Consider the following 57,671-nt stretch of genomic DNA (forward strand, 5'->3'; position numbering starts at 1 on the left):
GGATGAACCGTACCGTTTGTTTTTTGAACTCTTCGTTATACCGTTGTCTTTGATCGCCCATGTGGACACACCTCCGTTGGTCTCATTATCTCCAGTCCGTTAACTGGTGTCCACTTTTTATTCTAGCTGCACAAGGTCCATTAGCATTACCAAGCCAAGCCCATGAAAAAGGGGCTGTCCAGAAGTCATTGAAAACAGACTGCTGGGCGCCCTTTTTCTGTTGAGAAGGCTTTTATAGGTAATCTGACAGCAGCACCTTAGCGATATCCGGATAACCAGCTACTTGATGATGCGGCTGATGATCCGATTCCGGCTGCACGCTGCGGTGGTTGAACCACAGCACCTTCCAGCCCGCATCGAGCGCGCCGACAACGTCGTTGCGCCAGGAGTCGCCGATATAGCAGCAATGCTCAGGAGCCAGGCCGAGCTGATCGGTCACGTGCCGGAAGAGGCGTACGTCCGGTTTAGTGAACCCAACGGCTCCCGAGACATAAATCAGTTCCTCCGGGATTAGCCTTGTCAGGTTCAAGGCTTTGACCTTGTTCATTTGATGATCGGGCGGACCGTTCGTTATTACGCCGACCACGAAATTTCTGGCCTTCAGCTCGAGGATCAGCTCTTCCACCCCGTCGAATAGCCTGATTGCATATTGCAGGCTGAGGTACTCGTCCTGAACAGCCTGTGCTTGCTCCGGTGTAAGCGAAAGGCCGAATTCAGCCAAGGAGAGCCGGAAGCGCTGCCGCCGCATTTGGTGCAGCTCCTCGCCATGTGTTGGCGTTCCTCCAAGCTCTGCAGACAGAGCGTCGCTGAAGTAGCGCATCCGGTGGTAGGCCTGGTCGTACGGAAAATCCTCCGGCGTCGACAGGATGTTAGTCAGCGCAGCGCGAAAAGGAATGAGATGATCGTACAACGTGTCGTCGAGATCGAAAAATACGGCCCGCTGCCGCGAAATAGATATCATGAGTGCAGTTCTCTCCCTTGTAGTTGATCATTCGTATTAGTTACTATTATACCGCCTACCGGAAGAGAACTGGGATTAAAATCTTCTGCTGGCTCCGCCGCCGCCGGAGGAGCCGCCGCCGCCGCCGCGGAATCCCCCGCCGCCGCCGCCGCGAAACCCTCCGCCTCGGCCAAGGATCGACAGAAGGAGCATGGTGAATGTTCCGCGGAAGAACACGATGTCGATGATGATGAACGCCACGATGATAATGACCCATAACGGGGACAGGCCTCCGCCCTCTGCTGAAGCGGCTGAGTCCGGCAGGGCTACTTCCTGGGGGCTTAGTTCCTGGTCTGCGCCGTATTCCTTGGCGACCTCGTTATACAGGACTTTGTATGTTTCGACGATGCCTTGTCCGGGCTGCTGATTTTCGATATACGGAATAGTGACCTGGTCGAGAATCCGCCCGGTCTTGCCATCGGGCAGCGCGCCCTCCAGGCCATAGCCGACCTCGATGCGGACCTGCCGGTTGCCAGGCTGGTTATCACCTAAGGAGACGAGCAGCAGGACGCCGTTATTCAGCTTAGCATCGCCGAGCTGATAAGTTCGCAGCGCCTGGAGCGAATACTCCTCGATGGACTCATCGCCCAAGGAAGGCACGGTCAGTACGGCGATTTGCGCCTTTGTGCGGTCTTCGAGCGTCCTGCCGAGCGAGAGGAGATATCGAGTCTGCTCGGGCGTTAGAAGCTGCTCGAAATCCTGCACATAAATATCCCCTTGAGGTTTCGGAATCTTAGGAACAGCCGAGACGCTAGGGGAGGAGGCCGCAAATATGAATATAGTCAGGATGAGAAGCGGGAGCAAGCCGCGGATGATTCGTTGCCGGCAGGCCGATGGGCTCATGCCCATTCTCCTTCTGGCTGCAGCCTGAGATGCTGAGAGCCGGTTCCCGGCAGCGCAGGAATCTGCGAAGTATCACCTGTCCCGAAGTCAACCTCCGGATTCGTTCTGGATTCCGGTGTTGTCTCGAAGTACCGCTTCTCATCGAATCCCATCATCCGCGCGATAACAACCCCGGGAAAACGCCGGATCAGTTTGTTATAGTCCGCAACCGCATTGTTGTAATCGGCACGGGCGACAGCGATCCGATTCTCCGTACCGGCCAGTTCGTCCATCAGTTGGGTGAATTGGGCATCGGCCTTCAGCGTTGGATAGTTCTCAACGATAACCAGCAGCCGGCTGAGCGCGCCCTGAAGCTGTTGATCGGCTGCGGCCAGCTCGTCAGGTGTGCGTGCTCCGCCCAGCGCGGCCCTCGCATCGGTAACCTCTTTAATAACTTCCTTCTCATGCTGGGCATAACCTTTGACGGTATTGACCAGATTCGGAATAAGATCATATCTCCGCTGCAATTGCACATCGATTTTGCTCCATTGCTGGTTGACCGTTTCTTCAGAGGTCATAAACTTATTGTAATTTCCCGCGAACAAGGCTATGCCGATAATGACAACCGCCGCAATGATAATGATGGGGATCAGACAGCCTTTTCCCTTTAGATTCATTGGCTATATTCCTCCTGTTCATGTCGCTATTACTTATCTTTATACCCTTTGCTTTATTTCTAAAAACTAAACAAGGTTTTACAAATTCGCTTTAGACAACATCGTGGTTCGGATTCAAAGCTGGATTTGGCGCGCCAATTACTATCGATAACCATGGCGGTTTACATGAAATGGGAGGAATATGGACGATGCGAGAGCATTCGGGACGATGTTTACGAGCGCCAGGTGCCGGGTTTATGAGCGTTGGCGACATACCCTCTCACCTAGGAGGATACGGACTCTCCGCGGTTTCACTTCGGGCCTTTACATTCTATAATTAGAGATGTTTGGCAAATAATATCGAGGAGTTGACTTGAACTTGGCTTATGATGAAGTGTTGGAGCGCCGTAATGAGCTGTTGAAGAGACAGGTAGGTGAGATGCTCGTCAAGGAGAACCAATATGGATTGAAAGATCAAGAGAGTCATTTCCTCCGGCGGATGATTAAAGAGCTGCATCAGACGGAATTCGAGCTAAGCGGCAAATCATTGTAATCATTGAATTGGATACGATCATGGGAAGTTATGACGACGGTAGAGGATATGCACCTGGTGCATATCCTCTATTGTTTTGAGTAGGATCATTGAAAGGATGCTTGCATACGGAGGATGGAGGGGAGGCGCATGATCCGTTTCTTGGAAGCCGCCCGTGGACAGACACTAGGCGTAACCTGTACCCGTCGTATATGATTTTTTGCCTTTCAGAAGCCACCTAATGGTAAATTAAAACTAAATGTATTTTATACAGCTACTTAAGCTGTTTTATAAAAAAACCACGTGCTAAGTGCAAAACATGCAGTTAGTTTGCCACAATGGAGCTCATTTGCCGAAATAGCTTAAATCTAAATGTAGGTTTTGCAGCTAGTTCCCTCTAACAGGGTCAAAACCGATGAACTAACTGTATGAAATACAACTAGTAACCCACAACCCGTAACCCACAACCCGTAACCCACAACCCACAACCCACAACCCACAACCCACAACCCGTAACCTTACCTGATCCTGACCATCTGATCCTGACCATCTAGTCATAAATCCGTAGTTTATTTTATAGGAGAGAAACATTCCAGTTCAATGAAGGCACCGTAAGGTAAATACAGCAATCTAGCTGAAAATGTCCAAACTGACCCTTAAGCTGTATTTTTACGGTATGGCTCAGCGAGCAAAGTTATCAGTAGGATGAGTATTGCGCTTTACGATGACGGTGGATGCGCGCTGCTCCCTGAGCGCACGAAGCGGACCCGGTCCGATTGCGTGGCTCCTGCAGTGCCGGTAATGCTACCTTCTGGATAGCTTAAGCACCATTTGATTCAGCACTTCGGACAACACGAGTCCGATGGCGATGGAGCCCGAAATCAGAAATGCCTTGGCGGCAAGCTGGACGGCCAGGTTATATTCGCTCACGACAAACTGCCGCATGGCGTCGTAGGCCAACCCCCCGGGAACAAGCGGTATGATTCCCGAGACACTGAAGAGGATGACCGGTTTCTTGTGCAGCCTGGCTAGCGTTTGGCTAATGCCCCCGACAATGAAGGTCGCTACGACAGTGGCGAAAACGGCATCAAGACGCGGGGATAGGAGGACATAGGCGATCCAGCCCATCATTCCGGCAAGCCCGCATTGCAGAAGCATCCTTTTCGGGGCATTAAACAGAATGCCAAAGGCAGCGGAGGCGATGAAGCTCGTAATGAGGTGGAGACTGAGCGATATCCATTGCGGCGATATCATCATATGATCAAACCTTCTTTCCGGTTAGAAAAATGTGACGACTACGGCAATTCCTACGCCGATGGCAAAGGCGGTCAGGAAAGCTTCGGCCCCCCTGGACAGGCCAGAGACCAAATGACCGGCCATCAAATCACGGACGGCGTTGGTGATCAGCAGCCCGGGTACGAGCGGCATGACGGAGCCAATCACAATTTTGTCCAACACTTGCCCAAATCCAAGCTTAACGAACAAAACGGCTAATAGCCCGATTACAAAAGACGCGGAGAATTCCGCAAAAAATTTCACCTTGACCAGTCGCTGCAGCGCAAGAAACATGGCGAAGCCGGCCCCGCCGCATAGGACGCCGGGCAGGATGTCGGCCATGCTTCCCTGGAACATATATGTAAAACAGCCGCTGGCGGCGGCTGCTGTGACGATCTGCAGCCAGATGGGGTACTGGTTTCCGCTTCGTTCAATATCCGTCAGGCGGGCACGGGCATCGGCTGGCGTCATGTCTTTGCTTGCCAGCTTGCGCGATACGTCGTTGACCGCAGCGATTTTCGCTAAATCGGTCGTCCGTTCCACGATGCGAATCAGCTTAGCTGGCAGCGAGCTGCCTGGCTGAAACATGATTACCGTGGGGGTAACATAGCTGTGGGAGCCTCCCAGGCTCATTGCCTCAGCCATACGGGTCATCGTATCCTCGACTCTGTACGTCTCCGCTCCGCTTTGCAGCATCATTTTGCCGGCCAGAAGACAAAGCTCTACAGGGTCGATATGGCCTTGTCCGGCGGCGCCTCCAACCATATAGCCAGGTGTCTCTAAAGACTCCATCCCGAAAGAGCTCTCCGCTCCGCCAGCCGCTCTATGATTTTCACGTCCATCCGCGTTATCCATGTGTATTCACCCCTGGTTCATACTGCATCCATTATATCATGATTGCCTTGAGCGGGAGGTGATTCGTCTTACTGCGGCATTGCAGCAGCCTTCCCTCGCTATTACGGCCGAATCGTCACTCTCGTTCCTACAGGCACAAGCTTCGACAGGGCTAGCACGTCCTGATTATACATGCGTATGCAGCCATGGGAAACTTCGTGGCCAATCGAAGAAGGATTGTTAGTCCCATGAATGCCATAGTGGGGTTTGGACAATCCCATCCAGAACGCGCCGAATGGCCCGCCAGGATTAGCCTGTTTATTAATGATGACGAAATCCCCGGTCGGCGTCTGGGTCAGCATTTTGCCGATTCCTACAGGAAAGGATCTCACGACGGTGTCCCCGTCAAGCAAATGCAGCTGCCGTTCCGATAAATCTACGATAATCCGGTAATCGGGCATATTACAACATACCTCCTGCTTCGGTATATGAAAGGATTCGATTTAACTCAGGATATGTATATTCCGGCCCAGGGCCAAATGTCCGACGACCTGATCATATTCTACCCTACAGCTTATAATTATCCCCTTACGAACTGAAAACGCTGACACTACAATGGGATTATACAAACAAGGGAGGTCATGGAATGAAGAGAATTTTTAAATTTGCAGCATTAGTATCCATTCTAGCGATGGTACTGGCAGGCTGCGGAGCAAATAACGCCGCCAATAACGGGCAGGCTGCCCCGGAGAAAGTGAAGCTGACCATCTGGCATAACTGGACGGGACAGGATGCGAAAGCGGTCACGATGAGACAACTGCTTGATGATTTCAGAGCAGCTCATCCTGAAATTGAGCTGGAGGACGAAGGGCTCCCGACAGACGGCTTGAAGACGCGGCTCAGAACAGTAGCGGCCGCGAATGAAATGCCTGACCTGTTCGTCATGTGGCCGGATGCGATGACGAAGGAATTTGTGAAGGGCGATCTGCTGCAGCCGATCAACGAATTCATCGACAGCAAACCGGAGTGGAAGGATAATTTCATTCCAAACGCGCTTGATGGCTTTACGGTAGACGGCGGTATTTATGCTGTACCGATGAACCTGGCGCCAACTTCTTTCATTTACTACAACCAAGCTATTTTTGACGAGCATGGCGTGAAGGTTCCGACGACGTGGGCTGAACTGGAAACGGCGATCCAGCAATTCAACGAGAAAGGTGTCATCCCGATTGCGCTGGGCAACAAAGCGAACTGGGTAGCTCAGTCGACTATCTTCAGTGCAATTGCTGACCGTGTTACTGGGACAGAATGGTTCCTCAAGGCCGTTGAACAAGACGGCGCCAAGTTTACTGATCCTGAATTTATCGAAGCTCTGAAAGTACTGCAGAATCTCGGCAACATCGGTGCATTCCAGGAAGGGTTTAACAGCATTGACGAGACACAAATGATGCAGCTGTATTCTCAAGGCAAATCGGCGATGTTCATTAACGGCGGCTGGGCGCTGGGTAACCTCGTCAACAATACGCCGAAGGAAGTGCTTGATCATACGCATATCACGATCCTGCCAGCGATCGAAGGCGGCAAAGGCGAGCCCAATTCGACATCAGGCGTCGTAGGCACAGGCCTTGGCGTCAGCAAGAAATTGACCGGTGCAAAGAAAGACGCTGCAATGGAGCTGTTCTACGCTTTGGGCGGCCCAGAGGGACAAAAAGCCACGCTGGACAGCAGCACGCTGGTCAGCTACAACATCGAGCTGGATACGAGCAAAGCTCATCCGCTGTTCGTAGAACTGCATGAACTGATGAAGAGCGTGAAGATCCATCCGGTTTACGACTCCAAGCTGAGCTCCGCTGCGGTTGAAGTGATCAACAATGGACTGCAGGAGCTGCTGATGGGCGGCAATCCTGAGGATATCGCGAAGAAAATTCAAGATGCCCAAGCAGGCGCACTCGGCAAATAAGCGAATAGACGATGTATCGGCCCTCCTATCCAAGGAGGGCTCATATTTACCCTTAAGGAAGTGATACTCGCAATGAATATAAGAAGTCACCGGAATTTTATCGTTCTTGCGCTTCTGCCCGCATTACTGATCTATGCCCTATTTGTGTTCGTGCCTGTGATCTGGTCGGCGTACTACGGATTTTTCAACTGGTCGGGGATCGGAGAGGCGAAATTCATCGGGGTTAAGAACTATATCGAAATTTTGCAAGACCCCGTCTTCTGGCGGTCGCTCAAAAACAATTTTATTTTCGTGCTCGCGGCTGTATTCGGTCAGGTGCCGATCGCTCTCGTGCTTGCGGTTCTGCTGCATAAGAGCAATATGATTCAGCGCTTTTTACGCTCCGCTATTTTCCTGCCAATGGTGTTATCCACCGTTGTTATCGGGATGATCTGGCAGTACATCTACCACCCGCAAATTGGCATTCTTAATTTTTTGCTGGAATCGTTAGGGCTGGAGAGCTGGAAACTGCAGTGGCTGTCGGACAATAAAATCGCGATTTATTCGCTGCTTCCGCCGTTGATTTGGAGCTTCGTGGGGCTGTATCTTATCATCTTCATTTCCGCGCTGCAAAATATTCCGGGGGAAGTGCATGATGCTGCCAAGATTGACGGAGCTTCTGGTCTCAGAAAACTCGTCAGTATTTCCATTCCCATGATTTGGGGAACGATTCAGGTGGCGATTATTCTGTGCATCTCCGGCAGCTTGAAGTCATTCGACCTCGTATATATCATGACCAAAGGCGGTCCAGCCCACGCGACAGAGCTGCTGGCTACCTACATGTACAACTCTACCTTTACCTCCTATCGTTACGGATTCGGGAGTGCCATATCGACGACAATCGTCGTGATCAGTCTGCTGCTTATCGGCACGAGCCAGTGGCTGACCAGCAGAAGAGGCAAAAAATAAGGAGGGGGAGAGAAAATGAGCAGTACCATGCTTAGTATAAGAAAAATAAGATCGTCAATTTTTTGGGCAATTTTGATTGGTTATGGTATCGTTACGATATATCCTTTCTTTTGGCTGATTATTAGCGCATTCAAGACGAATGAAGACTTTTACAGCCGCCCGTTCGGCCTGCCGATGAATTGGCAGTGGGAGAATTTCACCCGGGCCTGGGAGAGCGCCAAACTAGGAACGGCATTCATGAACTCTTTAATCGTATCGCTGGGTTCGCTGGCCGTTACATTGTTCATTGCAGCGCTGGCCTCCTTCGTATTGGCCCGGTTCCAATTTCGCATGAAAGGCATGATCATGGCCTTCTTTGTGGTCGGGATGCTGATTCCGATTCATAGCACGCTGGTTCCGCTATTTATTCTAATGAAGCAAATCAAATTGCTGAATACGTATTGGGCGCTGATTTTGCCATACACGGCATTTGCGCTGCCGACGGCGATCTTTGTGCTGTCCGCTTACTTGATGTCGATACCGAAAGATATTGAGGAGGCTTCTTTCATAGACGGGACCGGGGTATGGGGGCTGTTCCTCAAAGTTATTCTGCCGATGTCTTTGCCGGCTCTGTCTACGGTTACCATATTGAGCTTCCTGCATTCATGGAATGATTTCTCTTTTGCTCTCGTGTTCATTAGCAAGACGAGTCTGAAAACTCTCCCGCTAGGCATCGCGAATTTTGCCGACGGCTACCAGACCGACTACGGGCTGACGCTGGCGGGAATGACTATATCGGTAATTCCAACGGTAATTATGTATTTGATTTTCCAGGAGCAAGTAATGAAAGGTATGACGGCGGGAGCTGTCAAAGGATAGATTGGAAGAAAATTTTAGGATGAACTGACTGACAACATGGGACGGTGGATGGGAATGTCTTTACGGCGAAAACTTTCAATGATGATGTTGGTTTCCATCCTGATCCCTTTGCTGTTTTTAGGTTCTTTTGCGTTTATTACCTCATCCCGTGTTACGGAGGAGAAGACGAAGCTGTCAGGCATCGAAACCTTAAGGCAGATGGACGGGAATCTCAGATTCATTATTCAGGACGTAGAGAATATATCGCTATTCCTGATCAGCCAAGGCGATGTGCAGCAATACTTGAGCTCGGCAAGCGAAGATGAGAAGGTGAGGTCGCGCATCGTGGGGATGATGATGAACCTGGCCAGCTCCAAAAAATATATCACCGATATTTCGATTGTATCGCGGAAATTTCCAACCGCGATGTCGACGGCGACGTTATATGATTCCAGCCTGCCGCAGCAGGTCGATATTCGGAAGGTAACGGATAAGATGTGGACGGGCGTGTACCAAGTCAAAGACTATTCGGGCCTCAAAAATGTCATCACGTTTATCCGTCCGCTGCGCAGCACCCATCACTATGGCGATCTCGGCTGGCTGGCGATCAGCATCGACGAGAAGGCGATATCCCAATATTGGTCGCAGCCCAAGCTGGGCGAAGGACGGGGGCAGGTCGCGCTCGTCAATGAAGAGGGGCTTATTTTGTCGGCGACCGAGAAGGATTGGCTGGCAAAGCCGCTTGAGGAGCTGTATCCTGGCTTGACTCGCGAATTCAGCGCGAACCTGTACGGGAGTATGACGTATGGCGAAGGGGCAAACAAGCAGACGATGCTGCATTTTCGCGAGCCAAGCGTCGGCTGGATGCTGATCGGTATGATTCCGTATGACCAGTACAGCGCGCAGAACCGCTACATCTTGCAGCTGACAATTGCGGCTGTAGCACTTGCGGCCATGATCAGCGTCGGGCTAATCCTGTTTGTCGCGCAGCGCGTGACGAACCCGCTGCGGCTATTGACCCGTTTGCTGGCCAAGATCGATCCGGATGCCCCGCTTCCGCTGTTTCCGACGAATTCGAGCGACGAAATTGGCAAGCTCGGGGAGAGCTATAACATGCTAGGCAGGCATATCGAGAAGCTGAAGGCCGAGCTGATCCGCAACGAGGCAAGGAAGAAGGAGGCGGATATCCTGGCGCTGCAGGCCCAGATTAATCCCCATTTCCTCTACAATACCTTATCCTCGGTACACTGGATTGCACTCATGGCCGATGAGAAACGCATTGCGGATATGGTGGAGGCGCTGAGCGACTTTTTACGGATCAGCCTTAACCAAGGCAAAGAATTTTATCCCGTGCGGCAGGAAATTGCTCATATTCAGAACTACGCCCAGGTACAGGCGATCCGATTCCCTGACAAGTTCAATATCGATTTCATCATCGATGAAAATTTACAGGATAAATATATGCTTAAACTGCTGCTGCAGCCTCTGGTGGAGAACGCATTGATACATGGCATCCAGAAAAAAGAGGGGGGCGGCACGATCACCGTTTATCTGGAGCAAAAGGGCGGAATGATGTGCTTCCTGGTATTGGATGACGGCATCGGCATGACCGAAGAGCGACTTGCCGCCGTAAGGGCCAATCTGCTGCCGAATGCGAATCGAGAGCAGAAGGAGCTGCATGGTTCTACGTCTGTAAGCTACGGACTTCGCAACGTGAATGAACGGCTGATTCTGCATTACGGTCTGGATGCGGGGATTGAGATCGAGAGCAGGCTGCATGCCGGAACGAGGGTATCCTTTTCTATTCCGATTCTGGAGGAACGCGATGAGAATCATGATAGTTGATGATGAAGTGATCATAAGAACCGGGCTTGCCAAGGTAATAAGATGGCAGGAGATCGGCATTGATTTGCTGCCGCCGGCGGCATCGGCGGAAGAGGCGCTAGAGCGCATACCGCAGGAACGGCCGCATATTCTGCTTACCGATATCCGCATGTCAGGCATGAGCGGCCTCGAACTTGCGGAGGAGGCGAGAAGAATCAACCCGGATATCGAAGTGATCATCCTGTCCGGGCATGACGATTTTGCTTATACCCAGCAGGCGATTCGTCAGGATGTTTGCGACTATTTATTAAAGACGAGCAGACCCGAGGAAATCATTAAGACGGTGCTGAAGGCGAAACGGCGTGTACAGGAGCGCTGGGCAGCGGAAAGCCAAAATTATCATTACAAAAAGGAAGAGGTCAGCCGATCCTTCGGGATGTGGGTCGTTGACGGGGATACGCAGGAAAGCAGAGGCATGCAACCAGTCCCGCTATTCTTGCCGGCTTCGATAGATGAACAGCAGATCGGCGGCTGGAAGAAGCAGGTGCTGATCATTGCCGCCGACGGCTGGAACGATTCGCGTTCGGAGAGCCTGCTGCTGTTCGCTGTGGAGAATATGCTATGCGATCTGCTGACTTGTACGACGATAGTCCAGAAGAAAAGAATCGTGGCCGCCATTTACCTCAATCCGCGCCATAAAGACGAGGAGGCTCAATATCGTCAGGTCATTCGCCATATTGAATCGATGATGAAGTGTACGCTTTTCGTGGCTGCCGGCGAGCAGGTATTCGAGCTGGAGAAGCTGCATGAGTCCTATTTGACTGCCGACGAGGCTTTCGGCTATCAAATGATTATCGATAGCAAGATGTGCAGCTACGAGGAGATCAAGCGGCGCAAGGGCGGCAAAACCGTGTGCACATACGAGGAAGAAATCGAGCTGTCGGCGATACTGCTTGAAGGCGATCCCGTAGCCTTGAAAAGCTGGGTGCGGCGATTCATCAAGGAGCAGCGCCAGGATCCGCAGGCTACATTGGAATCGCTGTCTGCATGCCTGCATTCGGTAGCGATCGCTGCGCATCGCTGGCTTGAGCGGGTGCTTACGGCTATCGGCAGGGAGAAGCTGCTGGACGGGACCCCTGCACCATTCCAATGGAGACGCGACGATGTCATGATTCCTCAGGATGCGCTGTTCCAGCATTTGTATACGATTATGAAAATCTATCATACTCAGCATGCAGAAGGGCAGACGGCTCATGTTCATAAGGCGATGGCTTTTATCGAGGAGCAGCTTGAGCATGATGTCAGCCTGCAGCAGGTGGCAAAGCATGTCCATCTGCACCCGAATCATTTGAGCGAGGTGTTTAAAAAATCAACGGGGATGACCTTCGGCGATTTCGTCATCCGCAAGAAAATGAGCCGGGCGATGGAAATTTTAGCTGTATCCCCGGCCAAGGTAAGCGAAGTTGCCTCTCAGGTCGGGTATGAGGACGTGAAGTATTTCAGTAAAATTTTCAAAAAATATACGGGGAAAACCCCAAGCGAATTCCGCGATGAACCAACGCTGGAATTGAAGCCGCAGTGAAGAACAGGACATGAGCGATATTTTGCCGGAAGGGGAGAGGGAGTATGGAGCTTACAGGATTATGGAAACTTCAGCATTATGAGGTCGGCCAAGTGAAACCAATGGAGATCGCTGCGCCGGGCTTGGATGATCGTTTCTGGATCACGGCAAAGGTACCGGGCGACGTTCATTCGGCGTTAATCGAACGGAACATCATTGATCATCCGTATTTTGGGCATAACGATGCCAAGAGCCGCTGGATCGAGCAGAAGGAATGGTGGTATCGTACTCATTTTGATTATACCTGGCCGGAAGGAGAGGACGATCATCAGCTGGAGCTGACGTTTGAAGGATTGGACACATTCGCGACGATTTATGTCAATGGGCATGAAATCGGGACGACCCGCAATATGCTCATGGCGCACACGTTTGATGTCACTCGCATCGTAAGGCGCGGCTGGAACTGTATTGCGGTGAAGTTCGATCCGCTCTATATGCACCATAAGGACAAGGAGCAGTTCCAGTGGTCGTCCTATACAAAGGAGCGTCCGTGGATTCGCAAAGCAGCGATGAATTACGGCTGGGACTGGGGGCCGCGTATGGTTACAGTCGGTATCTGGGGCAAGGTGACGATCGGGCGGAGAGTTCGCGCCAAAATTGACAGCGTATATGCGAGAACGACTGCGGCTGCTCAGGATAAGGCGACTGTACGGGTTGAAGTTGACGTGAAGGCGTACCGTAAAAAGCAGCTGTCCTACGACCGCGAACGGGAAGAGCTGCTAAATGGCAGCATGCCCCGGACCGAATGCGAAGTGCGGTTGCTTAGCAAGGATGGCAGGGCTGTCGTCAGTTCGCGTTTTCCCGTGGAAGGCAAGAGTGCTTCGATAGATTTATTGGTGCCTCAGCCTTGTTACTGGTGGACGCATGATTTGGGCGAGCCATATTTATATGAGCTGGAAGTGCGGTTATTTGCAGATAGCGTGCAGGTGGATATGTACCGGCAGCCGTTTGGGATCCGCACGATTGAGCTGGAATTGCACAATGAGGCTGGGGAGCCGTCCTTCGCTTTCCGGCTGAATGGCGTAAAGCTGTTCGCCAAGGGAGCCAACTGGATTCCGGTCGATCATTTTATCGGATCGGCTCCTGATCTGAGGTACCGTCATTTAATCGAGCTGGCCGTGGAGTGCAATATGAATATGCTTCGCGTATGGGCGGGCGGCATCTATGAGAAGGACGTATTCTATGACGAATGCGACCGGCTCGGTGTGCTGGTGTGGCAGGATTTTGCATTTGCAAATGCGCTGTTCCCGGATTTTAACCGGGATTTCATGGACAATGTCCGGGCGGAAGTTGTCTATAATGTGAAGCGCCTGCGCAATCGGACCTCACTCGCGTTATGGTGCGGCAATAATGAAATCGACTGGCTGTACGACATGAAGTCGTCGGGCGGAGACATTACTTGCCCGTTCTATGGAGAGAGCATCTACCACGAGCTGATTCCCGAAGTGCTGGAGGAGCTCGATCATAACCGGGCGTACTGGCCGTCTTCTCCGTTTGGCGGCAATGATGCCAATGATCCGGATATCGGGGACCGTCATAATTGGCAGGTCTGGCACGGCTCTGTATACCCTCGCAAATTCGGGGAAGCGCCGCTGTTGGATTACAGCGTAGAAGGCGTCACGTTTAAAAATTACAAGAAGGATTTCACTTTGTTCAGCAGCGAGTTCGGCATGCACGCTTCCGCCAACCGGTACACGCTGGAGAAAAATATCCCGGAAGGCGAGTTCTACTGGGGCAGCGTGGAAATGGCCTATCGAAACAAAGATACGAACCATCAGAAGGGCATTCTGTTGATGGAGGGATATACCGGCGTTCCGCAGACGATCGAGGAGTACATGAAGTTCTCGATGCTGACGCAAGCCGAGGGATTGAAATATGGCATCGAGCATTACCGCCGCAACAAGCACCGCACGAGCGGTTCCTTGGTCTGGCAGCTCAATGACAGCTGGCCGGGTACAAGCTGGTCTGTCATCGACTACGAGCTGCTGCCGAAGGCATCATATTACTATATGAAGAAATTTTATCACCCGCTGCTGCTGTCGATCGATCATGATCCCGGGCAGCCGCTCCATGTGTGGGCGGTCAATGATACGCTGCAGGCTTATGAGGGCAAGGTCATGCTGAAGGTGTTTGATTTTGCGGGGACAGAGGTGTATGCCCGCGAGTTCGCTGTTTCGATTCCGGCCAACGCGGCTGTTCAGCTCGGCAGCTTGAAGGAGAGCGAGGTGCTCGGCGGCAAGGGAGCGCAGGAGGTTGTAGTGCAGCTGTCCTCCGAGGGTTTTGGAGCTCCAAGCAACCTATATTACCTGCGCGATCAGAAGGATTTGGACATGCCGGCCGCAGCGCTGGAGGTTCAGGTTGACGAGCAGGAGCAGACGGCAAGCATCACAGCGCACAATCATTTGGCAAGGATGGTCCTTATCGACGTGCCGCAAGGGCATTTGTCGTTTAGCGACAATTTCTTCGATCTGCTGCCGGGTGAGACGAGGACGGTTCACATTCGGCATCTTGACGGTGACAGGGTAAGCTTGGACAAGCTGCAGGTTAGCGCGCTGAATGTTTGAGCAGCAAGGCTGAACGGGCAGCATGCCGATAATTTGACATAGTTGGGGCCGGTATATGCCTCAAATGAAGAGACCGGGAGTCGATCCTGGTCTCTTTTTATTTAGGATTGGACAGCCGACCTATAAACGGACAGAGATTCCGCTAAGGTTTGTCGAATTATAGCGATTATTAGCGAAAATTAATCTTTTATTTCTAAATTATATGGTATGCTTACATCAATCAAGGGTAGGGTATTGCATTGCTCGGGGCGTCAATTCTGTCAATCCAGCGAGGGATGTTCGATGTTTGAGAGTTTGTTCAACAATTTTACGACTCTAACAACCTTTTTATTTTTCGGAAATATGATTCGAACCAAATATTTACTGAACAGCAGTCTGGAGGAAAGAAGCAAACGCATAGTGCTGGGAGTTGCTTTAGGTTTGTTTGGCGTAGTGCTCATGTATTTTACCTTTCCGATTACGGATAATGTGTTCGCTGACTTCCGCCAGCTTCCGATACTGATTTCGGTTTATCTGGGCGGTATGACCTCGGGAGGGATTGCGACGCTGATCATTTCGGTTTATCGGATGTTTTTGCTCCATGGAGTCGATCATGTATCGATTTTCGGGGGTGGGTTAAATGCGATTGTTACGCTGCTCTTCGCGCTCCTGCTGCTGCGCATCCCTAGACTCTCATTTAGCAGATGGCTCACCGCGCTTGCTCTATGTATCATTGCTTCTGACCTCGTTTATTATTGTACGCTGGAAGGAAGTGACCGCAGGGAAGCGATAGTCATGTTCAGCATCGTATTTGTCTTTGGCGGGCTTTTCACTTTTTTCATGCTGCGATATATGAAGCAATCAGGAGACTCCCTTCGTACCATGCGCGAGGCGGCTTACCGGGATTTTCTCACGGGATTGTATAATGCCCGAGCCTTTGAAATATTGCTGCAGCAAAAAATAGAATCCTTCAGCCGGTATAGCATTCCCTTTACCCTGCTTTTGGTAGATATCGATCATTTCAAACAGGTGAATGATACATACGGGCATGCAGCTGGCGATGCGGTATTGTCCCAGTTTGCCGATCTGCTGCGTGATACGTTTCGTCCCGACGATAAGATCGCCCGCAAAGGCGGGGAGGAGTTCGTCGTTCTCGTCGATCACTGTAACAGGGACGAGATCGCAAAGATTGCCGAGCGTTTGCGAAGCAACGTGGAGGAACAGCCGTTTTTGCTGCCGCAAGGATTAATTATTCATTTGACGATTTCCGCAGGCAGCGCGACATATCCTGACATCGGGGAGGAGCAGCTGCTGGATATGGCGGATCAAGCATTATATAAAGCAAAGGAATCGGGAAGAAACCAGGTCTGGCGTGCGGAACGCTAGGCCTTTTTTTGTCGAATACAAAGCTGCTGGGCACTATTAGGCACAACTAAGAATAGCAAATGTATGATTTATCCGTTTCGTTGGAACAATAACCCGGACTGAGAGGAATGCGTAAAAAGATCTGCAAAGCGAAAGGATATTATTCGATATGCCAACGAAACGAACCGAGCAAAGCATGGAAGCATGGTTAGCCGAGCAGTTGACCGGTCTGATGGATTTCGAGGAGAGATCCCTGGGCAATTCCGGCGACATCAAAATGATCTATTTGAGAAGCCTGACCGATTCAGATACGGTTAAACGCTTCATTGTCGTGCCCAGCTATGAGATGGACATTCAGGAATATGAGAAATACATCTTTTCCTTTCCAGGATGCGAAAAAGCCAAGGATAAGCAGCAGGTTATGGAGTTTGTTATGAAAGGCTATATTTTCATTCGGATCAAGGACAGCAGTTATTTGTTTGACGCGATGAAAATAGAGTTTAGCGGTATTTCCTCCAGCATAACGGAGGCCATCGTCCAAGGACCGAATGATGCCCTGACCGAGAATATTGAAATCAACGTCAATTTGATTCGCCGCCGCTACCAGTCCAAAGAATTGAGGATCGAGCCGCTAACGATCGGCGATGTGTCCCAAACCACGGTTGTCGTAATGTATGACGATTCCCGGGTGGATAGGGATGTACTGCAAGAGATGAGGAAGCGGCTCTCTGAAGTATCGGTTGATATTTTGCAATCGGCCGGCGAACTTGAGAAGTATATCAGCGAGCGGAAGTATCGCATTTTTCCGACAACGATCGTAACGGAAAGGCCCGACCGCGTCGTATTCAATTTATCGGCAGGCAAGGTTGCCGTACTTATGAACACGGTAGGCTATGCAATAATAGCACCAGCCATGTTCAATGACTTCTTCACGGCAATGGATGACAAAATCCAGCTCCCGTTAGTCGGCTGGTTTATGAAGCTGATCCGTTACATCGGCCTTTTTATCACGGTGACGCTCCCAGCCTTCTATGTTGCTTTTACATCCTATAATCCGGAAATATTAAAAATTCAAATCACGCTTCTGATCGCGGGCAGCCGAGCTGCCGTACCTTATCCGTCTTTCGTCGAGGTTGTATTGATGCTGCTCATGATGGAGTTTCTCATAGAGGCGAGCTTGAGGCTTCCAAAGGCGATCGGGCCGACGGCGACGACGGTAGGAGGTCTCATTTTGGGGCAAGCGGCAACGCAGGCCGGTTTGGTCAGTAATATCATGATCATTATCGTATCGGCAGTCGCCATCTCCAATTTTGTCATCCCCTTGAATATGATGGCTTTTACTGTGCGTGTACTTAAATATTACCTCATTTTCTTTGCGGCAACGTTCGGGCTAATCGGCATCGTGGTGAGTACGGTGGGAATTGTGATGTATTTGTCGGGGATGCGCAGCTTCGGAAAGCCTTACATGGAAATATTTTCAACAAAACGCCAATCCAGCTAAGGGAGACAAGCAGAATGATTAAAGAAAGGTATTTCTATTATTTATATTTGATCAACGCGTTAATTAATATCATAAATTTCGTGCCTCGCGTCTTGATCGACAACCGGTTTGAGGGAGCGCTGCTGTCCATCTTGATTTCGGTTCTGCTTGGGTCGACGCTTTTGATTACCTTTACTAAAATCATCAGCCATTTTCCTGGGGAGGGATTACCAGAAATTGTGGATTCCACCCTCCCCCGGTTTATAGGCATCCCTTTACTTTGCATTTTTGCATCCCTTTGGTATGGATCCGGGGCTATCACTCTAGTGTCTTTTGTTGATATTACACTCCGCTTCATAAGTCCTGACGTCTCTCCTTTCTTTGCTCTCATCGCTTTTTTATTGCTGGTTACGATTAGCAGCCGCCTAAAAACAGAATCTATTCTGTATGCGCTCGAGACGACCCTGATTATTAACTGTCCACTGGCTGTTTATATGCTGCTTAAGGCGCTAATTAATCCTCATTTCAGCTGGGATGCGGTCATGCAGGTCATCACTCATCTATGGACTATGCCGAAGTACAACTCTATTGCGGGGGCTTCTTTTATTTTTACCGGGTATGTGAACCTAGCCATTTTCAATCGCTCCTTTAAAAGCTTGAAGCCTAGGCATTTGTGGATGATTCCGGTATCCGGACTGATGATCCTGCTAGTTACGCTGCTTGTTCCCATTGGTTATCACGGGACGATCGGCGTAGAGGATCAGGTATATACCTGGTTTTCGACGGCGGATGCCATTCGCAGCGAGTTTTTTATCGTGGAGCGTGTGCTGTTTATATTCTATTTCACTTATTTAGCTTTGTCGCTAGTTAGCGCCGTCATTCATTGGCATATTGCTTTAGAAATATTTAAAACATTTTTTATGAAGAAGAAGACGAAGGGATTAAAGGCAGCTTCGAATAAGGACTGGTGGATTCTTGGTGTGATGACGGCAGTAACGGTCTGGATGGGATTCTATTTAGATCAGGTGAAATTAACGATGCTCGGACAGTGGTTTCTGAATGTTCGCCTGTCCGGAGAGTTTCTGCTGATAGCTACGATCATTGCCGCATACCGGAGGAGGAAGAAGAGGGCATGAGAAAATGGCAGTATCCGAAGCTTGTATTCCTGTTATGCCTGATATCCCTGCTGGCAGGGTGCCAATTCAAGGATGTGGACCGGCGCGCGTTCGTATTGGGCTTCGGCATTGATTCCGTTCAAACAGAGGAAGAGGGCGGAGAAAAAAAGGAAGGAGAAGGCAAGGGCAATGGTAAGCATTCGATCGAGGTTTCGCTCAAACTGGCTATTCCCGAAGGAGATCCGACAAAACGCAACCAGGAAGCCATTGTCATTTCCCAGATTTCAAGCAGTATACCAGAGGCGGTTCGCCTGCTGAAATCCAAGGTGGATAAAGAGCTGGATTTCAGTCATTGCAAGACGCTATTATTTGGAGAGGGTTATGCCCGGGACAATATATCAGAAATGATCGATTGGATGGTCAGACGCAGGGATATTCAACTAATCGCTTATAACGGGGTGGCCAGACCTACGGCCAAGGAAGTGCTCGGTGTTCGTCCAAAAAGCGAGCGGGTTCCCGCATACTACCTCATTTTAAGCTTGGGGAAGGAAGGAACTGAATCGCCTTTCATCGTCAGCACGTTCTCCTATAATTTGCGGCGTCATATGACGGAGCAAGGCCTGGATCCTGTCCTGCCACTCGTGGAGAAAGAAGGGGAGGATACCCTTCTGATCAATAAAGCGGTACTGCTGGACAATCAGAGAATACGCGCTGAATTAACGCCCGACGAGGCAAGACTGTTTAACTTGCTAACCCAGCGAGGACTGCGGACCAGCTTCAATGTAGAAATGGATGGGAATATATATAGCTACAATATGGAAACTAACCATTCCAAGTTCAAATTGACTAAATTGAATAATGGTAAAATGGTTGTGCAGTATTCCGTTGGAGGCAGGGCGTCGTTGGAGGATAACACAGGCGGAATCGAGATGACAGGGCCAATTCTTAGAGCCGTTTCCAAGGCGGCCAGCAAGCAGTGGGAAAAGGATGTAAAGCAGCTCCTTGTCAAAATCCATGGAACCGGTCTTGATCCGTTCGGATGGGGGTTAAGATACAGCGCCATGAATTGGAACAACGCTACGGAGCTTGAAGAGTGGAAAAGGATCTATCCGAATTTGGAATTCAGCGTCAAGGCAGATGTGCAGGTTAGATATTCGGGTATGATCCGCTAGCTGGAGGAATTTGCGAAATTTATATCGCCAATAAAGAACCTCTCTCCCCGAATTTGCGGGGAGAGAGGTTCCTTTGTGAAGGTATTACAACGGTTCGGACCTGTCACTTCATCGTAACCGGCATGGCTCACTCATCCCCGTCATCCCCGTCATAGCCGTTCAGCACATCAATGCCGGGTACCGCGTTCGGGTCAGGGGCGGCAGGATCTACGGGGCTGTTCGCGGCAATTTCATCGGCATCGGGCACATCGGGAAAATCGCTGCTATGCCGCACATCGTTCGCCTGCTTACTGGAATGGGGTTCATCCTCGCTAAGCGCTTGGGTGATGCGTGTATCATGCGGGAGCAAATCGTCGCCGGGAATGTCGTTTTCCGGCCGATACTCTCTCAATACCTGGTATCTCTTGTACTCGTGATCAGCGGCCTCAGTCTTCGGATTATCGCCGTGTTCTAAATGTTCTAAATGTTCTGGCAAGGGGAATCTCCTCCTCATTATGATGTGCAGGCTTGAAGCTAATGCTTAATTGGAGTTTACCCCGAATAGCCACATTCAAACGGAAGAAATAACAAAAAACCGGGACGCCTTCTGGCGTTCCGGCAAATGCGCAAAGATCTCCAATGAATTAGAACATTGGAAATACGTATTTTACGAGGAAGTACAGAAAGCCGAAGAACAGCACGATATAAGCGGCATATTTTATAAACGTCGAAGCAACCATGCTTGGCTCGGATTTCTGCTGAATGTCTCGTCTTTCTACGTCTACGTTACTCACTTCATTGCGTTCGCGAGGCTCATACATGAACTTTACCTCCTTATCCTCTCTAATTGGGGATGCGTTTTGCTGCTTGTGTAATTTTTAAACGTCGGCCAGGAGGTTGAAACAAATGCAATTGTCACATTTATAGTTGACTTGTTGCCGCTGGGACGACTACAATTTGCTTGACACGTATGAGACCATGCTCGGATGAATGTACCAGGAGATGAGTAAACGCTTTGACTACGATCTATGATATTGCCAAGTTAACCGGGTTCTCGCCGACCACGGTGTCCAAGGTGTTCAACGGCTATTCCGACGTTAGCGAGAAGACCCGCCGTAAGATTCTCGAGGCCGCGCAGCAGCTGGATTATGTTCCGAACGCCCATGCCCGGTCGCTAACGACCAAGCGTTCCTGGACGATCGGCGTGCTGTTCAATGAATCGTCAGGGGCCGGAATTTTGCATCCTTATTTCGGCGGCGTCATTGAAGGCTTCAAGAAGGTGGCTACCTCGAAAGGCTACGATCTGATGTTTATCACAAAGGATATCGGGGGCAAGCCCAGCGGGTATCTGGAGCATTGTAAAATACGCGGCGTCGACGGCATCGTCGTGATTCTGCCGGACTATGATGACCCTTATTTTCACGAACTGGTGGAGGCGGATATTCCCTGCGTCCTGCTGGATTCCGATTCGGAGCATGCCAGCACGATCTATTCCGACAATACGATGGGCAGCGAAATGGCCGTTGATTATTTATATTCGCTTGGACACCGCTCCATCGCCCATATTGGGGGCGGGCATTCCTTTGCCGGCGAGAAGCGGACTCAGGGTTTCATCGAAGCGATGCAGCGGCGGGGCTTGTCGCCTAAGCCGGAGTTCATCGTGCAGGGCAGCTATGACTTTACCGTCGAAAGCGGACGGAAGGCGATGAAGCAGCTGCTCCACCTGCAGGACCGCCCTACGGCAGTGTTCGCGGCCGGGGATAATCTGGCTGTCGGCGCGATGATTGCGATGCGGGAGCAGGGGGTATCCGTTCCAGAAGACATCTCCGTCATCGGCTTTGACGATATTGAAATGGCGAAATATTTGACGCCCTCCCTGACGACGATCCGCCAGAATACATATGGGCTTGGCAGCAGGGCCGCAAACATGTTAATCTATTCGATAGAAGGCCATAAAGAATTACAGCGAGATATGCTTCCGGTCGAGCTGGTTATTCGCGATTCATGCCGCCCTTTGTAGTTATCCTGCTTCATGGGCCGGCTTGTTTTTTTAAAATAAATCGAAACCGGTTTCGGCCCTTTATCAGATGGGAAATATCTTGTAAACCGATGGATTGAAAACTAAAAGATAAATGGAGGTAACAGCATGTCTAACTATTCATTTGATCAGAACGCTTTCGTCATCAAGCAGTTTGATAAAGCCAAGCCTTTTTCAAGCTTTCTCCCTGGCTTAGCAGGCCTGAAGGGGATTCCGATGTGGACGTTCTACGTCAATCGCGGCCAGGCGGTATGCAGCTTCGGCATTCGCGACAAGAAGAGCCCAATCATGGAGTTCTCTCCGGCGAGTATCACGTACCAATCGGTAACATCCAAAGGCTTCAGAACCTTTATCAAGCGGGAAGGCGCTAAGGGAATCTATGAACCGTTTCAAAGCGCGGCCCCAGATGCCGCAGCCGAGCGGAAAATGGTGATTCTGCCGAATGAGATCGGGATTGAGGAAGTAAACAAGGAGCAGGGAACCGGAATCAAGGTGACATATTTCCAAATGCCAAACGACGACTATGCCGCCCTGGTGCGGAAAGTGGAGATCACTAATATTTCCGGGGAGCCCATGAAGCTTGAGGTGCTGGACGGTCTGCCGGAAATTCTGCCATACGGTGTAGACAACGCCGGATACAAGGAGGTCGGCAACCTGCTGCGGAGCTGGATGGAAGTATATAATCTGGACAATAACATTCCTTATTACCGCGTACGTTCAAGTACAAGCGACAGTGCGGAGGTCAGCGAGGTGCAGAGCGGCCATTTCTACCTTTCGTTCGGCCAGGACGGCAAGATCGTCAAGCCGATTGTCGACTTCCAGATCATTTTTGGCGACAATACGTCATTGGCGTACCCGGACCGTTTTGCCGAGCGTTCCCTCGCTGAGCTGACGGCGGAGCAGGAGTACTGCACGAACAAGGTGCCTTGCGGTTTTACGGGATTATCCGTGCAATTGGCAGCTGGCGAGACAACTACGCTGTATACGTTAATCGGACATATTGAGAGCATGGAGCGTTTGAACGAAAAAGCGCCATCCATTGCTAGTCCTGCTTATATTGCCGTGAAGCAGGCGGAAGCAGGTCAATTGACGGAGGAGCTGACCGATGATATCGCAACTCGGACGTCATCGCCGCTCTTTGATGCATACTGCCGCCAGAGCTACATGGATAACTTCCTGCGCGGCGGCTATCCATTCCTGTTTGAGAACGGCCGGGAAGGGTTCGTCATTCACTTGTATTCCCGTAAGCACGGGGATTTGGAGCGCGATTACAATTTCTTCTCGATCGCCCCGGAGTATTATTCTCAAGGAAACGGGAACTTCCGCGACGCCAACCAGAACCGCAGGAACGACATTTACTTCAATCCGCGGGTAGGCACGTTTAATATTGTGACGTTCTTCAGCTTAATTCAGGCGGACGGCTATAACCCGCTGGGCGTAGAGGGCACGAGCTTCACGGTGCCGGAGCAGCGGGCGGCCGGCCTGCGGGAATGGGTGGAGACTTCGGTATCGAACCCGCAGATCGCCGAGAAATTGCAGGCCCTTTGCCTGGGCAAATTTACGCCAGGTAAAGTGATCTCCCTGCTGGCTGACAAGAGCGCAGGCCTGCGGCGTAACGAGGAAGAAATTTTGACGGGTATTCTATCTCTGGCGGAGCAGAATATCGAAGCCGCTTTCGGAGAAGGGTACTGGTCGGATCACTGGACATACAATCTGGATCTCATCGACGGGTACCTGGATATTTTCCCGGATCGTAAAGAAAAGCTGCTGTTCGGGGAAGAGGTGTACACGTTTTTCGACAGCCCCGCACGGGTGCTCCCGCGAAGCGAGAAATACGTCATCAACGGAACGAAGGTGCGCCAATACGGAGCGCTGGAACATGATGAGGAGAAAATGCAGAGGTTCGGCCTGTCCCTTAATGATACGAACTGGCTGAAAACGAAGCATGGAGAAGGCGAGATATTCCGCACGAATCTGTTCGTCAAGCTGATCTCATTGTCGCTGAACAAATTTGCGACGCTTGACCCTTATGGCATGGGCGTGGAAATGGAAGGCGACAAACCGGGCTGGAACGATGCGATGAACGGACTGCCAGGATTATTCGGCTCCGGTATGAGCGAGACGTTCGAACTGAAGCGGATCGTGAAGCTGGTCATCGAGGCAAGCGAGCTGTATGGCGATCGGCAGGTCGGCCTTCCAGAAGAGATGCATGAGCTGCTTGATCGAGTAAGCCGGTTAATGGAGCGTCAATTCGCCGGGGAGCTTGAACAGTTCGATTACTGGGACCAAGTGGCTGCCGCTCGCGAGCAATACCGTGACGACATTCGCTTCGGAATCAGCGGCGAGCTGAAGCAGATTTCACTTGCCGAGCTAGGATCCATTTACAAACAAATGCTGAAGAAAATCGATCAAGGCATCGAGCGAGCCATTGAATTGGGGCATGGCCTGACGCCGACATATTTCGTCTTCGAAGCGGTGGAATACGAGCCGGTTTTGGATGCTCAGGGCAAACCTGTCATTAGCGGCTATGGTCTGCCGAAGGTCGTTGTGAAGAAATTCGAAGCGAAGCCTTTGCCGCACTTCCTTGAAGGGCCGGCCCGTTGGCTGAAGACGATCGACGACAAGGCGCAAGCCGAGAAGGCGTATGAGCTGATCCGGCAGAGCGACCTGTTCGATAAAGAGATCCAGATGTACAAAACCTCGGTGAGCCTGGATGGCGAATCCCAGGAGATCGGCCGGATTCGGGCCTTTACGCCAGGCTGGCTGGAGCGGGAGTCGGTGTTCCTCCACATGAGCTATAAATATTTGCTGGCGCTGCTGAAGAGCGGGCTGTACGAGCAGTTTTTTGCGGAAATGAAGACGTCCTTGATTCCGTTCCTGGATCCTGCGGTATACGGCCGCAGTACACTGGAGAACTCGTCGTTTATCGCTACAAGCGTCAACCCTGATCCTCATGTGCACGGCCGTGGTTTTGTAGCCCGTCTGAGCGGATCAACCGCGGAGTTTATTAGCATGTGGATCAAAATGATGATGGGAAGTACAGTGTTCAGCGTTAACGATGGCCAGCTGCAGCTTGCCTTTGAGCCTGTTTTGCCGGGATGGCTGTTCGACGAGCAAGGGAAAGTCGCATTTAAATTCCTTGGCAGCACTCAGGTGACCTACCATAACCCGCTTCAGGCGGATACGTTCGGCGCAGATAAAGCGATGGTAGAGCGAATTCAACTGATGAAGAAGGATGGCTCTACAGCCGAGATTATCGGTAGTGTCATTGGCGGTGAACTGGCGCATGAAGTCCGGAATGGCCAAGTGGCAGCAATCGATATTTATTTAAAATAAATTTTCAGCTAATATGTAATATTTTACTGTCTGGCCCGGGGTTGACTCGTCTCTTTATTTGAACTATTATATTTGCTATAAACCACGATGTGGTGGCGTGTTACCGTTTGCGGGCATGAGCCAAGGGGAAGCCTCTGTTGTTCGGAGGTCTCTTCTTGGCTTTTTCTGTTTTTTTAATAACCCTTTTGCCAAAATAAGATTATGCTTAGAAGAAGGGGGGATCCGACATGAGTGGGCCGGAGATGTTTGAGGTCATTCGGGTGATCGGCAACAATGTCGTTTTGGTGCACGGCGGCGGGATGAAAAAATTCGAATATGTAATACTTGGCAAAGGGATCGGCTTCGGCACGAAAGTGGGCGGGACGATCGCCTCGGATGATCATCGCATTGAGAAGCTGTTCAAGCTCGAGGACCAGGAGCAGTTAAATGAGTATCGTCTGCTGGAGGAATTTGATCCAAAGGTGCTGGAGATTACCGACGATATATTGAACAGTATCAGCAAGGAATTTCCGGGCAAGCTGAATGACAAGGTATATCTTGCGCTTCCGAGCCATATCCAATTTACGATTTACCGGATTCGGAAGGGTATGGATATTATCAACCCGTTCCTCGAAGAGACGAAAATCAGCTTTCCCAGGGAATATGAAATTGCGCTGAAGGCAGCGGATATGATCGGTCAAGCGTTTGGTATCGAAGTGCCCGAGGATGAAGTGGGATTTTTGACATATCACGTGTATTCCGCCGTCAGCCACGTCCCGGTTGGACAACTGGTCAAGGCATCCAATATGGTCGGACGGCTTATCGACATTATCGAACGGGAACGCGGCACCGCCTTTGAAAGCGGTAGCATGGATCATGTCCGGCTGCTGATGCATCTGCGGTTCTCGGTGGATCGGATCCTGAATCATTCGGTGAATGTAGACAATCCGTTTGCGGATCAGATCAAAAGCCAGTTCACCAGCGAATACAAGCTTGCGAGCCGGCTGGCCAAGGAAATGGAGCAGGAATTGGGCAGGACCGTACCGGAGGCGGAGGTATGCTTCTTGGCTATGCATCTATACCGCCTATTTCGCGGACGCACACAAAACAAATAGCAGTGGATCAAGGAGGAATCATAATGTTCGAACGCTTTAAGAAGAAATCAAGCAAAGTAGTGCAGGTTCAATCTCCCTTGACGGGTAAAGCCGTCCCGCTCTCCGAGGTGCCGGATGAGGCATTTGCCGGAGGGTTTATGGGGCAGGGGGTAGCGATTGAACCTGCTGAAGGGCGTCTAGTGGCTCCTTTTGACGGCACGGTTGCCCATGTCATTAAGACCAGGCATGCCGTTATGCTGGAGGACAATGCCACTGGACTGCAGTATCTGTTCCATATTGGCATCAACACCGTAGGCTTGAAAGGGGAGGGTTTTACAAGCCATGTGGAGGCGGGGGATTCGGTAAAAGCGGGACAGACGCTGATTGAATTTGATAGGGATGCCATTAAGGCAGCCGGTTATCCTGTAGTGACGCCGATTATCGTTACCAATGGGGACGAGCTGGCCTCTTCTGTCGAGGGACATACTGGAAATGTAACTGCAGGAAGCGATTATGTTCTAAGTGTGACCCTAAAATTCTAAGTAACATTTTTTGTTATTGACAATCGGATAAGGCTGAATTAAGATAACAACATCAAATGAATACGTTTTAAGGCGTGTTACCATATATGTGGGCATGAGCCAAGAAGACATGATTAATATAGTCATTGTTCTTCTTGGCTTTTTTTGTCGAATTCTCCGAGGTCAGACACCGAACCAAGTCGCCTTAAAGCGATGATTAAAAATCCTGCAAGGAGGCGGTGCAAAGCGGCTTTTCATTTCTATCGGCCAAGGAAGAAAAGCAGGTGCCTACCCGGTACATATTGTAAACGTTTTCATGGTTAGGGCTAAGAGCAGTGCTAAATTAATGAGTCGAAAGGATGATTCGAATGCTGGCTAAATTACAAAGGCTGGGCAAGTCTCTAATGCTGCCGGTGGCTACATTGCCTGCAGCAGGTATTTTGCAAGGGCTTGGGATGATCGACTATCAGAAAGATATTCCATTGGGGGTCGTCGGAAGTTTCCTGAATCAGTTTGTTACACCGTTTATGACTTCCGGTGCGCTTGCAATTTTGGACAATTTGCCATTTATCTTTGCGATCGGCGTTGCGATCGGTTTTGCCGGAGATGCGGTTGCTGCTTTATCGGCATTTATCGGATATATGGTATTTACGAAAGTGCTCGCTCAGGTTCCGCTGCAAATGCCGTTCATACCGGATGATGTGAAGCTGAATATGGGTGTGCTGGGCGGTTTCTTTGTCGGTTTATGGTCGGCTTTCCTGTATAACAAATACCACAATATCAAGCTCCCGGATTGGCTCGGCTTCTTTGCCGGCAAACGCTTCGTGCCGATTATCACCGCCGCCTCCACGATGGTATTTGCAGTTCTGATCGGTATGATATGGAGTCCGATTCAGGATGTGATTGCCGACTTCGGCAACTGGGTTGTCGGATTAGGCGGCATCGGCTCGTTCGTATTCGGAACTGCGAACCGTCTGTTGATTCCATTGGGTCTGCATCATGTATTGAATTCTATCGCCTGGTTCCAGATCGGTGATTACACCAACGCCGCCGGCGAAGTCGTTCACGGGGATCTATGGCGCTTCTTTGCCGGAGACCCGACGGCAGGAATGTTCATGTCCGGTTTCTTCCCGATCATGATGTTTGCAATGCCTGCGGCGGCTCTGGCCATTATTCACACGGCTAAGCCGTCCAAGCGTAAGTTCGTTGGTTCCATCTTTTTGGGTTCGGCGCTTGCATCATTTTTGACGGGGATTACCGAGCCGCTTGAGTTCGCGTTTATGTTTGTCGCCCCGGTATTATATGTGGTTCACGCGGTTTTGACGGGGCTGTCCGGTCTGATCATGTATGTGCTGGACGTGCATTTAGGCTTCACGTTCTCCGCCGGCTTGATTGACTATCTGGTAAATATGAAGATGTCCAAGAACGCTTTGCTGCTGATTCCGGTAGGTTTAGCCTTTGGTGTGGTTTACTACTTCCTCTTCCGGATTCTCATCTCGAAATTGAATCTGAAAACCCCCGGACGCGAGGATGACGATGAGGCGGAAATTTCCTCTGGGACGGGTAATGATGCAGCGAGAGATGAAGGCTCTGGGGGTTCTAAAGCGTCAAAAGCAGCCAAGGTACTGGACAATATCGGCGGTGCCGAGAATATTGTTAGCATCGACGCATGTATAACTCGCCTCCGCTTAATTGTGAAGGATGAAACTGCAGTAAAGGACTCCGAGCTGAAAAAGCTTGGCGCATCCGGGGTTATGCGTCTGGGCCAGGGAGCGGTCCAGGTTGTCTTTGGACCACAAGCGGAATCCATTAAGGATGAAATCAAAAAAATGATTTAAAAAAGGCGAAAAGCGGGCGATTGCCCGCTTTTTTATCATTGTGCCCAGCAGGGCTGTATTAATGATGCCGATGCTGGAACCCATAGTCTTTTACTTTAAATGTGAAGTTGCATGTAATGTTTAAATTCGCGTAATCTTCTCTCCAGTTCATTTCCTTCCACTCTTTGTAGCTCATGCTGTTTCGAACATAATTCCCAATGCCGAGGCTATCGGCCTTTAACGTTTGAAGTTTCTTGATAATCTGATTCCCTCGCCGGGTCATTTCTGCGGAAACCTTTCGTTCAAATTCTTGCAAATCTCTAAGGTTGCTAAGGGTTAATTCACCCGGATAATCAACTACTGATGCTTTTATTTTAAGATGGAGCCTGATCTCAGGTTTTCCTGAATCTGTTCGTACTAATTTAACCTTTCTCTTGCTTTGGAGGGAATCGAAGAAGACCGATACGACCTTGTCTGATTCCTCCGTTAAATTCACGGTGAACTCGCCCCTTTTGAAGCTTCTGTAGAGGCAATTAAATATGATTCCTTCTTCTGAATTGATTTCACCAACATACTTATCATCGCGAAATAGCCCGATCCCCTGTACGGCAATGCTGTCTGTTTCACTTCTGATAATGGGTGCAATTGGATCCTGTCCGTCATTGTAATAGTCTCTTAAGAAGGAATAAAGCGTAGTTTTCGGGATTATATGCTCGCCTGATTCCTTGGTAATAACCTTGTCGATATATTTCCCCGTTCGGGGAAAAGAATCATAATTTTTACTGAGCAAGCTGCCAGCATCCCCGTCTACGATGACAATTTTCACTGTTTCGGACACGGTAGGATCCCGGTAATACGTACCAATACTATCCCAGATTCCATGCTCTGCTTGTGATCGGCCAAATAGAATTAGACGTAATTGTCCGCTGACTAACTTCAAATTCGTCTGTCTGGCCAGTTTCATTTGGCCGACCTTATTGCTGATCGCCACCGTCTGTAGAAATTCCCGGCCCACTTTGATATCCGGGTTAGCAATCGGTACACTTATTGCAATTTTTAGCTGTCCATCAGGTAACAGATCCTGCGAGGTGGATTGCACAAACCCGATTTTGTCGATGATTCGTTCATCAGAGCCGCATCCGCTTAGTAGCACTACAGCTATGAGTACCCATATTTGATGCCTGTTCAAGTGATTTCACCTCGTATTCTTTGTGTCAGCAGCAAGATAATCAAAAGAATGGGGAACACAATGGCGATACCTGTTGCCAGATACCCTAAATTGCTGGACCAATTCATCACTTCTACGAGTGTGTCGGGAACCAGTGCTATGCTAAAGACCGCTATAACTAAAATAAGGGCCAAAAGCTTCTTGGGAGCACGAATCATCGTTTGAGTCGTTTCCAATGCTGCCCATAAATACATACCTGCGGTAATCAAAATTGAAAAAAGGAAGAAACCATAAAATAAATTTTCCGTACCTTGAACAAATGGTAACTGAACATAAGCAAGGATGTTGAGGATTGGAAATTGTATCGTGCTTAAATGCTTATAACCATAAAATCCGAAGGCGATAAAGGTGACATAGATGTACACAATTGTGACCATTGTATTGCTAACTAACAGGGATTTAATCAGCTTGGTCTTCCGGTTAATATAAGGAAACAGCAATAAACCCAGCTCAAACCCAATGAAGTTAAAGTATAGATTTAACGCACCAGATACTGACATATGATGATCACGAAAGGCAAAGGGGGTTAAACGTGCCCAATCGAAATCTCTGAAGTAAAATAGCATTAATAAAAGTAACGGAACCGTTAGCCAGTGGAAGATTGTAGCGGCTTTTGCGATATTATATATCCCTTTAATAATGAGAAAGAAAAGTAATACATCTACGATGAATTTGAAAATGGTCGGATTCGCGGTGGGGTAAGCTACCATTTGAAATACAATAATATAGTATTTTGCAATTAGGCATCCGGTTACTGACCATATCCCGATCAATATCCAATAGAAAGGATATAAAATGAATTTAGGAATGGATTGCTCCAGGATTTCGAATAATGATCGGCCTTTTGCAAGATGGTAAACTACCGCAATTAACAATATATTCAAGGTGGAAAGTAAAAAGGCAATAGGCAGCATCAACCATCCGTTGGTACCAAATTGTTCAGCTAATAACCGGGGAAGAGTGAACAATCCCATACCTATTTGGGTCATATAAATTAGGATGGTTGCATGGAATGGTGAAAGTTTTTCTGTCATGTCCGCCTCTCCTTCATTTCTTCATTTTATTCCGGACGGTATTAGGCGATTTGCTTTGTGATGGTCTGTCGATTAAAAATCTGTAAGGAGCGATAATAAATGTATCCATCCAATCAGTAAGTTTGAATGGGGCGACAGGCGTCAAATAAGATGTGCCCAGACTGGTGAGTCCACTCATGTGTATCACGATAGCCGCGAATCCAGCGGTGATTCCAAAATTCCCCCATAATCCTGCCAAAATAATAAGGAAGAAGCGCAGCAGCCGAACTGAGGCGCTCATGATATATACCGGGGTCACGAACGAAGCGATCGCAGAGGACGCCACTGCTATGATAAGAATATTACTGGTCAGACCTGCCTGAACGGCAGCCTGTCCGATTACGATTCCTCCCACGATACCAATAGTCTGACCAATCTTAGTAGGTAACCGGGCTCCTGCCTCTCGAAGCAGCTCAATTGTAATCTCCAGGAAAAGTGCTTCGTAAAGAGGAGGAAAAGGGACCTTGTTTCTGGATTCCGTCAACGTGAGAAGTAAATTCTCCGGAATCATTTCATAATGAAATGTTGTCACAGATACATAGATCGCTGTAAATAAAAGGGTGATAACGAGCGCCAAGAATCTTAATAGTCGAATTGCACTGCCAAGCAGCCAGCGCTGATAATAATCATCGGAAGAGGAAAGAAACTCGAAGAAGGAGGATGGGGCAGTGAAAAGGCTCGGGCTCCCATTCAGCATGCCTACAACTCTACCCGCCACGAGCTTTGAGGCGATCGCATCCGGCCGCTCTGTCGTAAGAAATTGCGGAAAAATGGAGTAAGGGGAGTCATCAATATATTGGAGCAGCATGTTAGTATCAAATACGGAGTCAATCTCAATATTAGATACACGGTACTTGATCTTCTCCACATAATCCATGTTCACCAGATCTTTAATATATAAAAGATAGAAATCTGTTTTAGTCACTTCTCCCACAGAAATTTTGACTGCTTTTAAATGTGAGCTTTTGACCCTCATGCGGATAAGCGACAAGTTAGTTTCAGCATGTTCAGTAAAAGCATCGTGCGGGCCTGTAATTACGCTTTCGGTCTCCGATTCAGTTACAGACCGAGTTTTATACTCAGCAATATTAATAAGGTAAGCATTCTCCCGGAAAAATAAAGCGGCCTGTCCTGATGCGATTTCGATCACCAATAATTTACTGTCTGTGGTTAGGCTGAAGTTGGGCTGCTTCAATAAACGCGGCAAATCCATGATTTGAATATGCTCTAGAGGTTCAACAACATTTCGATAAAGACTGTTCTCATTAATCAGGGAACTACAGTAGACTAGGTCAATTTGATGGTCTAAATAGGTGTGATGTACAAAATCTGCACAGTCTTCAAATTCGGAAATGACATGTTCAAGGGCAGGCCGTTCGGTTGACTTTTTCTTCATGGAATAACTCCTTCATTTGTTACTAGTTCAGGAGTTATATTGCACTTTTTATGGAAATATATACACTTTATCAAACGGGATGTTGAACGTATCCCGGAAGATTACAGCACAGGAGTTTAAGAATATTTTAAACTTGATCTTGTCATTATTCAGTGATAAAAAGAAGGTACTTGAGTTGCAAGATAATATAATTTTATTACAGCCAGAGGGTAGTCTTAATGTGGAATATATTAAAGACTACCCCTTTTTTATCTTGGAACGAGTTGATTAGAGTTAAGACTGAACGAGCAAATCAAAATCAATGAACGGGACAGGGGGAATAGAGGATTGGGAGGATTGGATTGGAGGGAGAAATAAATGTCGTGCTTCGAAAGAATGCAAGTTTATTCGGACACCCATATTCTATCCGAGGGGGTAAAACGCCATGAGGAGCCGAACGATTCTTATCGTTGACGACGAACCGAGATCGCGAGAGGGTATGAAGAAAATACTTAGAGTATGGGCAGCGGGCCAATACGAGATCCTTACGGCAAGCAGCGGGGGGGCGGCTATGCAAATTCTGGAGGAGACTCCTGTGGAATTGATGATAACGGACATCCGCATGCCGGAGATCAGTGGTCTTGCTCTAGTTAGCCAACTGAGGAAGAAAAGTATCCAGCGTCAGCCATCTGTGATTCTCGTCTCCGGCCATGCTCAGTTTGAGTACGCCCAGGAAGCGCTTCGATTGTCCGTAGTGGACTATTTGTTGAAGCCGATCGGCCGGGAAAAGCTAATTGCCTCCGTAGAGGATGCCCTTAAGGTCGTGGAAGAGCAGGAGGATATCGTCTACATGCGGAAGATGGCTGATCCGAAATTAATGGCCATCAGGGAGGAGGAAGCCGGACTCAGCGATCCGATCCGCAAGGCGATGCACTATGTGGAACTGCATATCGGGGAGGTAATCAGCCAGCAGGAAGTTGCTGCGCATGTACATCTGAACGTGAGTTATTTCAGTTCGCTATTCAAAGAACAATGCCAGATGAATTTTAGCGAATACGTCACCCGCAGAAAGCTGCAAAAAGCGAAAGAGCTGCTGCTGAAAACGAACCTGACCATCATAGAAGTCGCATATCGTACTGGTTATCAGAGAGTCAAATATTTTAATAAGCTGTTCAAGGAATACGAAGGAATGAGTCCGGGCCAGTATCGGTCCATGCGGAACGGAGTGGAAGCTCATATTCCATAATGGCTGGACAAGTGGAATAGGGTAGTGAATCCATGCTGTCTTGCAACCGCTTGCAATGGAGGTGAGAAAATTTCTTAATTTAAAGATAATCTATGTTCATGACCGGAACGGAATCCAAAAAAAAGAGGAACCTTTCCTAAAAAGCGGACCCTTATCTCTTAGGACTAGAGGCTCTATAATATGAATGCGGTTACATAAACCGAAGAAATAAATAAAAAGGGGAGGCAAAGTATGAAAAAAATGAAACGTGTTTTAGTGGGACTTTCTTTAATGCTCGTAATGTCGTCTGTTCTCGCAGCGTGTACCGGCGGAGGCGCGAAGGAACCCAACTCACCAAACAATACGACCCCATCAACGAACAATGGTTCAGCTTCAAAAGGCGGAGATAGCCCGAAAGTCACTATCAATCTCTGGAGCTTCACGGATGAAATTCCAAACATGACCAAGAAATACTTGGAAACCCATCCTGACGCGAATGTGGAATTCAAAACGACAGTTATAGCAACAACCGATGGCGCTTATCAGCCGGCTCTTGACCAGGCTCTGGCCGCTGGCGGCAAAGATGCCCCGGACATTTATGCAGCTGAAGCTGCGTTTGTGCTCAAATATACGCAAGGCGATGCATCCACTTATGCCGCCAACTACGCGGACCTCGGTCTGGATGATCAAATGGTTAAGGATGCCGGGATCGCTCAATATTCAGTCGATATCGGCAGCAAAGATGGCGAACTGAAAGGCCTCGGCTATCAAGCAACCGGAGGAGCCTTTATCTATCGCCGCTCCCTTGCGAAGGATACCTTTGGAACAGACGATCCAGCCACAATCAAAAATGAAATTGGCCCTGGCTGGGATAAATTCTTCGAAGCAGCTGCGAAGCTGAAAGCCAAAGGCTATGGTATCGTATCTGGTGACGGCGATATGTGGCACGCCATCGAGAACAGCTCTGATAAAGGCTGGATTGTCGATGGAAAGCTTCATATCGATCCGAAGCGTGAAGAGTTTCTGGATCTCTCCAAGAAGCTGAAAGATAATGGCTATCACAACGATACGCAGGACTGGACAGAAGCCTGGTATGCAGATATGTCCGGGTCTGGCGCTCAACCGATCTTCGGTTTCTTCGGACCAGCATGGCTCATTAACTATGTCATGAACGGTCAAGTCAAAGATACGAATGGCGACTGGGCTGTTACAGAGCCGCCAACGGGCTTCTTCTGGGGCGGTACATGGCTGCTTGCCAACAATGAAGTAACGAAGGATGAAGCTAAGAAAGCAGCAGTTGCGGACTTTATTAAATGGGTTACGCTCGACACTTCTGAAACGGGCCTCCAGCATTACTGGGCTAACGGTACGATGAATGAGGGCGAGCAAGGTACTAAGGACAGTGTTGCCTCTTCCGTCGTCATGGAGAAATCCAACGGAGAAGTGCCGCTGCTCGGCGGGCAGAATATGTTTGAAGTATTCGTTCCAGCCAACGCCAATGCTTCAGGCAAGAACTTGACTCAATATGACGAAACGATAAACAGGCTCTGGCGCGATCAAGTACGTGAATACACCGCAGGCAACAAAGACCGCGAAAGTGCGATTGCAACCTTCAAACAGCAGGTCAAAGACCAGCTTGACATTGATAGCGAATAAGAAGGAAGCGGAAGGGGCGGGGGAGTTCCCCCGCCTCTTTATATCAACAAGTGAGGTGAGGACATGCGTCGCAAGGTTGTCAACTATTCGAAATATGGTTATTTGTTTACCTTTCCGTTTGTGGTTGCATTTGTGATTTTCTCGTTATATCCCATTTTATATACCGCAGTTATCGGGTTTACTGATATGAAAGGCTTAGTGCCTAAGCCAATTCATATTCTGGATAACCCATTTCAGAACTTTCAGGATCTCCTTTTTAATAATCCTTCGTTCAGGAAATCTCTGTTCAACACGGGACTGCTCTGGATTGTCAATTTCGTCCCACAGATCGTTCTCGCGCTTTTGCTCACGGCATGGTTCACGAATCAGCGCCTCAGAATAAAAGGGCAAGGCGTGTTCAAGGTTCTGTTCTATATGCCTAATATTATTACTGCAAGTACGATCGCTGTACTATTTAGCTCTATGTTTGCCTATCCGATGGGTCCAATGAACAGTTTGTTTCAGATGATGGGCTGGTCCGACGCCCCGATCTTCTTCCTTCAGGATAAGACGACGGCACGCGGGATTGTGTCGTTCATCCAGTTCTGGATGTGGTATGGCAACACGATGATCATTCTTATCGCAGGCGTTATGGGCATAAATCCCGCTCTATTCGAGTCCGCGGCGATCGACGGCGCCAGCGGGTTTCAAACCTTCTTCCGCATTACATTGCCTAGTCTGCGTACCATATTGCTGTTTACGCTGATTACATCGATGGTCGGCGGCTTAACGATGTTCGATATTCCACAGTTGTTCCTTGCAGGCGGACCGGACGATTCCACGCTTACCGCGACTATGTTCATCTATGGGCAAGCGTTCAAGGGCAGCTATTTGTATAATCGTGCCGCAGCGGCGAGCATGATCCTCTTTGTGATCGCAGCGATCTTGTCAGGGTTGCTATTCTACCTCATGCGTGACCGCGACGCAGCAAAAATGAGGAAAGCGGAAAAGGAATATAGAAAGTCTGCCCGTGCAGCAGTTGAGAGAGAGGTGTAATCCATGGAAAAAACTCAGAGAAGCGGACTCGCCGGTTTAAGGATTAGCAGGGCGATTATTTACATTGTCTGTATCCTGCTGGCGATCCTTAGCATCTTTCCGTTTTGGATCATGTTTGTAAACGCTACGCGCTCTACAGCTGAAATCCAAAGCGGTCTTTCGCTGCTTCCTTCCACTCACTTAATGAGCAACTTGCAGGTGCTGCTCGACAAGAGCTTCGATCCTATTCAAGGATTTCTGAATTCGTTTATTATTTCCAGTTCGGCAACGATCTTAACGGTCTACTTCTCGTCCTTGGCGGCCTATGGATTAGTGACCTATAATTGGAAGCTGCGCAACGCATTTTTTACTTTCATCTTGTGTGTCATGATGATCCCTGCCCAGGCAAGCGCGATCGGCTTCTATCAGTTCATGTATAAACTGCAATGGACGAATAATTTCCTGCCGCTGATACTGCCTGCGATTGCAGCGCCGGCTGTGGTGTTCTTTATGCGCCAATACCTGCTGGCCACGCTGTCTATTGAAATCGTGGAAGCAGCGCGCGTGGACGGTTCAGGCGAATTTAAAACGTTCAACCGAATCATCCTGCCGCTGATGGTGCCGGCGGTGGCGACGCAGGCCATCTTTGCCTTTGTGGCCAACTGGAACAACCTGTTCATGCCGCTGATTTTGCTAACCAAAAAAGAGATGTATACGATGCCGATTATGGTAAGCCTGCTTCGCGGTGATATTTACAAGACGGAGTTCGGTTCGATCTACCTAGGGCTGGCATTGACGGCTTTACCGCTGTTTATCGTCTACTTCCTGTTATCTCGTTATATTATTGCGGGGGTAGCATTGGGAGGCGTGAAAGAATAACACCGTCTATTTGGTATTCAAAGACGGGCAAACCTATTGGCACTTATATGTTATTTATTGATTAAGAATTATGATGTTGGCGTGTTACCGTTTAGGTGCACAGGCCAAGGGAAGCCTTTGTCTTGAAGGCCTGTTCCTTGGCTTTTTCTGTTATAAGAAGACCTTAGTTGATCTGTGATTGTTATGCATAAAGTTCGTCATTCACTTTCTCTAGCGTCTATCCCCGGAAGTAAAGTCATGGTATATTAACAATTTGGAGTACGTTTACTTATACAAGTGACAATATATGATAAAAAAATTTAGGCATTTCCAGAATATTGAAGGTTTAAGCAAGATTATATCGAATTATATAAAAAAGGGTTTGTTAAATGTTTTTTTATTTTGCAGGCAGGGGTGCTGTAATGAAAGGGTTAGTCAAAGCCATTGTTATTTTTATGGGATTAGTATTAGCAGCCTATTGTGCATATTTACTTGAAAGCTCTGGGGAGAAGGATTCATTAGGGCAAACTATTGTACAATGGGATATCGCATGGACTAATGAATTTGATACAAATATGGATGAGCGCAAATTGGAAGAAATCCAAGGTTGGACGCAGATTTCATTAAATGCCCCTATGCCTGAAAGACCTAGGGATGCAACGTCCCAATGGATAAAGGTTACACTTCCAAAGCTTTTACCGGGTTCCTCTACGATTCTAATCGATAAAATTTATGGTAAGCATATTGTTGCTTTTATGAACGGTAATAAAATATATGAGTCAGTGCGTGATTATAATTATGAAATTAATAGTGTACTTTTGCCTTTAGATGAAGTTGATTCAAATAAAACACTTTATATCGGAATCTATTCTCATAATAGAATAGGAATTCCAGATGTAATTAAAGTAGGGGCCTATCAAGAGCTGATCAAAGAGTATGTCAGGGGGAACATAGCTGACTTTATATTAGGCAGCACACTTATTTTTATTGCAATTATTATGTTAGCTTGTACAGTATTTTTAAGATCGGATAACTTGATTATCTGGCTCTCTCTATGTGTGGTTTTTTTATCTAGTGGTGTAATTGTTGTAACCTACTCATCCTTTTTATATTGGCTATTTGAGGATAAAGGAAATTTATATGTTACCTTGTTTGATGCGGCACTATTTATTTTATTGCCGGCATTCACATTTTTCTTTGAGAAGGTATTTGGTCCTGGCTATTACTCCATTATTAGGAGGTTTAGGAACTTCCAACTTGGATATTCTATGTTTTGCGTGGTTATGGTTGTTTTTCATCATTTATCATCAGGAAAGTACCACAGTATGTATAGCTTTGTGACACAGGAAATACTAGGGTACATTATGATTATTCAGTTTATCTTACTTCTGAGTATCGTCACTGTTTATACATTCCAAAAGAATAAAGACGCAGTTATATTTACAACTGGATTTTTGGTTTTCGCGATACTAGGAGTTGGTGAGCTGATTTGGTTTTATTCTCAAAATGCATACTACGACCTCTTCCTATGGAAATGGGGTGTAATTAGCTTCCTAATCTCCTTAATTATCATACTTGGGAGAAGATTTTCTGAAAACCATGAACAGGTGGTCGAGTACTCTAAGCAGCTTGAGATGTTCAATAATGAATTGCAGCGTTCGGAGAAAATGGAAATTATCAGTGAAATGGCAGCTTCTGTAGCTCATGAAGTTCGGAATCCACTGCAGGTAACCAGAGGATTTATTCAATTAATGGCTGAAAAGCATGAGCAATCTGAAAAGGTATATTTGAATATGGCTCTTGATGAACTTGATCGAGCATCGAATATTATCACTGATTTTCTTACTTTTGCCAAACCGGAAGTAGGAAAAGTGGCTACATTAAACTTACTTCAGGAATTTATACATATTGAGGGAATACTAGTACCAATGGCAAATTTGCAGGGAGGAAAAATATCTGTAAATATACCTGACAATTTATTGATTAAGGGAAATTCCTCTAAATTTAAGCAAGCCATTATTAATATTATCAAAAATAGTATCGAATCACTTCAAGGCGAAGGAGATATTCAAGTTTGGGGATATAAAGAAGATGGCTGGGTCTACGTTCATATCAAAGATAATGGTGAGGGAATGGATTCAGATGTATTGGCCCGGCTTGGGGAACCTTATTTCTCCAATAAAACTAAAGGGACGGGACTCGGCCTAATGGTTACGTTCCGAATTATTGAAGTAATGCAAGGTGAAATTACCTTCTTGAGTGAAAAAGGAGTAGGTACCGAAGCAATTATTCGCTTCCCGTCAAGAGATACTTGACGGGAAGTTTTTTTGCCATGGCCCTACTCGTTTGTGATCATATTTCAAAAATATTTACATCCACACAGCATTCGGCTTGATGTCACTTTTAATTACTTCCGACGGATTTGGGGGAAGAACAAGATAAAATTCGTCGGAATTTTCCTCAACTGCCTTAACCTTGATGTGATCCGGAATTATAACCCCGAGCGCCTCCTGGATTGCCGCCTTTGGATCGGCTAGCAGCTTTGCTTTGAAACTAGGGTCTTGCCAAGCTTTCTGAATAATTTGCGTTTGAAGGAGAGCTCCTGATGTTGTCATAAAGATCACCCTTTCTCAGAAAAAATGGTTATAAACACTTACATATTATAGCATTAATCTCAGTTTTAATCTAGGAATTAGAATTTTTTTTCGACAGCCAGTACTCCAATCCGCCATTTTCCAGCAATTTCCTGTCCCTTTCGATCTGCTTGGCGGCTTGCCGAATATTATGTACAAGGAATTCATGGAAATCATAGAGATGCTGGGTATAACAACGAACACCACTTAATGCTTGGTGGTGAGTCTCTGCTTGCTGCGCATACTCTGATAAGATGCCTTGCGTGTATATAGCTTGTCTTATCTCATCTGGCGTAGGTCGGCGCTTCTCTGTCAGCTGCTGCTTCGTTTCGATCAGTGCAATGAGACAGTTATAGCTGCCTTCCTTCAGATCCTTCTCCCAGTCCATCCAATCATCCAGCATTTGCAGTGTAATCAGAACGGTATCCACGCTGTCTTCGAGCAACGGAATCATGTTCTCCTGATTAGAGAGCAAGCAAATAGCGGCAACCGTCAGCTTGACGGGCGCTGCCTTATGAGCGACCCTTACAGGAGCCTCTAGGAAGAAATTATTACTGTTCTCGTAAGTGACGGCATCTGCCCATTCCGCGATGTATTTCCGGAAATAGGGCCAGAACGGTGAGTCGGCAGGAAAATAGCTTCTGTAGATGTTCAAGAATTCAAAGTGAATCAGATCGGCCAGGGGCAACTGATGCTTAAACCGCGCTTCTGGATTATCCATCAGATCATCGAGAAGGTGATAGTACATCATTCCGAAAATATTTGCTATCGCGATTTGGCGGCAATCCGTAATCGGTACTGTGGATTTCTCCTTCAGCCAGTACGGCAGAAGGTAGCAAATATAATTTTTCGAGCGATTCTCCTTCAATACATGGAATTTGTCGAGGAAGTCACGGGCTGGTTGGCTAAAGGAGGGAGGGAGGCCAGATAACAACTTGTCTGCAGTAGTGAACGCTTGCTGCAAATCTTCTTCATAATTCAAAAGCCAGCGCAAAATAAACACCTCTCATCATAATAGAAGCCCGGTATACCAATAACATAATTCGTTAGGCAAAGAAGACGAGAGTAATCCGGTAACTATTATTATAGCCTATATGAAAAGTTCTAAAAATACAAATTTATGACTTTTGATCTAATTGCAGCTCGTTTGTTCTTTTTTCATATTCAAAATACCGCCAAGAGACCTCTTAGCGGTATTTTTTAGGGAAGGCTATATTTTATGCGTTCGGCATATTTAAGGCTTTGTCGACATTTTGTATGTCCATCTGTATTTGTTGGTCTGGATCGTAAGCGTTATAATAGCCGTTATCCTTCATATAATTGAAAATTTGTTCGTGAAGGTTAACAGCTTTACTCAGTTGATCACACAGTACGTTTCTGACCTCTGGAGTTGCTGCCTCGGAGAGTGCGGCTGCATAGTTTTTAATACCGCTTTTAGCTGCAATCAATAGATCGGAAGCAATCACCTGATCAGTCATTGCGTTCATTCCAGTCATATTTTTCATTATGGTATTCATTTGCGGCCTCCTGTTTTATACGAGTAGATTTCTTAGCTGCTGAATATCTTCAGTTCCGCTGCGCACGTCATTTTCCAAAATCATTTTAAGGTTTTGATCAGTAACCATAGGCGCCATCGTCTGGCTTTTAGTGAGGCAAGTGGTTTTGAAAGTAAGCAGCTCATGAAGCTCCAGCTTCTCATGAACCCCCAGATTTTGTGCAGGCATAATAACCCCTCCTTTCTCAAGGATTGTTATTTCCTGAACTGCGGGGATTTATACTGGCTTCATTGCGGCGATTCAAATACGCTTGTAGTCCGCAAACCGCCTTTAGAACATTTGCCGAAACCCGATGAAGATCAACAGCAAGCCGGAAACTACCGTTGCCCGGTGGCCCAGTTTCTCGGCTGCGAACTTTTCCCCGAATCCGGCGCAAAGCGCCAGTAAAATAAAGCTGAATAAGCCAACGGACAGAGAGGTGTACCATACGTTCAATTGAGTAATACCTGCGTTAAAGCCGCCGGCTAAAGCATTCATCGCTAGGGCGATTCCGAGTACTATGGACTCAGGCAAACTAAGCGATTTGGAGCTGTCGGCATCCGCTTCCTCTGGGTTTTGGAGCAGCCGTGTAAGCGAGTTGGAAGAGGACGTTTTGGGAGTGGGCTTTTTTTCTACATAAGGCTGGACCAGCACCCATACGCCGACACCGATAATGACGATGGTTCCGATCAACTGGCCGATCCAAAGGGGCATCCAGGTGGATATCAAATTCCCAAATAAGCCGGAAACAAGGGTAGCCAAAAAGGAAATGAAGGCAATGGTTAAATTGGAATACCAGGGGATATGGATTTTTCGAACACCGTAAGCAATTCCGACTCCAGCGTTGTCTAAATTGGATGCCACACCGATCGCGATGATCGCTAAAAGACTGTAGGAACTCAACGAGGTTCACTCCTTTGCATCGCTTTGCTCACAGCATATGCCTAGGACTGCATTTTGGCTCCTATAATAATTTGCTGAAAGTGAGGAGAAAAACTCCCTTTCTACCGTATAAAGTAGTATAATTTACAATAAGATATATCTGAGGAGTGATAAATGTGCTTGAAAACTTGTTGCGGCCAACGCATCTGCTGTTGCTGGTCATTGCCGCGCTCCTGTTGTTCGGTCCCAGCAAACTGCCGGAACTTGGACGCAGTTTTGGCACGATGTTAAGGGAATTTAAGAAAGGCGCCCGCGGAGATTTCAAAGAAGAGGAAGACAAGCCGCAGGAAGTCAAGTCCATCGAAGAAACAAGCAAGTCCTAATGATAGAAAATGGGGGCGCCTGAAGGTGCCTTTTTTGTTGCTTGAAAAACGAAATTCGCCTGTAATAAGACATGAGTTTATCTTGATCCAAGTGGCTTTTATTCAAGTTCGCTTCACCTCCCCAAAAAAAAGCTGTGCATAAGTCATCGAAATAACTTATACACAGCCCACCGATTATTTTAATTTAAAGGCACTGATATCTTCCTTAATCTTTGTGATACTTTCCATTAAATCCTCAACCACTTCAAGATTCTGAACTAATGTGTCTGCTAATTCATCAGTTACTGCTGTTGTAATTACGGTTTTATCCAGAATTTCTTGTGAATCGCTGCTAATGAGGTCAACGGCATTCACAATATCCTCTGTGCTTAGCATTTGCCTTGTGATTTGCTCCATGAGATTTGTAATATAAGCCGTACTATGCTCTGTTGATTCTTTCATATTATTAATAATATGAGTGAAATGAGTTGCAATTTTCTCAGTATCCTCAACATGGGATTTAACATCTTCATTGGCAGATTGTACTTGGGTTATTTTACCGTTAATGTTGTTGATAATCTCGCTAATTTTCTGTGTTTCTAAACTTGTAGCTTCGGACAGCTTCTTCACTTCATGGGCTACAACGGCAAACCCTCTGCCTTCATCGCCAGCTCTGCTTGCTTCAATGGAGGCGTTCAAGGATAACAAGTTAGTCTGGTTTGCAAAGTTCTGTATGGTTACCAATACCTCTTGAATCGATTGCGCATATTCGATCAGCTCCTGTATTTCATCGCTTGATCGGTCGACGCTTTGTGAGATTCCTTGAACATTGCTATTCAATGTCTCGATATTATGCACACCTTCTTGGACGCTTGCTAAAGATTTCTCCGACATGGTTTTCGTAGCGCTAATTTCATTGACGGAGCCTTTATTGGTTTCCAATATTTCATGCAGGCTCGCTAATGACTCTTCTGTGTTTGCACTTTGATTTGTAACGCTATTTTCGATCAATCTGAAATGTTCTTGCAGCTGCAGTATACCCTCTCTATCATTCTTACCGTTCACTACTGACTGGATAACACCATAAACAGCAGTATTTTTCTCGTTCACTTCTAACGTAAGATTCTGTATTTTTTGTAAAGTCGCACTGAGCTGGTCGCTAAATTGGTTAAGGTAATTCGAAAATAGCGAGAATTCATCCTTAGAGGTAATTTTAGCACGGGCACTCAGGTTTCCTTTTCCCATTTCTTGCAGCAGATATCGGAATTGATCGACGTTCTTTTGGATACTGCGAGTGATGATGAATACAATGATAATAACTATCGCAATTGCCGCAATACTTAAAATAATAATCGTCGCTCTTAAACTGCTCGCACCGGTCACCATATCGTCCGAAATATTCTCATGTATGCTTTCAATGACGCTGCGAACTTCAGCAACCAAGGTTGTATTCTCATTGATCAACTGAACCAGCGATGAATCTATGGGCTGCAATTCTTCTAGGATGTTCATTTTCTCTTCCATAAGGCTTATTGCTTCTGTAGGTGTTTCGTTGCTGCCGAAGTAATTACCAAAGGCTGCCTTCATTTCATTCATAATTGAACTGATCTCCTGATAAAGCTTTGTAACCTCTTCACTTTTACCTTCGATCACAGCCCGATTATATTCATTCAAAAGCTGATTAATCTGATTGGAGGCATTACTGAAATCATAGCGTTGATCCAAAGCGACTCCTATTGAGATATTCTTGGAGTGAACAGCTGTATCAAAGTATATTTCAAAAGAAACCTGATCATATTCATTTAAATTCATGTCTGCCGTATTTATTTCAATTCCGATCTCTTCCCATGATGCATTTGCTGCTGTAAATTTGTTAGCGATTTTAAATGCAGGTTGCCCTTGAAAGGTTGTAAACTCAATTCCGTCGAAGGCAGAGCCGTAGCTGCGCTGTAAAGCGGAATCTGATACTTTTGCAAAGTCTATCACAGTTTGGGATGATTCGTTGATGAGTTGAATATTCGTTAAATAGGCTGTGCCTTTGTATTCTACAGCATCGCCGCCGATCCGGACCAATAGCTTATCGCGATCCCCTTTATCTGGGATGTTGTTAAAATAGCGATATTTACTATAGGTAGTTCCGTCGACAGTTTCAGTCCCTAGCATTAAAGTTGCAGTATTCAACATAGGAATGTCGACCCAGTTCGCTATCTTGCTCAACAAATCCCTTTGTTCTTGAAGTGAGCTTTCATTATCATTCAGCTTTTGATAGATGCCAGCGGATAGATCGAACCCGCGTTCATCGGATAGGTCAATAATTTGCTGCATGTTTGATTTATTCTGAGCTAATAGGGTTCCTAAATTACCCCATTCCTTGTTGTATTTGCTGTTTGGATGGTTCGTATTGATAATATTAAAAGCTTGGTCGATGTTAGTGTAGATTTCGTCCAAATAATTGCTATCTTTAGAAGAGACATACATGACGTCCAAGGTTTCATTCTGTTCCGATAGTCGGTTAACTTGGCTCATATGGGTTGTCATTTGATAGTTTTGATGGTTGCTATTCAGCATAGTAAGCGACATTCCGCCAATGAGTAAGATAATGACCAGACATACTGCGCTTAGCAACATAAGTTTGAACTTCAAGGAATGAACCAGCTTTGTTTTAGTTTCCCCATGAACACCTGATGCTTTTTCTCTAGATGGTTTGCTCTGCATGTACGAATCTCCTCTTCCAGTATTGTCCTTCATCGGACTCTCTAATTTCATGGTACAAAAGAACTACCTTTATTTGTTGTCGGCTTAAGCTCGATGGTTTATTAGAAGGCACCCATTAATTATGTACAAAACAGAGGATTACTAAAAAGCGGCAATCTCTTTCCGTGGAACTCCGGAAATGGATCGCCGCTTATAACCTTATTGTTGACGTATGCTTAATACGCCTTGATCAAATTGTAAGTTGTAGTCCCGGCAAAGGTAGAGGAGCTTTGGATCATCCAGCCGGAAGGCAAGTTGTAAGTCGAGGTTACCTGCTCAGTGCTTCCAGTAGGCAGGCCATTTAAATTAACTAGATTGTATGTGGTTGTTCCCGCAAACGTGGAGGAACTCTTAATCATCCAGCCAGCAGGCGTGTTAAAGGTAGAAGTAACCTGCTGCGTTGCGCGTGCAGGGCCGTTGTTGAGGTTGACAATGACGTAGGTGGTTGTCCCGGCAAAGGTGGAGGAGCTCTTGATCATCCAGCCGTATGGCATATTATAAGTGGATGTAACCGATTGTGTTGCTCCATAAGGCGCTCCGTTTAAATCAACAAGTACATAGGTTGTGGTTCCGGCAAAGGTGGAGGAACTCTTAATCATCCAGCCGGCAGGGATGTTGTAGGTGGATGTGACAGTGATTGTGTTCCCGTAGGCTGCGTGAGCCAAGCCGTACGAATTGGCAAATATCAGAAGGAAAACAAGTAGAACGGCACAGTGCTTCAGTTTTTTCATACTAAACCTCCTAAAATTTAGTTGATTGCTATATTTATTATATAATGGAAATTATATCCTTAACAATAGCTTTGTTTGTTTAAAATTATTACGAAAAAAGCAAAATGAGATTCCTACGTTTAAGGTATGGTTATTAAACGAAGATAAGCAAGTTACTGAGGGGGCTTGATTAGTATCATAGATTAAATGAAGATATAGGAGGCGTTGGGGGCGATTATAGAGGAGGACAGGCCGCATTGGATAAAGGGGTAAACAATGCGGCCTCCAACAAGATTGGCGAACAGGGGGCATGGCTCGAAAAAGGAGAAAATACGGACGGCAACAGTTTTGATGGCGTAATTGATACACCCATTTATCCTTCAGCAACCTCCGGTTTCTTCCAGTACAGCGCGATTACCGTTCCGATCAACAGGACGATGGCCGCGAAATAGTAGGGATAGTTCAAATTAATATCGAACAGCGCACCACCCACAATTGGGCCAAAAATATTGCCGATGCTAGTAAATGTCGAGTTCATGCCCCCCACAAAGCCTTGCTCGTTCCCGGCAATCTTTGATAAATAGGACGTGATGGCCGGGCGAATCAAATCGAAGCCGGTAAAGAGGACAAAGGTGGTCAGCAGGATGATGAAATATGTGCTTACATATGTCATCAGGAGTACAAGAACCGTGGAAATTCCCAGGCAGTAACGGATGACATTGATTTCGCCTAAACGCTTGGTGAGGCGGTCAAACAGCAGGATCTGGGCAATCGCACCGACCAGTGCCCCGCCAGTAATGACGATAGCAATATCCTTCGGCGTGAAGCCGAACTTATGGTCAACGAACAGGCTGAAGAGCGACTCAAATGCAGCCAGGCCGAACGACAACACAAAGATCAATATGAATGCGATGAAATACATCGGTATGAAGATGCGGCGCAGACCGCTCGTTTGCCCTGGTTTTGTGGAGTCCTCAGCTGCACGTTCAGGCTCTTTCAGCAGAACCAGAGACAGAATCGCAGCGAGCCCACCCAGCAGCCCGGCTGTATAGAAAGGGAGGCGCGTGTCGATTTCCGCGAGAAATCCGCCAAATCCGGGGCCGATGATAAAGCCCGTGCTGATGGCAGCAGACATATAGCCAAGCGCCCTGGGGCGGGTTTCGTTTGTTGTAATATCCGCGATAAAAGCTGTTACCGCTGGCATAATGAACGCCGCGCTGACTCCGCCAAGCATGCGGGACACGAACAATACTTCAACCGTTTTTCCGAATCCGAACAGAAACTCCGAGAAGCCGAAAATGAACAGGCCGAGCACTATCATGACCTTGCGTCCGTACTTGTCCACCCAGCGCCCGGCAAACGGCGAACTGATCAGCTGTGTAATGGCAAAGGCCGATACCATATAACCTACGACTTTCCCGCTAATATTCAGCTCATTCATAATAGTAGGCAGCACCGGAATAACGAGCCCAATCCCAAGGAAGGCGATAAATAAATTCGTTAGCAGGATGGCCAAGGTGATTTTTGGATTTTTCATAAACAAGACTCCTCTAAATCCATACTGTAAAAACAGTAGATGATGGATAACTCTATATGTAAGGTTGATCCGTAGAGTTATTATTATACAGTAATAATATCTCTGTTGCAGTATAGGATGTCTTTGCTGTTCAAACGCACTGATTATGGCGCGAGGCCATTGGAATATGAGGGATGTGTTGTGCAATAACTGGATTTGTTGCAGTTAAAAGTTGTTCTTACCTTCAGAATGTAATTTAACTGGATTTTGTGTAACTAAATAAGTCGGAAAGCCCGAGTTGGGGAAAAAATGAAGAGTTAGATACGCAAAATACAGCCATTTCGTCTAATCATGGGAAAAAGGAAAAAATAGAATCATGAAATCCATCTAAATCGAGCGTAGGTCTGGGCTGCTGAAGAAGTCGCGAATTAGGCGATATAGGAAGCTGTGGCAGGCAAATGCTCGAAGAATTTCTGAGTTTGGGGAAAATGATTGCCTTAAACATCGCACCGCAATATGTAAAGGAGTTCATGGATGAGGCGGACGGTATGTATAGTGTAAGATGCAACCCCCAAGAAGGACACTTTGTACAAAGTGTCCTTCTTGGAGGTTACTTGACGTTTTTAATGTGGGGAAATTAAAACAAGGATTTAAAAGAGCGGCAGATTCAAGCGGATCGCCCTGTATCCGAAGGGTTCTACCGCCACTTGGCCTGGCGGAACCTCGTCTCCGGTTAAGGCATCCGTACCCTGGCAAGGCAAGGTGACGCTTCCGCCGCGGCCATCCATATTGACGATGAACCATACCGTTTGGCCGCTAGCTTCGTATCTTGGCGCTACAAGCGTCCCAGGAGTCACATCGCTTCTGGCGGTTACCCCTGCTTCATCCGCATAATGCCGGATAAGCTTGCGAAGCATGGCCTCCCCCTCCTCGCCGCCCGGCATCGAGCCCAGCATGACGATCTTCCCCTGCCCATACCGATGCTCGGTCAAGAAGGCCAGGCCCGGCGTCAGCCCTTCACGGATTTCGCCTACCACGGATGCGCCGCCTTCCAGCGGCTGGAATACCGCACTCCAAAGCGAAAGCGGGGCCGATACGCCGAATGCGCGTCCAATCGATCCCGTACCGTCCATAGGGTACGTGTACACTGTCTTCACGCCTGCTCGTTTCTCCAGTTCGCCCAGCCCCGCATCCGTCGGTATCGCATGCTCCTCCGTACGTCCTCCGGTAAGCGGCCCGGCGATCCAGATGCCGCCCCCGGCTGCGAATTCCAGCGCCCGCTGCAAATAATCCTCGGGCACGTAAGGGAGAAACGGCGTGAACAACAGCTTGTATCCGCCGAGATCGGCTCCTTCAGGAAGTACATCCCGGTGAATGCCTAGCGATAAGATCCTTCCATAGAAATCGTTCACCAATCCCCGGTGATCCAGCTTCCGGTGCGGCTCTGTCTTCAAATAAGCTTTTGCTATATCCGAATACGTCATCGCCACTTCAGCCTGCATCGGCTTTGTCTCCAGCAGAACCGCCTCAAGCTCCTTCCTGGCTGCCTCGGCCTCCAGCACCTGGCGATGCCCGATCGTCGGCTGGCCCCAGGCGCTCACGACGGAGCCGTGGGGCTGCTCGCTGCCCGCCCGCTGCTGGCGCCACAGCCAGTAGCAGAAGGCCTGAGCGCCCAGGGCATAGGCCGCCACCGCTTCGGCCTTCACGTACCCGTTCGGGTGTGGCGCGGCGTAACTCTCCAGGGAGGCGGCGTGGGACGGACTTGTCTCCATGATCCAGAAATCCTTGCCCGGCTTGAAATTCCGCCATAAATCACAATTGAACAAATAGGCGTGCGCGTTCTCCCTGGACGCATACGTATCAAACGATGCGAAGTCCAGGTTCTTGAACAGCCGTTCGTTGTCGACATGAAAAGCGATGCTGCTGTTATGGGTAATCGGCGCGGCGGAGTAGCGCCGAATGATCGCCGCTTGTTCGTCCGCGAAATCTGCGATTTTCTCCATAGAGAAGCGCTGGTACATCGTCCGCAGGGACGAATTGTGCAGGAAGGGAGCCGGACCCGGCTGCGGCACTTGGTCGAACCGCTGGTAAGCCTGGCTCCAGACGTTCGTTCCCCAGGCCTCGTTGAGCCTGCTGATCGTGCCGTAGCGCTGCTCCAGCCAGCGATGCCACAAGTTTTTGCACGTGCTGCACATGCACTCCGCCACATGGGCTTTGAACTCGTTGTCGAGCTGCCAGGCGATGACGCCCGGCAAGGAGCCGACGGCCTGGGCGATATGCTCGGTAATGATCGCAGCCCGCTCGCGGAAATAAGGGTGATTCGTACAGACATGCTGACGCGCTCCGTGCCCCATCACGGTACCGCATTCATCTACGTACATCCGCTCCGGATGGCCATGGCTAAGCCAGATCGGCGGCGTCGGCGTCGGCGTGCACATCACCGTGTCGATCCCATGCTCATACAGCAGCTCAATCACTTCGACAAACGAACTGATATCGATCCGCCCTTCTTCCGGCTCAAAGGCAGACCAGGCAAACTCCCCAATTCGCACCACATTAATTCCCGTTTGCTTCATCATCTCGATATCCTGCAGAAGCACGTCCCGGCTCCATAGCTCCGGGTACAGGCAGGCTCCGTGATATAGCTTCTTATTCAACCCGTCTCACCTCTCCATCGTTGATAATTTACCTCCCCACCAGTCTGTCTTAGCCGTTATCTCCCGGCAATAGCAATGTTTTGCCGCATTTGCACTTTTTTGTGGGGACCGGTCTGCAGTGCGGTTTGCCAGGCCTTCAAGAAAGTCTAATTGCCGGAAAATAAGCCCTGACCCATAATGGGGCTACATCGATTGCAAGCTGCCGGCTTCCCGATGAATATGGAGGTGAACAGAGTGAAACCTACGGCTGCGCCAAACAACCTTATGAGGAAACAAGCCTTAAGAGCCGAACGGGAGACCCGCTGGAAGCGCCTGAAGCGCGATAAGTGGCTGTATATTCTTTTATTGCCGGGCCTGCTGTATTTTCTGATTTTTAAATATGTGCCGATGTGGGGAATCTTGCTTGCATTTAAAAACTACCAGCCTTTCATCGGATTTTGGAAAAGCGAATGGGTAGGCTTCGAGCATTTCAAGGTTTTTTTCCAAAACCCGGATTTCTTCATGCTGCTGCGAAATACGCTGGTGCTGTCTTTGTACAACTTGATTTTCTTCTTCCCGGCTCCGATTATCCTGGCACTGCTGCTCAATGAAATACGCCGGGCGCTCTTTAAAAGAACGATCCAAACGCTGATCTATGTGCCTCACTTTATTTCCATGGTTATCGTGGCAAGCTTGACTTATGTATTTCTGACGACCGAAGGCGGTATGGTCAATGAGTTTTTGTATGCGTTTACAGGCCGGAAAATCGACTTCCTCGCCAGTCCCGACTGGTTCCGGCCGCTGATTATTATCCAGACGATCTGGAAGGAGTGCGGCTGGGGGACGATTATTTTCCTTGCGGCTCTGGCGGGTGTCGACGTGGAGCAATACGAAGCTGCCATCGTTGACGGGGCCAGCCGCTGGAGGCAGCTGTGGCATATCACTTTGCCTTCGATTCGCAGCACGATCGTCATTCTGCTTATTTTGCGGATGGGAACGATTCTCGATAACGGGTTCGAGCAAATTTATTTGATGATGAATGCCTTGAATCGAGAGGTCGCGGAGGTGTTCGACACCTACGTGTACGCGCTGGGAATTACGCAAGGGGCATTTAGCTATAGTACGGCTGTTGGATTGTTCAAATCGGTCATCGGTGTGATACTTGTCCTTGGCTCCAACTGGCTGGCGAAGAAATCCGGTGAATCGGGACTGTACTGACCACTGAACTTAGGGAGGAGAAGATGCTGTGGGCAAGCAATACAGAAGCACAAGCGAGAAAATATTCGACGCATTCAACTACGTATTCCTTGCGCTATTCGGACTGCTGGCGATATTGCCCTTCATATTCGTCATCTCGGGTTCGTTCGCCACGGATGCCGAAATTACGAAACGCGCCGTATTCCTGATTCCCAAGACATTTTCGCTGGATGCGTATAAATTCATTTTTTCCACGGATACGATCATGCGCAGCATTGGCGTCTCGATCTATGTGACCGTCGTCGGTACGATCGTCAATCTGTTCTTTACGGTGACGATGGCTTACCCGATGGCCCGGCGCAATCTCATGGGGCGCAATTTGATATTGAACCTCGTTATATTCACGATGCTGTTCGGCGGCGGGATGATCCCGACCTATCTGGTCATTCGCGAGCTCCATTTGCTGGACTCCTTGAATTCGCTTATTTTACCTGGGGCAATCAGCGCGTTTAATCTCATCATCGTCAAAAACTTCTTTCAGGAGCTGCCCCCGGGGCTGGAGGAAGCCGCCAAAATCGACGGCTGCAACGAGCTCAGCCTGCTGTGGAAAATCGTGCTTCCGCTCTCGAAGCCCGTGCTCGCCACCTTCACGCTGTTTTACGCGGTGGGACACTGGAACAATTTCTTCTCGGCCCTGCTCTACATCAATGATCCCAGCAAATGGCCCCTGCAGGTGATGCTGAGGCAAATCGTCATGCTGTCGCAATCGGCTGGCGATTTAAGCTCTATGGACCCTACCTTCGTGCAGCCGCCGGAGCAGTCGATCAAAATGGCGGTCATCGTCGTCGGCACGATTCCGATTCTATGCGTATATCCGTTCCTGCAGAAGCATTTTGCCAAGGGAGTGCTCCTGGGCTCGATCAAGGGTTAACTTCATCCGGCTCCTGGAAGCAGACTGTGGAGTCAGATGATTTTACCATATAAAATGAGTAAAGCTTATGAACTTTAAGGGAGGTTATCAGTGAATGAGCAGGCAAACAAGGATGGGAACAATGAAACGCTGGTTATCCGTATGGCTGGTTGCAGCCATAATAGCCGCGATCGCTGGCTGCGGAGGCGGCAGCCCTGGGGACACGGCGGCGGACCCCGCTTTGGCTGGCAATGGCAACGGGAATGAGGGGAAAGAACAGGCGGAGCAAGCCCCGCTTAATCTGACGATCATGCTGCCGATTTTCAAGACGAACTATCCGAAGGACGACGGGCCGGTGGTTGAGGAAATCGAGAAAAGAACAAACAGCAACATTCACTTCGAGTGGGTGCCGAACGCCTCCTATGCCGATAAGTTCAATATTACCCTTGCTTCCGGCAAGCTTCCCAGCATTATTTACGTCGGGGATGTGAAGGCGCCGAGCTTCGTCAGCGCTGCTAAATCCGGGGCGTTCTGGGAGGTCGGACCTTATTTGCAGCAGTTCCCGAACCTGAGCGGCGCCAATCCGGTCATTATGGAGAACTCCTCCATCGAGGGCAAGAACTACGGAATCTACCGGGGACGGGTGTTAGGCCGCAACGGGATTGCCTTCCGCAAGGATTGGCTCGATAACGTCGGGCTGGAAACGCCGCAGACCGTGGATGATTTCTACAGTATGCTGAAGGCATTCAAGGAGCAGGATCCCGACAAGAACGGGCAGAACGACACGTATGGCATGGTGCTCGTCAAATGGACGGGACAATGGGCCAGCGGCTTCGATACGATCAAGCTGTGGTTCGGCACGCCGAACAAGTGGGGCGTCGTGGATGGCAAGCTGGTGCCGGAGCATCAATATCCTGAATATGTGGAAGCGCTTAAATTTATGAAAAAATTATACGACGAAAAATTGATCAACTCCGATTTTGCCGTGATGGACAGCGCAAAGTGGGTAGACCCGATCGTCAACAATAAAGCGGGCGTCATCGTCGACGTCGTAGACGTCGGCGCGCGCATCGACGACAAAATACACGCCGCCCTAGCCAAGGAAGGAAAAGATGAGCCGGATCGCCATTACATTGACGTCCTTGGCGGAGTGACGGGAGCTGATGGCAAGCTGCATACCCTGCCGACATCCGGCTTTGCGGGCATACTGGCAATCCCTAAATCGTCTGTGAAGACCGAGGAGGAGCTCATGCGGGTGCTCGGATTCCTGGATCAGCTGAATGAGCCGGAAATGCAGACGCTGCTTAACTTCGGCCTCGAAGGCATTCACTACAATCCGGTTGGCGAATTCGTGGAACCGATCAAGGATACCGTGAAGCTGGAATCTGAGGTAGAAGGCTTAAATCAAATGCTCGGCTTCATTCCGGAGGACCGCGCCAAGAAGGTCAAGCAGACGCCGCTGCGCATTAAGCAGACCGAGGTGCAGAAGGCCAATGAGGAATTTATCGTAACGAACCCTGCCGAGTCGTTTATCTCTACCGTTTATTCGCAAAAGGGCCAGCAGCTTGATAATATTATCAACGACGCGCGCATCAAATTCATCGTAGGACAGATCGATGAAGCAGGACTAATGTCCGCATTCGACGTATGGAGAAAAACCGGAGGAGACGATCTGGTTAAAGAGATGAACGACCTGTACAGTCAGGTGAAACCCTAGGGTAAAGGGGAGCCGTATGGCGATATTAGCTGCCGCGCGAAATCATATATACTGATTTGCGCGGGCAGCTTCTTTGCCTTAAACAGCGATAAGCCGATTGCCCCATTTTATGTAAACGGGCTTGTAATTTGTTATGAATGCGTTTACATTTTGTATATATCTTGAATCGGTTGGTGAGGAGATGAATACGGGAACTTTGGCAAGATGGTCGCATGCCATAGGAGCTTCTGGCTGCAAGGGCAAATACTATCGCAACAATTTAATTATGATGCTGGTCGTCTCGGCGATTCCCGGCATCATTACCGGCATGATCATCTATGGACTGGTAGGAGGTCGTCTCGAGAGCGAGCTGCTGCAAATGCATCATCAGCAAATCGCGCAGCGGGCCCGGAACATCGATGAACAGCTGTCCAATCTGGAACTGATGCTCTCGCATTGGGCATTCGATCCCCAATTCGACTACAGCTTAAACGGGCGCGATTTCAAACGCGATTTCGAGCGGGCAAGGGACATCACGAAGACGCTCGTTGTGATGCAGGGCTCGAATACGATGGTGAAGCAGGTCGAGCTCTACTTGGCCGGGCAGGAGCCGGTGCCGCTGCTGTTCAACCCCGAGTATGGCGAAATCCAATCCACTGCGGTGTCAGGATTATATGACAAGCTGATTGACACGAATAGAAGCACGTACTGGACGGAATGGGCCTTTGATCCGAACAGGCCGGAGGCGAAGGAGCTTACGCTGGTGCATCACATTCCGGGCGGCAGCCAGCAGCCCTTCGGGGCGCTGCTCATTCGGATGGATTCCCAGAAGGTGGGGAATATGCTGAAGACGATGACCCCGTATAACGCGGGAGAGACGTTCCTTGTGCAGAACACGGGGGAATTGTTTGCTTCCGCGGGCGGCAGCAGCTCGAACTCGCCTTTCGTCACCGAGCTGCGCTCGAAGATCAAGGAGCGGGGACCAGCCCAGAACTCTTCCTTCTTCTTTGAATGGGACGGGGCCACCTATACGGTTACCTACGGGGAGTTCTCGCGGATTGCCACGGAGTGGACCTACGTGTCCGCCTCGCCGATCACGAGTATTACCTCTCCCGTGATATTCATTTCCAAGCTGATTCTGATCGTTAGCTTCAGCGCTTTGCTGCTGGCGGCTGTGCTCTCCTGGATCGCCTCGAGGCGGATGTATTCGCCAATTAGGCGGCTGTTCAAGATGCTTCTGCCGGATGACATCAGGGCAGAGGGCAAGGAGGACGAATTCGCGCTCATCGAGCGGCAGTGGCAAAGCCTGCACTGGAAGAGCCATGATTTGCAGCGCAAGCTGGCGGAGCAGCTGCCCCATGTCAAGGAGAGCTTCTTGAACCAGCTGCTGCAAGGGCATTTATACGCTTATTCCGAGCAGGATTTGCGCCGCCGGATGGAGCGGTTCAGGTGGGACGTCGAGCATAAGCATTTTATCGTCATATACGTCCAGCTGACGGGGATAACCAGCCTGGAGGGAAAGTTCAGAAGCGGTGACGAAGGGCTCGTATCCTATGCGGCTGCCAACATCATCGGCGAGCTGGCCATGCAGCGCTTCAGCCAAGCCGATACGATTCATTTTCACGATTTGACGGCGGGGATTCTGCTTGTCTTGCCGGAGGACGGATCAGCCGATCCCGAGGTGTCCAGCTACAGTGAGGAGCTGGCGCGTACGATTAACGTGATATTGAAAATGCGGGTGACGCTAGCCTACAGCGCTCCCGTCTCGAGTGTTTCCGATATCCCGCTTGCATTCGAAGAAGTGAAGCAGGCGGCCAGCTACCGCCCCTTCAGCAACGAGAATCAGATCATCGACATGGAGCGGCTGGAGCAGGAAGGGACGGATGAGGCCGAGCCGACCTATTCTTTCACTCTGGAACGGGAGCTGATCCAGGCCATGCGCACAGGGCAGGAGGAGGATGCATACCGCCTGCTGGCTGAATTTCTGGAGGCGCTCCGGGCCAAAGGGGCGAAGGCAATTGATGTACAGCAGGGAATGCTGCATCTGCTCGGCCATGTCCAGCATGCGATCATGCAGTCGGGCATCGACCCGAAGCGGCTGTTCATGGGCGTAAATTTGTACGAGGCGCTGTCGCAAATCCGCGAGCCGGAGCTGATGCTGATCTGGTTCAAGGAGAAGGTAGTGGCTCCTTATTTGAAAGAGCTCTGCCAGCGCTCCAACGCCGAAGTAAAAATGATGATCGAGCAGGCGATGATCTATTTGCAGCAAAATTATATGAAGGATGTGTCGCTGGACAGCTGTGCGGATGAGATCGGCACGAATTCTTTTTTTCTTAGCAAATCATTCAAGCAGGTAACGGGTAATAATTTCATTGATTACTTAACAAGTCTCCGCATGGATAAAGCGAAGGAGCTGCTGCGCGAATCCAAATTGCGAATAAGCGAGGTCGCCGAGCAGGTGGGATACCAGCATAGCTATTTCAACCGTATCTTCAAAAAGCTGGAGGGGATGACGCCAACGCATTACCGGGAACTTAGCAAGTAAAGCGGATTGCTCTAGCGACAGGACATTTGAAGCAGCATGGGATCAATGAGGCAGCATATGATGAACAAGGGCCAATCTCCTCGGGATGGGCTCTTTTTTTGTGGTGTTGCGAGGAAAATCTTAAGTCTGCAATAAAGTCCAAACTGGCTGAAAATATGCAAATCGGCCTGTTCGGCCGCTGTTTTCCTTGGTCAAGAAAGTCTCATTGCCGGTAAATGCCCGCATGCCTACAATGGGGATAGCATTGGGAGGAAGGAGAGGGTGGTCTGTGGCTGGACGGACAGCGGTCGGATTAAGGTGGTTGAAGCAATCCTCCATTCCTGCCGGATTGACTTGGGGGATACCCTGGGCAAAAGGAGTGCTGAAACGAGAAGAGCTGCCTGGACTTTACTTGAGGAATGGGGAAGAGGGATGGGCGGTGGAGGTGCGGAACAGCAAACCCTCTGAACCTATAGGCGAGGGGAGTGCCGGAATTGCCGTTTCGTCGGATCGCACTGCAGTTGCTGAAGGCGGCTCAGGCGCGAGAGCCGAAAGTTCGGGGAAATTTGTAAGCGCTGCAAATATCGGTGGTCATCCCGGTTACAACGCCGATCATGTTCATCATCTCCCGCTGCAAAGCTGGGCGGCGGCCTATTGGCCGGATGGGAGCGTGAAGTGGACGACGCATGCCGCCGTTACATCTTCAGGAGAAGCAGGGCCGGAATCAGGCGCTTGCGTTAACGTCGAAGAGACGGAGGATGCTTTCATTGTCGATACGGGTGCCATCGTCTGTACGGTGAATAAGCAGGGGCGGGGATTGATCCGCAGTATGGTTCAGTCGCAGTCGGGAGCCGTCGTATGCAGCGGCGGGGAACTCGTATGCATCCGCGAAGAGGCGAGCTTGGTATCCGGTGCGCGAACCTTGAAGGAAGAGCGGTTTACTGGCAGCACGCTGCGGGCAGCGGTGGAGCAGCACGGGCCGGTGCGCGCTGTGGTGAAACTGGACGGAAGACATCTCTCCGAGGCAGCGGGGACAAGGCAATGGCTGCCGTATACGATCCGATTGTATTTTTACGCCGGATTAGCATCGATCCGTATGGTGCATACCTTCTTTTACGATGGCAATCCACACCAGGATT

At 48.7% G+C, this 57,671-nt stretch carries 46 protein-coding genes and 1 pseudogene (1 of these 47 running past the window's edge); 27 read left to right on the forward strand and 20 right to left on the reverse strand.

Translation table 11 applies throughout. The features are described from left to right. Positions 1-232: 232 nt before the first annotated feature. The 3 genes from GNP95_RS13115 to GNP95_RS13125 all read right to left on the reverse strand — a co-directional run bounded on the left by GNP95_RS13115 (position 233) and on the right by GNP95_RS13125 (position 2,499). Positions 233-961, reverse strand: coding sequence for an HAD family hydrolase (locus GNP95_RS13115; protein WP_155611330.1), 729 nt, complete (start codon positions 959-961; stop codon positions 233-235). Between the two features lie 75 nt (positions 962-1,036). After that, on the reverse strand, positions 1,037-1,843 hold the full coding sequence (locus GNP95_RS13120; protein WP_155611331.1) for a TPM domain-containing protein: 807 nt from the start codon (positions 1,841-1,843) through the stop codon (positions 1,037-1,039). Then, positions 1,840-2,499 carry a LemA family protein gene (locus GNP95_RS13125; RefSeq protein WP_155611332.1) on the reverse strand — a complete coding sequence of 220 codons (660 nt, stop codon included), beginning with the start codon at positions 2,497-2,499 and terminating at the stop codon, positions 1,840-1,842. Before GNP95_RS13125 ends, GNP95_RS13120 begins: the two co-directional genes overlap by 4 nt. Positions 2,500-2,857: 358 nt before the next feature. Here GNP95_RS13125 and GNP95_RS25780 point away from each other — a divergent pair, with 358 nt between their 5' ends. Continuing rightward, positions 2,858-3,031, forward strand: a complete 174-nt coding sequence (locus GNP95_RS25780; protein WP_196427170.1) for a hypothetical protein — start codon at positions 2,858-2,860, stop codon at positions 3,029-3,031. A 783-nt stretch (positions 3,032-3,814) separates the two neighbouring features. Here the strand turns inward: GNP95_RS25780 and GNP95_RS13130 are convergent. The 3 genes and pseudogenes from GNP95_RS13130 to GNP95_RS13140 form a co-directional block, all read right to left on the reverse strand. Continuing rightward, a pseudogene (locus tag GNP95_RS13130) lies at positions 3,815-4,270 on the reverse strand (threonine/serine exporter family protein); the annotation flags it as partial. Between the two features lie 18 nt (positions 4,271-4,288). Then, a complete protein-coding gene (locus GNP95_RS13135; RefSeq protein ID WP_230873809.1) occupies positions 4,289-5,050 on the reverse strand; it encodes a threonine/serine exporter family protein in 762 nt (253 codons plus the stop codon). 191 nt (positions 5,051-5,241) lie between these two features. Continuing rightward, entirely contained in the window at positions 5,242-5,580 is a 339-nt protein-coding gene (locus tag GNP95_RS13140) for a L,D-transpeptidase (RefSeq protein ID WP_155611335.1), read from the reverse strand. Between the two features lie 185 nt (positions 5,581-5,765). Between GNP95_RS13140 and GNP95_RS13145 the strand changes: the two genes are divergently transcribed. From GNP95_RS13145 to GNP95_RS13190, 10 genes are all read left to right on the forward strand, one after another. Next, positions 5,766-7,079 carry an extracellular solute-binding protein gene (locus tag GNP95_RS13145; protein WP_155611336.1) on the forward strand — a complete coding sequence of 438 codons (1,314 nt, stop codon included), beginning with the start codon at positions 5,766-5,768 and terminating at the stop codon, positions 7,077-7,079. A 72-nt stretch (positions 7,080-7,151) separates the two neighbouring features. Further along, the gene (locus tag GNP95_RS13150) at positions 7,152-8,027 is read left to right on the forward strand and encodes a carbohydrate ABC transporter permease (RefSeq protein WP_155611337.1); all 876 of its coding nucleotides are present in this window, start codon (positions 7,152-7,154) and stop codon (positions 8,025-8,027) included. 15 nt (positions 8,028-8,042) lie between these two features. Continuing rightward, positions 8,043-8,885, forward strand: a complete 843-nt coding sequence (locus tag GNP95_RS13155) for a carbohydrate ABC transporter permease (protein ID WP_155611338.1) — start codon at positions 8,043-8,045, stop codon at positions 8,883-8,885. A gap of 78 nt (positions 8,886-8,963) precedes the next feature. Beyond that, on the forward strand, positions 8,964-10,709 hold the full coding sequence (locus tag GNP95_RS13160; RefSeq protein WP_330163407.1) for a cache domain-containing sensor histidine kinase: 1,746 nt from the start codon (positions 8,964-8,966) through the stop codon (positions 10,707-10,709). Then, positions 10,690-12,270: a response regulator transcription factor gene (locus tag GNP95_RS13165; protein ID WP_155611340.1), complete on the forward strand. Its 1,581-nt coding sequence runs from the start codon at positions 10,690-10,692 to the stop codon at positions 12,268-12,270. The genes GNP95_RS13160 and GNP95_RS13165 overlap by 20 nt, the downstream gene beginning before the upstream one ends. A gap of 44 nt (positions 12,271-12,314) precedes the next feature. Beyond that, positions 12,315-14,873 carry a beta-mannosidase gene (locus tag GNP95_RS13170; RefSeq protein WP_155611341.1) on the forward strand — a complete coding sequence of 853 codons (2,559 nt, stop codon included), beginning with the start codon at positions 12,315-12,317 and terminating at the stop codon, positions 14,871-14,873. Between the two features lie 282 nt (positions 14,874-15,155). Continuing rightward, positions 15,156-16,238 (forward strand): diguanylate cyclase, encoded by a 1,083-nt coding sequence (locus tag GNP95_RS13175; RefSeq protein ID WP_196427171.1) that lies wholly within the window; start codon positions 15,156-15,158, stop codon positions 16,236-16,238. A 148-nt stretch (positions 16,239-16,386) separates the two neighbouring features. Continuing rightward, the gene (locus GNP95_RS13180; protein ID WP_155611343.1) at positions 16,387-17,718 is read left to right on the forward strand and encodes a spore germination protein; all 1,332 of its coding nucleotides are present in this window, start codon (positions 16,387-16,389) and stop codon (positions 17,716-17,718) included. 14 nt (positions 17,719-17,732) lie between these two features. Further along, positions 17,733-18,833 carry a GerAB/ArcD/ProY family transporter gene (locus GNP95_RS13185; RefSeq protein ID WP_155611344.1) on the forward strand — a complete coding sequence of 367 codons (1,101 nt, stop codon included), beginning with the start codon at positions 17,733-17,735 and terminating at the stop codon, positions 18,831-18,833. Then, positions 18,830-19,984, forward strand: coding sequence for a Ger(x)C family spore germination protein (locus GNP95_RS13190; RefSeq protein ID WP_155611345.1), 1,155 nt, complete (start codon positions 18,830-18,832; stop codon positions 19,982-19,984). The genes GNP95_RS13185 and GNP95_RS13190 overlap by 4 nt, the downstream gene beginning before the upstream one ends. Positions 19,985-20,111: 127 nt before the next feature. Here GNP95_RS13190 and GNP95_RS13195 read toward each other — a convergent pair whose 3' ends face one another. Both GNP95_RS13195 and GNP95_RS25785 read right to left on the reverse strand, forming a co-directional pair. Further along, positions 20,112-20,459: a hypothetical protein gene (locus tag GNP95_RS13195; protein ID WP_155611346.1), complete on the reverse strand. Its 348-nt coding sequence runs from the start codon at positions 20,457-20,459 to the stop codon at positions 20,112-20,114. A gap of 148 nt (positions 20,460-20,607) precedes the next feature. Further along, entirely contained in the window at positions 20,608-20,784 is a 177-nt protein-coding gene (locus tag GNP95_RS25785; protein ID WP_196427172.1) for a hypothetical protein, read from the reverse strand. 194 nt (positions 20,785-20,978) lie between these two features. Between GNP95_RS25785 and GNP95_RS13200 the strand changes: the two genes are divergently transcribed. The 5 genes from GNP95_RS13200 to GNP95_RS13220 all read left to right on the forward strand — a co-directional run bounded on the left by GNP95_RS13200 (position 20,979) and on the right by GNP95_RS13220 (position 28,769). Continuing rightward, positions 20,979-21,983: a LacI family DNA-binding transcriptional regulator gene (locus GNP95_RS13200; protein WP_155611347.1), complete on the forward strand. Its 1,005-nt coding sequence runs from the start codon at positions 20,979-20,981 to the stop codon at positions 21,981-21,983. Between the two features lie 126 nt (positions 21,984-22,109). Beyond that, entirely contained in the window at positions 22,110-25,337 is a 3,228-nt protein-coding gene (locus tag GNP95_RS13205; RefSeq protein ID WP_155611348.1) for a cellobiose phosphorylase, read from the forward strand. Between the two features lie 227 nt (positions 25,338-25,564). Further along, positions 25,565-26,431, forward strand: a complete 867-nt coding sequence (locus tag GNP95_RS13210) for a PRD domain-containing protein (RefSeq protein ID WP_155611349.1) — start codon at positions 25,565-25,567, stop codon at positions 26,429-26,431. 23 nt (positions 26,432-26,454) lie between these two features. After that, positions 26,455-26,952: a PTS sugar transporter subunit IIA gene (locus tag GNP95_RS13215; protein ID WP_155611350.1), complete on the forward strand. Its 498-nt coding sequence runs from the start codon at positions 26,455-26,457 to the stop codon at positions 26,950-26,952. Positions 26,953-27,299: 347 nt separating this feature from the next. Beyond that, positions 27,300-28,769, forward strand: coding sequence for a PTS transporter subunit EIIC (locus tag GNP95_RS13220; protein ID WP_155611351.1), 1,470 nt, complete (start codon positions 27,300-27,302; stop codon positions 28,767-28,769). Between the two features lie 58 nt (positions 28,770-28,827). Here GNP95_RS13220 and GNP95_RS13225 read toward each other — a convergent pair whose 3' ends face one another. Genes GNP95_RS13225 through GNP95_RS13235 form a run of 3 tightly spaced genes read right to left on the reverse strand, consistent with a single transcriptional unit; the run spans position 28,828 to position 32,445 of the window. Beyond that, positions 28,828-29,937, reverse strand: a complete 1,110-nt coding sequence (locus GNP95_RS13225; protein WP_155611352.1) for a Ger(x)C family spore germination protein — start codon at positions 29,935-29,937, stop codon at positions 28,828-28,830. Next, the gene (locus GNP95_RS13230) at positions 29,934-31,010 is read right to left on the reverse strand and encodes a GerAB/ArcD/ProY family transporter (protein ID WP_155611353.1); all 1,077 of its coding nucleotides are present in this window, start codon (positions 31,008-31,010) and stop codon (positions 29,934-29,936) included. The genes GNP95_RS13225 and GNP95_RS13230 overlap by 4 nt, the downstream gene beginning before the upstream one ends. Before the next feature lie 13 nt (positions 31,011-31,023). After that, a complete protein-coding gene (locus GNP95_RS13235; RefSeq protein ID WP_155611354.1) occupies positions 31,024-32,445 on the reverse strand; it encodes a spore germination protein in 1,422 nt (473 codons plus the stop codon). Positions 32,446-32,869: 424 nt separating this feature from the next. Here GNP95_RS13235 and GNP95_RS13240 point away from each other — a divergent pair, with 424 nt between their 5' ends. The 5 genes from GNP95_RS13240 (at position 32,870) to GNP95_RS13260 (ending at position 39,492) form a co-directional block, all read left to right on the forward strand. Next, positions 32,870-33,670, forward strand: coding sequence for a response regulator transcription factor (locus tag GNP95_RS13240; RefSeq protein WP_155611355.1), 801 nt, complete (start codon positions 32,870-32,872; stop codon positions 33,668-33,670). Positions 33,671-33,901: 231 nt separating this feature from the next. Beyond that, positions 33,902-35,305, forward strand: coding sequence for an ABC transporter substrate-binding protein (locus GNP95_RS13245; protein ID WP_155611356.1), 1,404 nt, complete (start codon positions 33,902-33,904; stop codon positions 35,303-35,305). Positions 35,306-35,368: 63 nt separating this feature from the next. Next, positions 35,369-36,340: a carbohydrate ABC transporter permease gene (locus GNP95_RS13250; protein ID WP_155611357.1), complete on the forward strand. Its 972-nt coding sequence runs from the start codon at positions 35,369-35,371 to the stop codon at positions 36,338-36,340. A gap of 3 nt (positions 36,341-36,343) precedes the next feature. Further along, positions 36,344-37,198 carry a carbohydrate ABC transporter permease gene (locus tag GNP95_RS13255; protein WP_155611358.1) on the forward strand — a complete coding sequence of 285 codons (855 nt, stop codon included), beginning with the start codon at positions 36,344-36,346 and terminating at the stop codon, positions 37,196-37,198. A gap of 401 nt (positions 37,199-37,599) precedes the next feature. Then, positions 37,600-39,492 carry a sensor histidine kinase gene (locus GNP95_RS13260; RefSeq protein ID WP_155611359.1) on the forward strand — a complete coding sequence of 631 codons (1,893 nt, stop codon included), beginning with the start codon at positions 37,600-37,602 and terminating at the stop codon, positions 39,490-39,492. A gap of 54 nt (positions 39,493-39,546) precedes the next feature. On the opposite strand, the gene GNP95_RS13265 is transcribed toward GNP95_RS13260, so the two are convergent. From GNP95_RS13265 to ytaF, 5 genes are all read right to left on the reverse strand, one after another. Then, positions 39,547-39,792 (reverse strand): NHLP leader peptide family RiPP precursor, encoded by a 246-nt coding sequence (locus GNP95_RS13265; RefSeq protein WP_155611360.1) that lies wholly within the window; start codon positions 39,790-39,792, stop codon positions 39,547-39,549. A 70-nt stretch (positions 39,793-39,862) separates the two neighbouring features. Then, on the reverse strand, positions 39,863-40,792 hold the full coding sequence (locus GNP95_RS13270) for a hypothetical protein (RefSeq protein ID WP_230873803.1): 930 nt from the start codon (positions 40,790-40,792) through the stop codon (positions 39,863-39,865). Positions 40,793-41,027: 235 nt separating this feature from the next. After that, positions 41,028-41,327, reverse strand: coding sequence for a spore coat protein (locus GNP95_RS13275; protein WP_155611362.1), 300 nt, complete (start codon positions 41,325-41,327; stop codon positions 41,028-41,030). A gap of 15 nt (positions 41,328-41,342) precedes the next feature. Continuing rightward, on the reverse strand, positions 41,343-41,534 hold the full coding sequence (locus tag GNP95_RS13280) for a hypothetical protein (RefSeq protein WP_155611363.1): 192 nt from the start codon (positions 41,532-41,534) through the stop codon (positions 41,343-41,345). Positions 41,535-41,636: 102 nt separating this feature from the next. Further along, a complete protein-coding gene (gene ytaF, locus GNP95_RS13285) occupies positions 41,637-42,248 on the reverse strand; it encodes a sporulation membrane protein YtaF (protein WP_155611364.1) in 612 nt (203 codons plus the stop codon). Positions 42,249-42,403: 155 nt separating this feature from the next. On the opposite strand from ytaF, the gene tatA reads away from it, so the two are divergent. Continuing rightward, positions 42,404-42,610, forward strand: a complete 207-nt coding sequence (gene tatA, locus GNP95_RS13290; protein WP_213593387.1) for a twin-arginine translocase TatA/TatE family subunit — start codon at positions 42,404-42,406, stop codon at positions 42,608-42,610. Positions 42,611-42,784: 174 nt separating this feature from the next. Here tatA and GNP95_RS13295 read toward each other — a convergent pair whose 3' ends face one another. The 4 genes from GNP95_RS13295 to GNP95_RS13310 form a co-directional block, all read right to left on the reverse strand. Beyond that, positions 42,785-45,304, reverse strand: a complete 2,520-nt coding sequence (locus tag GNP95_RS13295) for a methyl-accepting chemotaxis protein (RefSeq protein WP_196427173.1) — start codon at positions 45,302-45,304, stop codon at positions 42,785-42,787. A 215-nt stretch (positions 45,305-45,519) separates the two neighbouring features. Further along, complete coding sequence (locus GNP95_RS13300) at positions 45,520-46,074, reverse strand: hypothetical protein (protein ID WP_155611366.1); 555 nt, start codon at positions 46,072-46,074, stop codon at positions 45,520-45,522. Between the two features lie 352 nt (positions 46,075-46,426). Further along, a complete protein-coding gene (gene norA, locus GNP95_RS13305) occupies positions 46,427-47,590 on the reverse strand; it encodes a multidrug efflux MFS transporter NorA (protein WP_155611367.1) in 1,164 nt (387 codons plus the stop codon). 629 nt (positions 47,591-48,219) lie between these two features. Beyond that, positions 48,220-50,226, reverse strand: coding sequence for a beta-galactosidase (locus GNP95_RS13310; protein WP_155611368.1), 2,007 nt, complete (start codon positions 50,224-50,226; stop codon positions 48,220-48,222). A gap of 264 nt (positions 50,227-50,490) precedes the next feature. On the opposite strand from GNP95_RS13310, the gene GNP95_RS13315 reads away from it, so the two are divergent. From GNP95_RS13315 to GNP95_RS13335, 5 genes are all read left to right on the forward strand, one after another. Further along, complete coding sequence (locus GNP95_RS13315; protein ID WP_230873811.1) at positions 50,491-51,423, forward strand: ABC transporter permease; 933 nt, start codon at positions 50,491-50,493, stop codon at positions 51,421-51,423. 28 nt (positions 51,424-51,451) lie between these two features. Then, positions 51,452-52,333, forward strand: a complete 882-nt coding sequence (locus tag GNP95_RS13320; RefSeq protein ID WP_330163412.1) for a carbohydrate ABC transporter permease — start codon at positions 51,452-51,454, stop codon at positions 52,331-52,333. A gap of 94 nt (positions 52,334-52,427) precedes the next feature. After that, on the forward strand, positions 52,428-54,029 hold the full coding sequence (locus tag GNP95_RS13325; RefSeq protein ID WP_230873804.1) for an extracellular solute-binding protein: 1,602 nt from the start codon (positions 52,428-52,430) through the stop codon (positions 54,027-54,029). 196 nt (positions 54,030-54,225) lie between these two features. Then, on the forward strand, positions 54,226-56,553 hold the full coding sequence (locus GNP95_RS13330; protein ID WP_330163413.1) for a helix-turn-helix domain-containing protein: 2,328 nt from the start codon (positions 54,226-54,228) through the stop codon (positions 56,551-56,553). A 268-nt stretch (positions 56,554-56,821) separates the two neighbouring features. Continuing rightward, on the forward strand, positions 56,822-57,671 hold the 5' portion of the coding sequence (locus GNP95_RS13335) for an exo-rhamnogalacturonan lyase family protein (RefSeq protein WP_330163414.1). Its footprint extends 1,940 nt past the window's final position; only the first 850 of its 2,790 coding nucleotides appear in the window; it begins with the start codon at positions 56,822-56,824; its stop codon lies beyond the right edge, outside the window.

The organism is Paenibacillus woosongensis (genome assembly GCF_009725165.1).
Classification (GTDB): domain Bacteria; phylum Bacillota; class Bacilli; order Paenibacillales; family Paenibacillaceae; genus Fontibacillus; species Fontibacillus woosongensis.

Coding starts and splice junctions, on each gene's coding strand:
- GNP95_RS13135 (WP_230873809.1), bottom strand. CDS start 5,050: ATGGTTGGAGGCGCCGCCGGACAAGGCCATATCGACCCTGTAGAGCTT.
- GNP95_RS13205 (WP_155611348.1), top strand. CDS start 22,110: ATGTCTAACTATTCATTTGATCAGAACGCTTTCGTCATCAAGCAGTTT.
- GNP95_RS13245 (WP_155611356.1), top strand. CDS start 33,902: ATGAAAAAAATGAAACGTGTTTTAGTGGGACTTTCTTTAATGCTCGTA.
- GNP95_RS13180 (WP_155611343.1), top strand. CDS start 16,387: ATGCCAACGAAACGAACCGAGCAAAGCATGGAAGCATGGTTAGCCGAG.
- GNP95_RS13170 (WP_155611341.1), top strand. CDS start 12,315: ATGGAGCTTACAGGATTATGGAAACTTCAGCATTATGAGGTCGGCCAA.
- GNP95_RS13230 (WP_155611353.1), bottom strand. CDS start 31,010: ATGACAGAAAAACTTTCACCATTCCATGCAACCATCCTAATTTATATG.
- GNP95_RS13260 (WP_155611359.1), top strand. CDS start 37,600: ATGAAAGGGTTAGTCAAAGCCATTGTTATTTTTATGGGATTAGTATTA.
- GNP95_RS13215 (WP_155611350.1), top strand. CDS start 26,455: ATGTTCGAACGCTTTAAGAAGAAATCAAGCAAAGTAGTGCAGGTTCAA.
- GNP95_RS13145 (WP_155611336.1), top strand. CDS start 5,766: ATGAAGAGAATTTTTAAATTTGCAGCATTAGTATCCATTCTAGCGATG.
- GNP95_RS13160 (WP_330163407.1), top strand. CDS start 8,964: ATGATGATGTTGGTTTCCATCCTGATCCCTTTGCTGTTTTTAGGTTCT.
- GNP95_RS13295 (WP_196427173.1), bottom strand. CDS start 45,304: ATGCAGAGCAAACCATCTAGAGAAAAAGCATCAGGTGTTCATGGGGAA.
- GNP95_RS13115 (WP_155611330.1), bottom strand. CDS start 961: ATGATATCTATTTCGCGGCAGCGGGCCGTATTTTTCGATCTCGACGAC.
- GNP95_RS13165 (WP_155611340.1), top strand. CDS start 10,690: ATGAGAATCATGATAGTTGATGATGAAGTGATCATAAGAACCGGGCTT.
- GNP95_RS13125 (WP_155611332.1), bottom strand. CDS start 2,499: ATGAATCTAAAGGGAAAAGGCTGTCTGATCCCCATCATTATCATTGCG.
- GNP95_RS13120 (WP_155611331.1), bottom strand. CDS start 1,843: ATGAGCCCATCGGCCTGCCGGCAACGAATCATCCGCGGCTTGCTCCCG.
- GNP95_RS13300 (WP_155611366.1), bottom strand. CDS start 46,074: ATGAAAAAACTGAAGCACTGTGCCGTTCTACTTGTTTTCCTTCTGATA.
- GNP95_RS13240 (WP_155611355.1), top strand. CDS start 32,870: ATGAGGAGCCGAACGATTCTTATCGTTGACGACGAACCGAGATCGCGA.
- GNP95_RS13140 (WP_155611335.1), bottom strand. CDS start 5,580: ATGCCCGATTACCGGATTATCGTAGATTTATCGGAACGGCAGCTGCAT.
- GNP95_RS13255 (WP_155611358.1), top strand. CDS start 36,344: ATGGAAAAAACTCAGAGAAGCGGACTCGCCGGTTTAAGGATTAGCAGG.
- GNP95_RS13210 (WP_155611349.1), top strand. CDS start 25,565: ATGAGTGGGCCGGAGATGTTTGAGGTCATTCGGGTGATCGGCAACAAT.
- GNP95_RS13280 (WP_155611363.1), bottom strand. CDS start 41,534: ATGCCTGCACAAAATCTGGGGGTTCATGAGAAGCTGGAGCTTCATGAG.
- GNP95_RS25785 (WP_196427172.1), bottom strand. CDS start 20,784: ATGTATGAGCCTCGCGAACGCAATGAAGTGAGTAACGTAGACGTAGAA.
- GNP95_RS13235 (WP_155611354.1), bottom strand. CDS start 32,445: ATGAAGAAAAAGTCAACCGAACGGCCTGCCCTTGAACATGTCATTTCC.
- GNP95_RS13265 (WP_155611360.1), bottom strand. CDS start 39,792: ATGACAACATCAGGAGCTCTCCTTCAAACGCAAATTATTCAGAAAGCT.
- norA (WP_155611367.1), bottom strand. CDS start 47,590: ATGAAAAATCCAAAAATCACCTTGGCCATCCTGCTAACGAATTTATTT.
- GNP95_RS13150 (WP_155611337.1), top strand. CDS start 7,152: ATGAATATAAGAAGTCACCGGAATTTTATCGTTCTTGCGCTTCTGCCC.
- GNP95_RS13175 (WP_196427171.1), top strand. CDS start 15,156: ATGTTTGAGAGTTTGTTCAACAATTTTACGACTCTAACAACCTTTTTA.
- GNP95_RS13155 (WP_155611338.1), top strand. CDS start 8,043: ATGAGCAGTACCATGCTTAGTATAAGAAAAATAAGATCGTCAATTTTT.
- GNP95_RS13185 (WP_155611344.1), top strand. CDS start 17,733: ATGATTAAAGAAAGGTATTTCTATTATTTATATTTGATCAACGCGTTA.
- GNP95_RS13220 (WP_155611351.1), top strand. CDS start 27,300: ATGCTGGCTAAATTACAAAGGCTGGGCAAGTCTCTAATGCTGCCGGTG.
- GNP95_RS13325 (WP_230873804.1), top strand. CDS start 52,428: ATGAGCAGGCAAACAAGGATGGGAACAATGAAACGCTGGTTATCCGTA.
- GNP95_RS13275 (WP_155611362.1), bottom strand. CDS start 41,327: ATGAATACCATAATGAAAAATATGACTGGAATGAACGCAATGACTGAT.
- GNP95_RS13250 (WP_155611357.1), top strand. CDS start 35,369: ATGCGTCGCAAGGTTGTCAACTATTCGAAATATGGTTATTTGTTTACC.
- GNP95_RS13190 (WP_155611345.1), top strand. CDS start 18,830: ATGAGAAAATGGCAGTATCCGAAGCTTGTATTCCTGTTATGCCTGATA.
- GNP95_RS13315 (WP_230873811.1), top strand. CDS start 50,491: ATGAGGAAACAAGCCTTAAGAGCCGAACGGGAGACCCGCTGGAAGCGC.